General features: G+C 45.4%; 51 protein-coding genes and 3 pseudogenes (2 of these 54 only partly in view). 26 read left to right on the top strand and 28 right to left on the bottom strand.

Annotated elements, in window-relative coordinates:
* From FM037_RS29600 to FM037_RS17385, 10 genes and pseudogenes are all read left to right on the top strand, one after another.
* Positions 1 to 81 carry the 3' end of a hypothetical protein gene (locus tag FM037_RS29600; protein WP_229380932.1) on the top strand. It extends 105 nt beyond the left edge of the window, so 81 of the gene's 186 nt are visible here — the last part of the coding sequence; its start codon lies beyond the left edge, outside the window; its stop codon occupies positions 79 to 81.
* A gap of 262 nt (positions 82 to 343) precedes the next feature.
* Positions 344 to 1,055, top strand: a pseudogene (locus FM037_RS17425) (IS5 family transposase).
* Between the two features lie 54 nt (positions 1,056 to 1,109).
* A pseudogene (locus tag FM037_RS17420) lies at positions 1,110 to 1,524 on the top strand (DDE-type integrase/transposase/recombinase); the annotation flags it as partial.
* Between the two features lie 341 nt (positions 1,525 to 1,865).
* Positions 1,866 to 2,579 carry a hypothetical protein gene (locus tag FM037_RS17415; protein ID WP_144047020.1) on the top strand — a complete coding sequence of 238 codons (714 nt, stop codon included), beginning with the start codon at positions 1,866 to 1,868 and terminating at the stop codon, positions 2,577 to 2,579.
* Positions 2,580 to 3,007: 428 nt separating this feature from the next.
* Positions 3,008 to 3,693: pseudogene (locus FM037_RS17410) on the top strand (ABC transporter ATP-binding protein).
* On the top strand, positions 3,683 to 4,732 hold the full coding sequence (locus FM037_RS17405) for an HlyD family secretion protein (RefSeq protein WP_144047019.1): 1,050 nt from the start codon (positions 3,683 to 3,685) through the stop codon (positions 4,730 to 4,732). The pseudogene FM037_RS17410 and the gene FM037_RS17405 overlap by 11 nt, the downstream one beginning before the upstream one ends.
* A complete protein-coding gene (locus FM037_RS17400; RefSeq protein WP_194165814.1) occupies positions 4,729 to 5,928 on the top strand; it encodes an efflux RND transporter periplasmic adaptor subunit in 1,200 nt (399 codons plus the stop codon). The genes FM037_RS17405 and FM037_RS17400 overlap by 4 nt, the downstream gene beginning before the upstream one ends.
* Positions 5,928 to 7,133 carry an efflux RND transporter periplasmic adaptor subunit gene (locus FM037_RS17395; protein WP_407695664.1) on the top strand — a complete coding sequence of 402 codons (1,206 nt, stop codon included), beginning with the start codon at positions 5,928 to 5,930 and terminating at the stop codon, positions 7,131 to 7,133. Before FM037_RS17400 ends, FM037_RS17395 begins: the two co-directional genes overlap by 1 nt.
* Positions 7,130 to 8,386 carry an ABC transporter permease gene (locus FM037_RS17390; protein WP_144047017.1) on the top strand — a complete coding sequence of 419 codons (1,257 nt, stop codon included), beginning with the start codon at positions 7,130 to 7,132 and terminating at the stop codon, positions 8,384 to 8,386. The genes FM037_RS17395 and FM037_RS17390 overlap by 4 nt, the downstream gene beginning before the upstream one ends.
* 308 nt (positions 8,387 to 8,694) lie before the next feature.
* The gene (locus FM037_RS17385) at positions 8,695 to 9,732 is read left to right on the top strand and encodes a Preprotein translocase subunit SecY (protein WP_144047016.1); all 1,038 of its coding nucleotides are present in this window, start codon (positions 8,695 to 8,697) and stop codon (positions 9,730 to 9,732) included.
* A gap of 124 nt (positions 9,733 to 9,856) precedes the next feature.
* On the opposite strand, the gene cobN is transcribed toward FM037_RS17385, so the two are convergent.
* From cobN to FM037_RS17370, 3 genes are read right to left on the bottom strand one after another with little or no spacing between them, the layout of a single operon-like run.
* On the bottom strand, positions 9,857 to 13,816 hold the full coding sequence (gene cobN, locus FM037_RS17380) for a cobaltochelatase subunit CobN (protein ID WP_229380931.1): 3,960 nt from the start codon (positions 13,814 to 13,816) through the stop codon (positions 9,857 to 9,859).
* Between the two features lie 16 nt (positions 13,817 to 13,832).
* Positions 13,833 to 14,189, bottom strand: coding sequence for a DUF2149 domain-containing protein (locus FM037_RS17375; RefSeq protein ID WP_185976847.1), 357 nt, complete (start codon positions 14,187 to 14,189; stop codon positions 13,833 to 13,835).
* 2 nt (positions 14,190 to 14,191) lie between these two features.
* Entirely contained in the window at positions 14,192 to 14,719 is a 528-nt protein-coding gene (locus FM037_RS17370) for a MotA/TolQ/ExbB proton channel family protein (protein WP_144047014.1), read from the bottom strand.
* 185 nt (positions 14,720 to 14,904) lie between these two features.
* On the opposite strand from FM037_RS17370, the gene FM037_RS17365 reads away from it, so the two are divergent.
* The 5 genes from FM037_RS17365 to FM037_RS17345 are packed head-to-tail and all read left to right on the top strand — an operon-like array spanning position 14,905 to position 21,544.
* Positions 14,905 to 15,384, top strand: a complete 480-nt coding sequence (locus tag FM037_RS17365; protein WP_185976846.1) for a TonB-dependent receptor — start codon at positions 14,905 to 14,907, stop codon at positions 15,382 to 15,384.
* Positions 15,381 to 17,063, top strand: coding sequence for a TonB-dependent receptor domain-containing protein (locus tag FM037_RS17360; protein ID WP_144047012.1), 1,683 nt, complete (start codon positions 15,381 to 15,383; stop codon positions 17,061 to 17,063). The genes FM037_RS17365 and FM037_RS17360 overlap by 4 nt, the downstream gene beginning before the upstream one ends.
* A 7-nt stretch (positions 17,064 to 17,070) precedes the next feature.
* Positions 17,071 to 19,524: a proprotein convertase P-domain-containing protein gene (locus FM037_RS17355; protein WP_144047011.1), complete on the top strand. Its 2,454-nt coding sequence runs from the start codon at positions 17,071 to 17,073 to the stop codon at positions 19,522 to 19,524.
* Between the two features lie 4 nt (positions 19,525 to 19,528).
* Entirely contained in the window at positions 19,529 to 20,956 is a 1,428-nt protein-coding gene (locus tag FM037_RS17350) for an Lcl C-terminal domain-containing protein (protein WP_185976845.1), read from the top strand.
* An 18-nt stretch (positions 20,957 to 20,974) separates the two neighbouring features.
* Positions 20,975 to 21,544 carry an Lcl C-terminal domain-containing protein gene (locus FM037_RS17345; protein ID WP_144047009.1) on the top strand — a complete coding sequence of 190 codons (570 nt, stop codon included), beginning with the start codon at positions 20,975 to 20,977 and terminating at the stop codon, positions 21,542 to 21,544.
* Positions 21,545 to 21,739: 195 nt separating this feature from the next.
* Here the strand turns inward: FM037_RS17345 and FM037_RS17340 are convergent, their stop codons facing one another.
* On the bottom strand, positions 21,740 to 22,087 hold the full coding sequence (locus FM037_RS17340; RefSeq protein ID WP_144047008.1) for an antibiotic biosynthesis monooxygenase family protein: 348 nt from the start codon (positions 22,085 to 22,087) through the stop codon (positions 21,740 to 21,742).
* A gap of 62 nt (positions 22,088 to 22,149) precedes the next feature.
* On the bottom strand, positions 22,150 to 22,593 hold the full coding sequence (locus FM037_RS17335) for a c-type cytochrome (RefSeq protein ID WP_144047007.1): 444 nt from the start codon (positions 22,591 to 22,593) through the stop codon (positions 22,150 to 22,152).
* A 153-nt stretch (positions 22,594 to 22,746) separates the two neighbouring features.
* Between FM037_RS17335 and FM037_RS17330 the strand changes: the two genes are divergently transcribed.
* Both FM037_RS17330 and FM037_RS17325 read left to right on the top strand, forming a co-directional pair.
* Positions 22,747 to 23,367: a cytochrome b/b6 domain-containing protein gene (locus FM037_RS17330; RefSeq protein ID WP_144047006.1), complete on the top strand. Its 621-nt coding sequence runs from the start codon at positions 22,747 to 22,749 to the stop codon at positions 23,365 to 23,367.
* A gap of 18 nt (positions 23,368 to 23,385) precedes the next feature.
* Positions 23,386 to 23,808: a MarR family winged helix-turn-helix transcriptional regulator gene (locus tag FM037_RS17325; protein WP_144047005.1), complete on the top strand. Its 423-nt coding sequence runs from the start codon at positions 23,386 to 23,388 to the stop codon at positions 23,806 to 23,808.
* Positions 23,809 to 23,897: 89 nt separating this feature from the next.
* Here FM037_RS17325 and FM037_RS17320 read toward each other — a convergent pair whose 3' ends face one another.
* Positions 23,898 to 24,641, bottom strand: a complete 744-nt coding sequence (locus FM037_RS17320) for an SDR family oxidoreductase (RefSeq protein ID WP_152829069.1) — start codon at positions 24,639 to 24,641, stop codon at positions 23,898 to 23,900.
* 138 nt (positions 24,642 to 24,779) lie between these two features.
* Between FM037_RS17320 and FM037_RS17315 the strand changes: the two genes are divergently transcribed.
* Complete coding sequence (locus FM037_RS17315) at positions 24,780 to 25,373, top strand: TetR/AcrR family transcriptional regulator (RefSeq protein WP_144047004.1); 594 nt, start codon at positions 24,780 to 24,782, stop codon at positions 25,371 to 25,373.
* A 91-nt stretch (positions 25,374 to 25,464) separates the two neighbouring features.
* A complete protein-coding gene (locus tag FM037_RS17310; RefSeq protein ID WP_144047003.1) occupies positions 25,465 to 26,175 on the top strand; it encodes an aspartate/glutamate racemase family protein in 711 nt (236 codons plus the stop codon).
* 70 nt (positions 26,176 to 26,245) lie between these two features.
* Here the strand turns inward: FM037_RS17310 and FM037_RS17305 are convergent, their stop codons facing one another.
* The 14 genes from FM037_RS17305 to FM037_RS17235 all read right to left on the bottom strand — a co-directional run bounded on the left by FM037_RS17305 (position 26,246) and on the right by FM037_RS17235 (position 35,082).
* Complete coding sequence (locus FM037_RS17305; RefSeq protein WP_144047002.1) at positions 26,246 to 26,662, bottom strand: CesT family type III secretion system chaperone; 417 nt, start codon at positions 26,660 to 26,662, stop codon at positions 26,246 to 26,248.
* A 61-nt stretch (positions 26,663 to 26,723) separates the two neighbouring features.
* Positions 26,724 to 28,301 carry a hypothetical protein gene (locus FM037_RS17300; protein WP_144047001.1) on the bottom strand — a complete coding sequence of 526 codons (1,578 nt, stop codon included), beginning with the start codon at positions 28,299 to 28,301 and terminating at the stop codon, positions 26,724 to 26,726.
* A 429-nt stretch (positions 28,302 to 28,730) separates the two neighbouring features.
* Positions 28,731 to 29,075 carry a hypothetical protein gene (locus FM037_RS17295; RefSeq protein ID WP_144047000.1) on the bottom strand — a complete coding sequence of 115 codons (345 nt, stop codon included), beginning with the start codon at positions 29,073 to 29,075 and terminating at the stop codon, positions 28,731 to 28,733.
* A 69-nt stretch (positions 29,076 to 29,144) separates the two neighbouring features.
* Positions 29,145 to 29,456, bottom strand: a complete 312-nt coding sequence (locus FM037_RS17290) for a DUF2695 domain-containing protein (protein ID WP_221937423.1) — start codon at positions 29,454 to 29,456, stop codon at positions 29,145 to 29,147.
* Between the two features lie 410 nt (positions 29,457 to 29,866).
* On the bottom strand, positions 29,867 to 30,298 hold the full coding sequence (locus FM037_RS17285; protein WP_144046999.1) for a WapI family immunity protein: 432 nt from the start codon (positions 30,296 to 30,298) through the stop codon (positions 29,867 to 29,869).
* Positions 30,299 to 30,415: 117 nt separating this feature from the next.
* Positions 30,416 to 30,751, bottom strand: a complete 336-nt coding sequence (locus FM037_RS17280; protein ID WP_144046998.1) for a hypothetical protein — start codon at positions 30,749 to 30,751, stop codon at positions 30,416 to 30,418.
* Between the two features lie 152 nt (positions 30,752 to 30,903).
* A complete protein-coding gene (locus FM037_RS17275) occupies positions 30,904 to 31,440 on the bottom strand; it encodes a DUF4823 domain-containing protein (protein WP_144046997.1) in 537 nt (178 codons plus the stop codon).
* Between the two features lie 170 nt (positions 31,441 to 31,610).
* Entirely contained in the window at positions 31,611 to 32,123 is a 513-nt protein-coding gene (locus FM037_RS17270; RefSeq protein ID WP_144046996.1) for a CbrC family protein, read from the bottom strand.
* A 79-nt stretch (positions 32,124 to 32,202) separates the two neighbouring features.
* On the bottom strand, positions 32,203 to 32,637 hold the full coding sequence (locus FM037_RS17265) for a GNAT family N-acetyltransferase (RefSeq protein WP_221937422.1): 435 nt from the start codon (positions 32,635 to 32,637) through the stop codon (positions 32,203 to 32,205).
* Between the two features lie 402 nt (positions 32,638 to 33,039).
* On the bottom strand, positions 33,040 to 33,498 hold the full coding sequence (locus FM037_RS29595; protein WP_229380930.1) for a hypothetical protein: 459 nt from the start codon (positions 33,496 to 33,498) through the stop codon (positions 33,040 to 33,042).
* A gap of 107 nt (positions 33,499 to 33,605) precedes the next feature.
* Entirely contained in the window at positions 33,606 to 33,869 is a 264-nt protein-coding gene (locus tag FM037_RS17250) for a hypothetical protein (protein WP_144046994.1), read from the bottom strand.
* A gap of 98 nt (positions 33,870 to 33,967) precedes the next feature.
* Positions 33,968 to 34,207 carry an Imm32 family immunity protein gene (locus FM037_RS17245; protein ID WP_144046993.1) on the bottom strand — a complete coding sequence of 80 codons (240 nt, stop codon included), beginning with the start codon at positions 34,205 to 34,207 and terminating at the stop codon, positions 33,968 to 33,970.
* A gap of 134 nt (positions 34,208 to 34,341) precedes the next feature.
* Positions 34,342 to 34,611, bottom strand: coding sequence for a hypothetical protein (locus FM037_RS17240; protein WP_144046992.1), 270 nt, complete (start codon positions 34,609 to 34,611; stop codon positions 34,342 to 34,344).
* A 96-nt stretch (positions 34,612 to 34,707) separates the two neighbouring features.
* Positions 34,708 to 35,082, bottom strand: coding sequence for a hypothetical protein (locus FM037_RS17235; protein WP_144046991.1), 375 nt, complete (start codon positions 35,080 to 35,082; stop codon positions 34,708 to 34,710).
* A 628-nt stretch (positions 35,083 to 35,710) separates the two neighbouring features.
* Here FM037_RS17235 and FM037_RS17230 point away from each other — a divergent pair.
* Positions 35,711 to 36,670 (top strand): integron integrase, encoded by a 960-nt coding sequence (locus FM037_RS17230; protein ID WP_144046990.1) that lies wholly within the window; start codon positions 35,711 to 35,713, stop codon positions 36,668 to 36,670.
* Positions 36,671 to 37,547: 877 nt separating this feature from the next.
* On the opposite strand, the gene FM037_RS17225 is transcribed toward FM037_RS17230, so the two are convergent.
* On the bottom strand, positions 37,548 to 38,849 hold the full coding sequence (locus FM037_RS17225; protein ID WP_144046989.1) for an anaerobic C4-dicarboxylate transporter: 1,302 nt from the start codon (positions 38,847 to 38,849) through the stop codon (positions 37,548 to 37,550).
* 564 nt (positions 38,850 to 39,413) lie between these two features.
* Between FM037_RS17225 and FM037_RS17220 the strand changes: the two genes are divergently transcribed.
* Positions 39,414 to 42,254: an ExeM/NucH family extracellular endonuclease gene (locus tag FM037_RS17220; protein ID WP_144046988.1), complete on the top strand. Its 2,841-nt coding sequence runs from the start codon at positions 39,414 to 39,416 to the stop codon at positions 42,252 to 42,254.
* Between the two features lie 166 nt (positions 42,255 to 42,420).
* On the opposite strand, the gene FM037_RS17215 is transcribed toward FM037_RS17220, so the two are convergent.
* The 4 genes from FM037_RS17215 to FM037_RS17200 all read right to left on the bottom strand — a co-directional run bounded on the left by FM037_RS17215 (position 42,421) and on the right by FM037_RS17200 (position 47,806).
* The gene (locus tag FM037_RS17215) at positions 42,421 to 42,741 is read right to left on the bottom strand and encodes a YdbL family protein (protein WP_144046987.1); all 321 of its coding nucleotides are present in this window, start codon (positions 42,739 to 42,741) and stop codon (positions 42,421 to 42,423) included.
* Between the two features lie 29 nt (positions 42,742 to 42,770).
* Positions 42,771 to 42,932 (bottom strand): YnbE family lipoprotein, encoded by a 162-nt coding sequence (locus FM037_RS17210; protein ID WP_152831096.1) that lies wholly within the window; start codon positions 42,930 to 42,932, stop codon positions 42,771 to 42,773.
* A 135-nt stretch (positions 42,933 to 43,067) separates the two neighbouring features.
* Positions 43,068 to 46,616: a YdbH domain-containing protein gene (locus FM037_RS17205; protein ID WP_229380929.1), complete on the bottom strand. Its 3,549-nt coding sequence runs from the start codon at positions 46,614 to 46,616 to the stop codon at positions 43,068 to 43,070.
* Positions 46,617 to 46,957: 341 nt separating this feature from the next.
* Entirely contained in the window at positions 46,958 to 47,806 is an 849-nt protein-coding gene (locus FM037_RS17200) for a D-hexose-6-phosphate mutarotase (RefSeq protein WP_144046984.1), read from the bottom strand.
* A 391-nt stretch (positions 47,807 to 48,197) separates the two neighbouring features.
* On the opposite strand from FM037_RS17200, the gene FM037_RS17195 reads away from it, so the two are divergent.
* The 4 genes from FM037_RS17195 to FM037_RS17180 all read left to right on the top strand — a co-directional run bounded on the left by FM037_RS17195 (position 48,198) and on the right by FM037_RS17180 (position 53,886).
* Complete coding sequence (locus FM037_RS17195) at positions 48,198 to 49,994, top strand: acyl-CoA dehydrogenase C-terminal domain-containing protein (RefSeq protein WP_144046983.1); 1,797 nt, start codon at positions 48,198 to 48,200, stop codon at positions 49,992 to 49,994.
* A 257-nt stretch (positions 49,995 to 50,251) separates the two neighbouring features.
* The gene (locus FM037_RS17190; protein WP_144046982.1) at positions 50,252 to 50,782 is read left to right on the top strand and encodes a YbhB/YbcL family Raf kinase inhibitor-like protein; all 531 of its coding nucleotides are present in this window, start codon (positions 50,252 to 50,254) and stop codon (positions 50,780 to 50,782) included.
* 49 nt (positions 50,783 to 50,831) lie between these two features.
* Positions 50,832 to 51,695, top strand: coding sequence for an AraC family transcriptional regulator (locus FM037_RS17185; protein ID WP_229380928.1), 864 nt, complete (start codon positions 50,832 to 50,834; stop codon positions 51,693 to 51,695).
* 178 nt (positions 51,696 to 51,873) lie between these two features.
* Positions 51,874 to 53,886 (top strand): methyl-accepting chemotaxis protein, encoded by a 2,013-nt coding sequence (locus tag FM037_RS17180; RefSeq protein WP_144046980.1) that lies wholly within the window; start codon positions 51,874 to 51,876, stop codon positions 53,884 to 53,886.
* A gap of 183 nt (positions 53,887 to 54,069) precedes the next feature.
* Here FM037_RS17180 and FM037_RS17175 read toward each other — a convergent pair whose 3' ends face one another.
* The 3 genes from FM037_RS17175 to FM037_RS17165 form a co-directional block, all read right to left on the bottom strand.
* Entirely contained in the window at positions 54,070 to 56,010 is a 1,941-nt protein-coding gene (locus FM037_RS17175; protein ID WP_144046979.1) for an alpha/beta hydrolase family protein, read from the bottom strand.
* A gap of 230 nt (positions 56,011 to 56,240) precedes the next feature.
* Entirely contained in the window at positions 56,241 to 56,471 is a 231-nt protein-coding gene (locus FM037_RS17170) for a DUF2798 domain-containing protein (RefSeq protein ID WP_144046978.1), read from the bottom strand.
* Between the two features lie 25 nt (positions 56,472 to 56,496).
* A complete protein-coding gene (locus tag FM037_RS17165; RefSeq protein WP_227993336.1) occupies positions 56,497 to 56,769 on the bottom strand; it encodes a putative quinol monooxygenase in 273 nt (90 codons plus the stop codon).
* 152 nt (positions 56,770 to 56,921) lie between these two features.
* Here FM037_RS17165 and FM037_RS17160 point away from each other — a divergent pair, with 152 nt between their 5' ends.
* Positions 56,922 to 57,671, top strand: partial view of a LysR family transcriptional regulator gene (locus tag FM037_RS17160; protein WP_229380927.1) — the 5' portion only. It continues 171 nt past the right edge of the window; 750 of the gene's 921 nt are visible here — the first part of the coding sequence; it begins with the start codon at positions 56,922 to 56,924; its stop codon lies off the right edge, out of view.

The raw sequence follows: 57,671 nt of genomic DNA, 5'->3' as shown, positions 1-57,671 counted from the left end.
TATGGTTTTAAATGCTATCTGCTGCAAGATGAAGCGGGTGAATCATTACTGGTTTATTCCATCGCTCCAAGCTTAGATTAACCGGGAGTCGGACCCTTATTGAGCGTGCAGATATGATTCGGTAACCAATGAAGAGTGCTTAAATGCCTTTAATGACACAGTCACAGGTCGAGGGAATTATTCTGGCGCAGATCTGCCTATTCGCTACAAAGGCGATGGCTCAGCCCAAAGCGATTTTGATTATTTCTTAGCACCATCAGTGCTTTGTCCGGGCCTAGTTTCCTAAATCGAGTGACCTTTTTCAGTTCGCTGATCTCCCAATGTGGTAATCGGAAACATCAAGATGGGTAAAGCTAAGCGTAAAATGACCAATTGGTCTCAGTACAACAAGGCATTGGTCAATCGAGGTTTGGATTGATGAACAAGTCATTAGCTCTTGGTGTTGCTCTGAGCATCACGGTCGCCGTGGTCGTGGTTCAGTGGCACATGTAGTGATTGATTCAACGGGCCTCAAAGTTTACGGCGAAGGAGAATGGAAAACCCGTAAACACGGTAAAGAAAAATGCCGTACTTGGCACAAACTACATCTTGCTGTGGATGCGAATACTCATGAAGTCGTGGCAGCAGAAGTCTCACTGGTTAACGTTGCTGATTATGAAGTGTTACCCACATTACTCAAGCCATTAAGAAGACAGATTAAACAAGTTTCTGCTGATGGCGGATATGACGCCAAAGCGTGCCATAAGTTACTTCATAGAAAAGGTTACAAATCCACGATCCCGCCAAGAAGTAATGCAGGATATTGGGAGGACGGGCATCCTCGCAACGAAGCGGTAAAAGCGCTCAAGAGTAACCAATTAGCGCAATGGAAACAGGACAATGATTATCATCAAAGGTCACTATCTGAAACAGCGATGTATCGATATAAGCAGCTGACTAGCCTGAAACTTAGCCTGCGCGACTATAACGCTCAGGTAGGTGAAGCTTTAGCGGGTGTAAAAGCAATTAACAAAGTCATAGAACTAGGAATGCCAATTAGGAAACAAGTTGCCTAGTTAGCCCAAACCCTTGGAACCGCTGCGTCTATAGTAAGCATTTGATCAACAACGTTTTATCGCGCTGTCGATAAATATGGTGACATTATTTATTTTTTACTTAAGCGAGGCCCATGATGAGAAAGTGGCTAGGGCCTTTTTAGATAAAGCAACAAACAGTAGCGGTTTGCCAAATAAAGTTGTGATTGATACGAGCGGCGGCATTAGCTACTGTCAATGTTCGCCTTTGGTTATCTGGATATATGCTGTTAATGATCGAGGCATTATCGGTAAAATATCTTAATAAGATCGTCGAATAAAGCCATCGCAAAGTGAAGGGAAAAATGCATCAATGTCTAGGATGGAAATCTTAGGAAGGTGCGGAGTCGACACTGGCTGGTGTTGAGCTTTGGTCAATGATTAAGCTGGGACAAATGGACATCACTAAAACATGACTCCGTGGGAACAATTTTATTCATTAGCAGCATAGTTGCATATGAGGAAGTCCGTTCCCTAATTTATAGCGGTTAAATCTCAGTTTGCGACAGAACCGGGAGATTTATGTCTTGACCCAGCGGGAGCGTCCATATATGTCTTGGTTCTTGTTCTTTGTAAATGATTAACGTTACCAAATTCTGGTATAAAAGGCTGTGTAGAGTTCAGTCTATAAGGGGTGAAATATTACATTGATGTGACAAGTGTAGTTTATTTTTACATATGATTTAACGTAATTAGTAAGGTCGTGGCTAAAGTTATTCCGGTAGGGTTCTTTTCGCTATATGCAGACACTTTACTAAGAAGGTGTAACATTAAATTAATGTAGGAAATAAAATGAAAAGAGTATTGTCAGTTTTGGTATTAGCCACCGCACTTGGTGGCTGCAATAGTGATGACGTAAAAGAAGTTTTCAAAGAAATCGGAATTGGAGGTGGCCTCACTACAAATGCTTCAGTTTGTTTTAATGAAGGTTTGTATAAAAATGGAACGGAATATATTTTAACCAGGCGAGTTGGTGAGGGTTCCAACGTAAAAACAAACTTTGAAGTGATGCGGGATATATATAGAGGGGGTGACGCAATTCTGATTCGTAGTAAGAAAGAAACCTCCGCCGATGTAACAAACACTTATATAGGAATTGATATTAATGAAAAATCACATTTTGTTTTAGGGCGTATTACTCCAAGAAATAGAACAGATTATAAGCCGGCATTATTATCTGCATTTGATCTCAACAAAGGGGAATCTTATAGCCAGACAGTAACTAGGTTTGATAGTGATAGTGATAGTGATAGTGATAGTGATAGTGATAGCGTATATGATAGAACGATTACATTTAAAGGGTTTGAGACGGTTACAGTTCCTGCTGGTGAATTTAAAGCATGTAAGTTTGAATCTGACATTTTTGTCACAAAAAATAACGGCTTGAGAGAGAGGATAAGGCTGGAGACATGGTATGCCGTCGAATACGGTGTTCAATTAAAAGAAATTGAGAATGGAGTAATAACAACTCTTATCAACGCCTTTATTAACGGTGTTGAAATGTAAATGCTAAAATACGTTGATGATTTTTCAAAGCGATAAGGGTGTCACTATACGAGTCGAAAATACCGTCAACTGCTTTGGTGCTACCAAGTAAATAATCCATCTTCTTTAGAATGTGGATTATTTATTGATTTATATACAGCCAATGCTTGGTCTGATGAGAGTGAATTGAGCAGTGGTATGTGATTTTGGCATACCCTTTCATGGGCCAGTAAGCGCTTGCAAGAGCTAAAAAACTACTTCCTGCACACTCGTTTGTCGGGCACTGTATAATCGAAATTAAAATAATCATTGAACTTGATGAGTTCGATGGACTCTGTAATCTAGTACCAATTGGTATAAGAGAAACTAGTCGCGCACTGGCCCTAGTACAAAATAAAAACGATGACTGAATTCTAGGGACGGAATATGAGTGTAAGTGAGAGAGTATTATGATAAAAGTCAATGGATTAACGAAAGAGTATCAGATGGGCGAATCGTCAGTTTTTGCCCTCAGAGGGGTCGACTTTACCATTAAACAAAATGAGTTTGTGGCGATCATGGGGCCATCGGGTTCGGGTAAATCCACCTTGATGAACATCATCGGCTGTTTGGACAAGCCTAGCTCGGGGAGCTATCAACTCAATGAACAAGAGGTTGCCAGCCTGGATGATGATGCGCTATCCGCGGTGCGAAATAAGGACATAGGTTTCGTGTTTCAGAGTTTTCACTTGTTGCCTAGAATGAGTGCGCTGCAAAACGTGCTGTTACCTTTACGGTTTGCAACGCCCCCAATAACGATACCAGCTATGCCAATGAGCTCTTGATGCGAGTGGGCTTAGGTTCACGTCAAGATCATAGACCCAATCAGCTATCTGGTGGTCAAAGGCAAAGAGTCGCCATCGCGCGGGCTCTGGTGAACAAACCTGCTATTTTATTGGCCGATGAACCTACGGGAGCACTGGACAGTAAGACATCGGTGGAGATCATGGAGCTATTCACCGAGTTGCATAAGGCGGGTCAAACCATCATCTTAGTAACCCACGAAGAGGAAGTGGCAGCCTATGCCCAGCGGGTGATCCGCATGCGGGATGGTCATATCGTAGAAATAGAGGAGCGTGGTGTCTATGCGGCCTAATTCTCATCTATCTTCATTGCTATCAAAATTTGTTTTGATAGCTGCATTTTTTTTGCCGGTTAATTTGATTGCGGCAGAGGAAGCCAGTCTCAGCACTGCAACTCCTGGTGTATCAGGCTCAGGCGTTGCCAACCTAGGCGAACAGACCTTGTTATTGACCGGGCAGATCTCCTCGGTGCAGTCTCAATCCTTTATGGTGCCGAAGGCCGGTGATGCCTGGCGTTATCAAATTCAGTGGATGTTGCCCGAGGGCTCAGTTGCCGAACCGGGTCAGACTGTGGTGATCTTCGACAAGAGCCAAATTGCCAATCAGATCGAGCAACTTGAGGCGAGTCTGCTGCGGGTCACAGCCGAAGAGCAGAGCCTGAGTATCGATCTTACCGCCAGTGTGTTGCAGGCCAAATTTGATGTTAAACAGAAAAAATCTGAACTCGAGAAGAATCAGCTCGATGCCGATGTGCCAGCGGATTATATCGCTGCTAAAAAATACGCTGAACATCAATTTAACTTGATGCTGGCAGGCAGCGAGTTATCTAAAGTCGAGCAGGCGTTAAAAGAAGTATTGGATAAACAAGCCGCCAGTAAGGCGCAATTAGCCATAGACCGACGCCGTGCACAATTAGAGCTAGCGCAAGCATTAAACGGATTAGAGCAACTCGAACTAAAGGCCAAGATAAAAGGCCCTGTGCTCTATGGTAGCGATCCCTGGAGTAATAAGAAATTTGCCGTCGGTGATACCGTACAGATTGGCCGGCAGATAGCAAGAGTGCCAGCGATGGAAGAGCTAGAGGTTGTCGCTTGGGTCAATGAGGTCGATGTCGATAAATTAGCCGTGGGGACTCAAGTGACACTTAGACTGGATTCCCAGTCGGCGAAGCCATTTACTGGCAGTATTAAAGATATCGGTCGCCAGGCGCAGAAACAGCCAGCCTGGGGTCAGAGTAATTGGTTCAAGGTTGAGGTGAGTTTTGAGGCCGATGAAGACATTAAGATCGTTCCCGGCATGAGTGTTTTAGTCAGTACCGGAGCCGTATCATGAGCAAGACATTTCACATCTCAGACCTATCGCGTCTCTTGCGGCCTTCGAGCTTAGTTCTTTCGCTATCCTTGCTAACGGCCTGTACCGGGGCGCCGGTGACTTCCGTGGAGCTAGGGGTGTTAAGACAGAGTATCGAGGCTACCGGAGAGCTGGTATCCGCCGATACCGTATCTATGAAGCCGCCTTCGATCCGTAGGGTGTGGCAATACCAGGTTAAGCAGCTCGCACCGGAAGGCTCTCTGGTTCAAGAAGGGGACATGGTTGCTCAACTCGATACCTCCGAACTGACTCAACGGCTATCGGTCAAAACGGCCAAGTTGGAAGCGACTTTGCAGGATATCGAAACGTCGAAACTGCGAAATGCAAAAAAGTTGGAGCAGCTGAGGCTAGATCTCGCCGAGGCTAAGATGAGTTTCGACAAAGCGGAGCGTAAATTTAAGCTGTCTGATGAAACTGTCGCGGTTATCGATAAAATTAAGTATGAGAAGGATGCTGTCATCGCCAAGGACAAGGTTCAACTCACCAAGCAAAAAATAGAGCTTGAAAATCAGAGTGCCAAACAAAGAGAAGCCATGTTAGAGGGGGATCGACAAAAGTTTTCCTCCGAAGTCGCAGCGCTTAAAAAGGGAATTGAATCCCTGACGTTAATCGCTCCCCGTGAAGGCATGGTGGTATACGGTAATGATTCTCAAGGCAATAAGATTAAGGAAGGCCAGTCTGTTTTTATGGGGGATGCGGTACTCAGTATTCCGGATCTGAATCATATGCAGGTGAACATGACCATACCTGAGGTCGAAGCGAGTCGGGTCAAGTTAGGTCAGCAACTCAAAATAAGACTGGATGCTAATCCTGATAAAGTCTTTTACGGGAAAATTATTGAACTCGGGGCTGTGTTTCGTCATAAAAATCAGGATGTGCCCCTAGTAGTGTTCGATGCGGTGGCCAGCATAGATGAAGCGGATACCGACTTGATGAGACCCGGTATGACAGCAAAGATTGCCATCGATATCGCCAATGAGAAGCAGGAACTCCTGTTGTCACTGGATGCCGTTCATTACGAGTCCGGTCAAGCTTATGTACTATTACCTGACTTATTTGGCGAGTCTAAGCAAGCAGTTACCATAGGCACCATAGGCAAAGAGCTGGTATCAATAAAGACCGGACTTGATGTGGGTCAGGAGGTATTACTGCCATGATGTTTAGTTTAAGAAATAGCTTACTGGTTTTTAGCTTGGTATGGATTGCGGGCTGTAGTCAACAAGCCAGCGACGGTGTACTCACCATGGATGTGAGCCGAGCCGACTTTAAGGTCGACATTCCGGCCACCGGAGAACTAGAAGCCAGCCAGTCGACCTCTGTGATCGTGCCGACGGGATTACGTGGCCCACAGTCATTAGCCTGGATCTTGGATAACTTCAGCCGAGTCAAAGCGGGGGATGTCGTCGCCAGAATGGATCCCACCCGCGAAAATTATCGCCTCAAGATGGAGCAGTTCGATTTTGACAAGTTGACGTTCGATAGTCAGATGCAGACAGAGAAGGACAAGACGATCAGTCAGACACTCTCAACCGGTACCAGAGTGACTAGCGAAGAAAAAGAATTAGCCGAACGTTTCTTCAGTGAAGATGAGCGCGTTTATACCAAGATAGAGATTATCGATCAGATGCGTAATCAAGACTATCTTGTCGCTAAGATGCATTATTTCGATTGGGGGCTAGATCAACATGGTGATCAGGCCGCTGCCGAGCAGGAGTTGATAAAGCTCAGGCAGAAAGGTCACTCGGCCAAGATAAACCGTTATGAGAGTAACCTCAATCAGATGGAAATCATCGCCCCTCATGATGGCTTATTTGTCTATCAGGCTGGATGGGATGGCTCGTTTCCCGTGGTTGGTGACATGATGTGGTCAGGTTTTTCCATCGGCCTCTTGCCCGATACCTCTGTGATGCAGGCGAAACTGTTTGTGCAGGAATCTGAGGCGGCGGGTCTCGCCATAGGAAAGACGGCGACCGTTTATCTGGATGCTTATCCGGATAAGCCATTTACCGGTAAGGTGACCCAAGTCGATGCTTTGGCTAAACCTAAAGAGAAGGACAGTCCGGTAAACTATTTCCAATTTACCATCAGTCTGGATAAAACCTTAGTGGCGATCATGCAGCCGGGCAGGCAAGTAAAGGCCCAGGTGCATCTGCTTAATCTGCAAGATGTGCTGACTGTACCTAATCAAGCTCTGTTTCAGAAAGACGGCCAATATTGGGTTTACCTTAAGACCAGTGCAGGTTTCATTAAACAGCTAGTGACGCCTGGGCATCGTAGCCTGAATCGAACCGTGATCACCGATGGGCTGAACCAAGGCGATGTGATCGCACTTACCACGCCTCCAAAAAGGAGCCGAGTATGAGCTTAGTCAATGAGAGTAAGATTTATATCGAAGGGATTAAGCAAGCCTTCGATGAGATGCGCCACCACAAGTTGCGCACGGCTCTGACCCTGCTGGGGATGATATTTGGTGTCGGCGCCGTGATAGCCATGTTGAGTGTGGGAGAGGGAGCGGAGCGAGAAGCGCTGAAGATGATCGAGTCCATGGGGGTCCGAAACCTGGTGGTCAATGCCAGAACATCGGATGGCGAAGCGCTTAAATCGATTCGAGAGCACAGCATAGGTTTGAGCCTCAGAGATGTTGAGAGTGCCAAAGATACCTTACCCTTCGTGGAAAACTGGAGCGCCGAGAAGCAGGTCAAAACTTTCAGCTTATTTAGCCTCGAAGGCCGTAGTGATGCCCAAGTTAAAGGGGTGACGCCCAGTTATTTTGACTTGAGCGCCCTGAAAATGAGCGAGGGAGCCGCCTTCGATTCCAAAGATGAGGCCCATTATCGACAAGTTGCCGTATTGGGCCCGGAAGCTGCCAGAAGCCTGTTTCCACAGGGAAAGGCTATCGGCAGTGTGATCAAGATAAATCATCAGTGGTTCACTGTGGTCGGTGTGTTGACCGATGCCCAGAATGGTAAGTCAAAGATTCAGGGCGTCAAACTGGGTGGAGAGCGCAATGAGGTATTTATTCCTCTGGCCACGGCTCTAAAAAAGATGAATTTTAAGAGTCTGGAAGATGAGCTCGATGCCTTTAAGGTGTCACTTGCTGAAGGGGTCGAGCCTTCATTAGCGGCCAAGAGCTTGAGGCATCTGATCAGTCGTCGTCATGGCGGCGAGAAAGATTATGACATAGTGGTACCGGCGGACTTGCTGGCCCAACATCAGAAGACGCAACAGATATTCAATATCGTCATGGCTTGTGTGGCGGGGATCTCTTTGCTGGTGGGCGGCATAGGTATCATGAATATCATGTTGGCCACCATCATGGAGCGTACCGGAGAGATAGGCTTGCTCAGGGCATTAGGGGCTAGGCGTAAGGATATCGCCCGCCAGTTTCTTATCGAGAGTATCGTCATCTCGGCAACGGGCGGCGTCATAGGCATAGGTGTGGGCTTGTTGTTGGCGTTCGTGATCTCTTCCGCCGCAGGTTGGCCGGTGGCCTGGTCTCCCTTCGCCATCGTGTTAGCGCTGGGAGTGTGTATGACTATCGGTGTGGGTTTTGGCCTTTACCCAGCCAAGAAGGCGGCTAAATTGGATCCGATTGTCGCCCTGCAAAGAGATTAGCCTCAGCTGTTATGAGGCGATAAATCATAAGTGATGAGTCAATATACGGCCTGATATCGATATTCGATGCAGGCCGTTCTTATGTCTTACTTAACCAAATGCTTACATAGTATCAATACCCGATACACATAGGTGAATACGCTTTAAGCAGGTTTTTTAGCAGTGATTGAAAAAGCTTCAACAAGAGCGGTTAAGCCGTGCTTTATAAGGAAAAGGCTAGGTTTTCATGTATGCTGACGCTCCATTTTTCTGTCTGCGCTGCCAAGCTGCAGACCAAGAGCACCAGCTCGCCGACATAGAAGTCAGATATGTTTTACAACCAAGATATAGCCCTGCGTTTCCCGAAAGGTAAGTTTGCCATGTGGAGCGTCTACAGCTTCACTGGCGCTTCCATCTTAGCCTCCATCGTATTCTCCTTATTGCTGTTTCTGTCCATCGATGACGATCCAGTTATGCAGTTATTGTTTGGCGGCCTGGCGGTGATTTTTGAACTGGGTAAATTTTTTGCCTGGTATGAGGTGGGTGAGCGACATGCGAGACGTAACTATCCGGGCATGTTATCTGCGTTGGTTTTCTACATGGTGCTGGCCGCCATCTCTATCGGTGGCTCAGTGGGCGGTATTAACAGTGCCACCAATAAGGCACAGGAACATGTGAATGTGCAGCAGAGCAAGGTGAACGCTTACAACATGCAGATCCAGTCTATCGATGAACAGATCCAGCTCAATAACGTTGCCGCCGAGAAATACATTCAGATGGAGCGTATAGCCACAGGGGTGACCCGCATTCAGAAAGAGAATAATAAGCTGAGACAGGAGCAACAAGCCCTGGCGATGGAGCGAGATAACTTGCCTGTAGTCAGTCAGGGTTCTGTCATAGGCTTGATCGACAGTTTAGCCAGCTTCTTGAACATTCAGGCTAGCACGGCTCAACTCGGCCTGGTGGTCTTTCTCTCGGTACTGTTAGATTTCTTCGCCGCCTTCTTCGTCGGCCTCATCGGCGAGGAGAATCGTTTTCGCCATCAGTTCCACAACATGAAGCCACTGACCATAGAGGGATTTAGCCCGGCAGAGAGTAAATCACCCGAGTTACTGTCACATTTTGACGATGCTGACATTGTGAATGAAGCCGAGAAAACGCCCTATGAACAGGTGCTGCAGGCATTAAGTCTGAATCGGGTGAATTGCAGTAAACGGGCGGTGAGCAAGTACTTAAATTTCTCCAATGACGAGGTGGATGAGATTTTCAAGAGGCTGTTTGATGAGGGCATAGTCAGCAAGAAAGCCAATAACCATTTTCAGTGGCATGGAGTCGCCAAGGCTGAGATTGAGGCTGAACTCGCCTAGCAATGATATGTTCAATGAAAAACGGCAGGGCGCTAATGCGCACTGCCGTTTTTTTATCTATTGTTAAACTACTCGTTTATGGTGTCAGCTAGGCTGAGGCCTTTTACTCGTTGAGCTTCTTCATTTACACAGGCTCTTTACTCCGCTGAGGCTCTCTCGCCAACAGGGGCCTGGCCGCGCCGGCGAAGAAGATAAACAGCAAGACGAATAAGGGCAGCAGATACCAGTAGTTATCCTCTTCTTGCTCACTAGGTTTTTGCACCTGCTCCAGTTTCTGCCCGCTGACTTCTTGTTTAGCCTTGGACGGATTAGTCTGTGCTGGCGGCACCGCCATGGCTGGTGCCAGTGGCGCTAGGCCAAAGCCTGCGCCTTGTGTCTCGACAAATTCGGTAAACTTATCGTTGTCGGTGACGACATCGAAGCGATTAGCGAGACTGATATAGGTTTCCAGCATCTTCTTCAGCGTCGCCTCATCGGCCTTCCAGTAGTCCTTGCGATTGGCTTCCAGCATGCGCTCCAACATTTGCGCCAGAGCGTGGGCATTATTTTCCTCGAAGAAGGCCTGCATATCCAGCTGGTACTTGTCTTCGACGTAGACCTCGAATATCGACTGCCAATGATCGTCCCGCACCAGCTCAGGGGTCATCACCTCCCAACCCCAGAGGCTGTTGATACGATCCAGTATGGTGGTAGCGCCAGCATAACCTGACTCCTGCATGGCTTGGATCCAGCGAGGATGCAGGTAACGGCCGCGCATCTCGTTGTTGAGGAAGCTGGCCATGGTCTGGGTCTTGATTCTATCCTTACGGCGTAAGTTACTCACGTACATTTCAGGTGTTTTGCCGTCGAGTTTACGGATAGCCTGACCCATGCCGCCGAAATACTGGAAAGGGTCGTCATTGGTCAACAGGGCATAGAGGTTGGTCGAGCGGGAGAATATTACCGCGTCGGTACCGGATAACACCTTGCCATAGAGATCCACGTCCTCTATTTTTTCGCTCCAGCGGCTCTCATCCTTGCCGTAGGCATAGCCCATACGTTTAAGGTAACGCTCGCTCATGGCATCATCGGTTTCCCAGCTGCCTGAATCCAAGGTCTGATCCGCTAGTCCCGTGCCGTAGTTGCCCGAATCGTTAGAGAAGATTCGGATACTGGAGAGATAATCCGCTTCCTCGTGCGTCTTGCCCTGATCCTCAAGCTGTTGTTTCAGTGCTTGTGAGTGACGATAGGCGAAGTTATTGTCCTCCTTCATCTTGGCTATGGTGTCGATGGCGTCGGCCATCCATAACATGACATTGGGAAAAGCGTCACGATAGAGGCCTGTCGCCGATACCACCACATCGATCCGCGGGCGCTTGAGCTCACTCATGGGAATGACCTCTATACCTATGACATCATCTTGCTCATCCCATTTGGGCCTGATGCCGAGGGCATGGAGGATCTGCGTCTCTAATGCGCCATGATGACGCATGGTTTCAAGGGACCAGAGAGAGAAGGCCAGTTTCTGCGGGTATTTACCATGCTTTTCTCGGTAATCAGCCACTGTCTGCTCTAATAAGAACACGCCAGCCTCATAGGCTTCTTTCGATGGTAATTTAGCCGGATTGAAACCGATAAGATTGCGTCCGGTAGGCACAGATTCCGGGCTACGTATAGGATCGCCGCCATATGACACGGGAATATACTTGGCCGACATAGCGGCCAGCAGGTTTTCTGTTTCGGCAATCTTGGCAAAATTATCCCAATATTGTTGCGCCGTGGTGAGCCAGACGTTCAACTCATCGCTTAAGCCTTCGAGTTGTTGTCCCTGAATGTATGCCTGTAGCAGTTGAAAACCAGCTAAGGCTTCTAGATGAGTCACGTTTAGCCTGTCTTTTTGCTCATCAGCGGGCAGCGTCAGGCCGTGGTCTTTTTCGTAGGCTTTGGCCGCCTTGGTGAAATCATCGCCCAACATCTGCAGCATGGTGCTATACAAGTGCTGCTCTTTTGGTAGTAAGCCGAAGGTATGCACCCCAAGCGGCTGAGCCTGCTCGGCCATCTCAGTGAGCTGATCTTGGAGTCGGGTCAGGTTCTGGTCGAAGTCACGGTCAAATTCTTCCCTGTCCATGGCCATATCCTTTAACAGATTGAGCGCTTCGACTTTCTTGGTGATTCTGGCCTTGGTATTCTCTCTCGTTTGTCCTTCATCTAACAGACGATAATTCGATAGCAGATCGTTGAGTTTAGCGATATCGGCATACAGGCCAGCCTTGGCAAAACCAGGTGTCAGGTGGCTGATGGTGGTTGCCCGACCACGGCGTTTTGCCTGCATGGCCTCACCGACATTATCTATGATGTAAGGGTAAAATACTGGCACATTACCCACGGCCAGGTTGGGGGAGTCATCCACTGACAGGCCACGTTCCTTACCCAATAGCCACTCCTGTGAGCCATGAGTCCCTAAGTGGATGATGGCATCGGCATTGAATATCTGCTTGGCGTAGAGATAGATAGCCAGATATCCGTGGTTTATCGGCGTCTTCATGTCGTGATACAGGGAAGAGTGTTCACTTATGTCGTTGCTGCGCCCACCCTGTGGCAGTACGATTAGATTACCTAGGTTCATTCGCGGAATGATGAAGGCCAGTTCACCATTTTTAGTGGTAAGCATGGGGCTGTCTTTGGCCAGTCCCCAGCGGTCGTTGATGCCTTTTTGTACCGATTCAGATAAGTCTGCGAACCAAGCTTCATAATCGGCAAGGGGCAATAGGTCGGCCAGGTCTTCATCCAGTAAACCACTGGCGTCTTCGTTGCGATAGTAGGGACGCAGTAGCTTGCCTGCCGCCTCGATGATCTCCTTGGCAGGTTTTGGGTTGACGTTATAACCGTCTTGTCTCATCGCCTCGGCTATTACCTCGAGTGATGCGGGAACGTCAAGAAATGCGGCACCTATGTTCTTCTCTCCGGGAGGATAGTTCCAGATAAACGCGGCCACTCGCTTGTCTTTATTGGCCGTGATGGCGAGTTTGGCATGCTTGACGGCGCGCTGGATAAGCGCGTCCATCTGCGCCGGCATCACTTGTTTATTGCCCTTGTTATTGGCGGTTATGATGACAGGATCGATACTGCCGGTGTCTTCGGGCATAACCAGAAAAAATGGGGTTAAACCCGGTGATATACCCGATTGAGCCTGTGAAAACTGCTCGCTGTCACCGTCAACATAGTTGAGTGCATGTATCACCGGGATGCCTAACTTCTCAAATTCATCGCGGCGTTTCTTAACATAATGCAGTGAGCGATAGTTGATCATCAAGTTAGCGCGTACTTTCCCATTGTTATCTGTCAACAAGTCCGTGTATTTTAGCTTGGTCTCCTTATCGTCGTAGAAGAAGGCGAAGGCCCGTTGGCCTTCAGCTTCTATGCCGTTGATCATGGCATCGATGACCTCTTGCTGTTCATAATCGATAGCAGAGCGGTGAATGCCTATGGCGATAACGGCTTGTTGCTCTGTGGGGGCAAGCCAGGTGAAGAATGCCTGCTCCTCATCGGTTAACAAGTCAGGATATTGGGGATGATACAGGCCCGTCACAGGGGTGATGGCAGGTTTATCAGCCTTTATCTTGCTGATATTTAACACATCGCTGGCGATATAAATCATCAGGTTTTTGTAGTTTCTGCCACCGGCATGACGAAAGTAATCTGCTAGTCGCTGACTCTGTTCATCGGCAAGGTTCTGATTGAATGTCTCACCCTCGAGATCGCCCAGAGAGACAATTTTCAACTTGGGAAATTGTTTGGGTATGGCTTCGAACTTCTCGAACATATACTCAGACAACGCTGGATTGATGCCATCTAGCATCACCAGATCGGCGCTGCGCCATTGCTCGGCTATCTCTTCATCTGACTTGCCCTTGGTGACGAGTTGAATGAGTTCGAATGGCTGTTCTTTTGCCAGTTTGGTTAACAGTGCCTTCTTGGGCGCCGAATTATAATTCGACATCACCATGAGCACTCGTTTGGCACCGGTTTGGGTGTCTGCTGATGTGTCTGCCTGGGCAAGGCCGGGAAAACACATGAATATCAGGATTAATACGCGTAGAAACATGAAGTTATCGCTCGCTTTATAGCTTGTTATTTGTGACAGTTTGCTTATCTGAGGTGGAACTGGTGCCGTCTTCGGGGACATAGATCATCGAGCCGTCGGCCATCTTATAGGCGATGCCGGCACGGGCACCTTGACCGCTGCCAATATTGCCCGATGATTTGTACTGTTTGATCTCCTTACCTTCCTTGACGATGATCTCCATGTTGGGTTTGCCGGCGTTCTTCACCACAGTGACATTTTCTGCGGAAAATGTGTTCAACGGGTTCTGTGCGATGGCAATCAGCAAGGCGGCGATCAGCACCAGAAAAACATCGATCAGGTTGACGCTGGACAGGATAGGGTTGAGCTCTTCGTCTTCATCTAAGAAACGCACTTTCACGCTCCCCTTAGCTTGCGGATATTAATCAGCTCGGCGGCGAACCAACGTTTCTTTACCGATGCAGGCCAGAAGGTGAGGGTGGCGATGACCAGACCCCAGATCACCGAGGCGAAGGCGATGATAAGACTTTCGCTGATCCCTTGAATATTACCATCGGCAAGGGCCTTGAGTGCCGGTCCCATGGGAATCATGGTGGCGATGAGTCCCAGCATGGGTGCGACTCGAGTGACGACACGTAAATTTTCAAGCTTCTTAAGGGCGAAGATTTCTAGTTCATCTTCACAGGCATTTGGATTATTAACGAAATAGTTATGTATGGGATAACCCGAATACCATTTTCGCTCTTTAATCTGAATCGTCTGCCTATATCCCTGAGCATTCTTACGTCTGACATAGAACAAGCCTGCGAATCGTCCTATGGCATAGATGGCATAGATCAATAATAAGACGATACAAATAAGTACCGGTGTCATCAAATATTCAGACAGGTTAGCGAGTAGCCCTTCGAGTAAGGCGATGTTCATGATTTGTGGTTCCTGTAAAAAATCAGGAATAATATAGACATACAATATCAATGCAAACGCTTATCGATCTCATTCGCGTTAACGTGATCAACATCATATTAACGCATGTTTCTTTGTAATCTAAATGGTAATCATTATTATCTGGGTGTATGGTGCTGGCCTTTCGCAATTACAGCATGATGTTTATGAAATTATTACCCATTTCAATTACCGTTATTACCAGCATATACAGTGGCTTAGCATATACAAAGGTCGAACCTACAACAAATAGTGAACACAAAAAAGACAAGATGGAGGTGATCAAGGTTGTAGGCACCCGTCTGGAGAAACCTCTAACCGAAATATCGGGTAGTGCCGTGGTGATCACAGCAGCAGATATTGAAAATTTGGTGGCCACCGAACTGTCTGATCTGTTTAGAAATGAACCCGGCGTCTCAGTGACTGGCTCTGCGGGCACACCTCAGAACATCACCATTCGAGGGATAACAGGTAATCGCATCCTGATGATAAAAGACGGTGTGCGCATGGCCGATGGTTATGGTGCCAGTGACATTAATGACAGTGTCGGACGATTTAACTTCGATCTCGATGATGTTAAATCTATCGAGGTGGCCAAGGGACCCGCATCCTCATTCTTCGGCTCGGGAGCCTTAGGGGGGTGGTGAAAGTCGAGACTAAGGAAGCGGCCGATTACCTCTACCATAAAGATTATTATCTGGCATTAAAAGCCTTATACAGCGGCGTTAACGAGCAGAAAAAGTTATCTGTCACCGCAGCTACTAAAGCATTCGATATTCCAGTTATGTTACGTGCGAGTCAATGGCAGGGCCATGAGCAACAGAACTATGCCGGTACGCGATCCCCTGCCGATATCGATGGCACCAGTATCTCCTTCAATACTAATCTTGTCAGCAATCAGCACTGGCTATTGAGCGTCAATAGTGACTGGCAAAGTCAGACAAAATCGACACACGGGGCGCCGGGCTCCGTGCCTCAGCCTGATGGTGCTTGGGATGTGGAAAAGCGCAACAGAGATGAAGAGCAAAGCTCAATGGTGCAACAGATCAAGATGCAATACTCACCAGAGTCCTTCATCTTATTCGATAACCTATCGGGCCAAATTTTCTCTGGTGAGACTGAAAACGAAAATAAAGTTAACGATCTACTCACACGTACATTTCTTAACGTACAAGAGCGATACCGTAGATACGAGAGTAATGAAACGTTTAAAGAAAGCACCTATGGCTTCAGCGTCGATATGGACCTCTGGACTGAGTTAAATGGCATGGAACATAATTTCCTCTATGGCATAGAAGGGCAGAGCCTCAATCATTCTCGCACCAAGGAGCGTAATAAGATTGAGAACGGTAAACAAACCTACTGGTCAAATCAGCCTTTTGCCGATGCCAGCACAGATTCATTCAGTGTGTATATCTCAGATGATATTAGCCTGAGTGATAACTGGGGACTGCTACTCAGCAGCCGCTATGACAGAAATAGCCTGACACCAGAACAAACTGAAATATCAAACATTAAACTGGAAGACAATACTTCAGATAATGTCTCTTCCAGTATCTCGCTAAGCTATGATCCTGGTGAAGATATAAGTGGCTATCTTGCCTATTCACAGGGCTACCGCGCCGCCCCTTACGACAAGGTCTATGGCAGCATTCCTCACCTGTTTGCCTTCCCGCCGTTTGAGATCATCCCGAATTCTGATTTGCATGAAGAAACCAGCGAGAGTATCGAGCTGGGCATGCGCTGGCAGTGGCAAGATCTGGATATAGCGGCGAGTTATTACTATAGCCAATTCGATGGTTTCATCGATTGGATCGAGGTTGGACTCCGCATGAGTGATGGCGTATTCGAACGTCAATTTGTCAACATCGACAGTGCCAGTTCTTGGGGCGGCGAATTCAACCTAGATTATAACTTGACTGAAAATCTGGACGTCCAGTTTCAAATGGGCTGGGTTGATGGCAAAAACAATGACACCGATGAGAAGTTACGCACCTTGACCCCACTGGAGGGCTCAGTTTCCCTCAACTATCAATACGACAATTTACGTCTTTCGGGTTTGGTCAATGGAGCGACCGAGATGACCAATGTCACCACCTGTGTCGATTCTCGTACCGGCCCGCAGGATTGCCCGGCACCTGCTGGCTGGGTGATTGTCGATCTTGCGGCTCAATATGAAGTCTACGCTCACTTCAAGGTTAATCTGTCGATTAAAAATCTACTCGATAAAGAGTATGTGCGCTATCAGGATGTCGCTGGCACGTCAGGCTACCAGCCCACTCAGCCAGGCCGCACTTTTAGCGCCTCGGTCTCTTATAAATTTTAGGTGAAGTATGAAACATCATTTTAAATTAGCGGCTGTAGCCCTGCTCGTTAGCGGTGTCTGCGGTGCCAGTGAGTTACATTTTCTGGATCCCTTGAGTCCCACACAGATAGAAAATGCCGAGCAGGCCAATGATTATTTGGGCGATGAGTTTTCAAGGGAGCATCTTCTTGCCTATGAGCGCCGCGGTGTATTTGGTCATTACTACAGTTTCTATCCTCTGATAGATGGGCTACCGGTATTTTCCGTGGTGGATGCTTTAGCGGTGAACCGGGCTGGCATGCCGTTTCGCTACTATCAGGCGTCTGTTACTTCCTTGCTATCACTCACTTGGCCTGAGTCTGAAGTTGAACCCGAGTCTAGTGTCATTGCCCAGGCTATCGGCATCCAAGCGGATAATTTCGACATCCAAGGCTTGGCCAAAGGTTGGTGGTTGACTGAGGCATCGGGCATTGATCCCGTGTGGCAGGTGAAGGTCAAACAGTATAAACCTGAGGCGACATTCTCTTTCTATGTCGACTTAGATCATAAACAATTTTTGGGCAAGGAGCGCACGGTTGAAGCTTATCTGCCTGACTTTACTCCCGGTGATTTGCTCACTGGCAAGAGTCTCAAGGCGCTGGTATTCAGTCCCGACCCTAAGACTAAGCTGATGGATGAGAGTCTGGAGCAACAAGCTTTGACCGAGACCTTGCCAGACGCCGCCTATAGCCGAGTCGAACTGCAAGATCTTCAGGCTGTCGAGGCTGGCTTCATGCTGAGCGGTCCCTATGTCAAGGTGGTGGACCTGGCCGAACCTGTTAATCCATCTCCCTTGCTGACAGGCGACATTGAGTGGCGCCGTGATGATGATGAGTTTGTCCAGGTCATGGCTTATTATCATCTGGATAAGGCTCAACGTCATCTGCAGAGCCTTGGTTATGAAGGCACTAGCCAGATATTTTATTCGCCCATCGAGGTGGATGCTCGTGGTGGCACTAACGATCAGTCGGCATTTTCCTTCCTCGAGAATAGGATCTTGCTCGGTGTCGGCGGGGTACCCGACGGTGAAGATGCCGATGTGATCTGGCATGAGTTCGGCCATGGTTTGTTGCATTTCATCAATAATAGCGATAAGGGCGGTGACAGTGGCGCCATAGGCGAAGGCTTCTCCGATTTCTACGCCGGAGTGCACAGCTTCCGGGATCCTCAAGGCCAAATTTTTGAGCCTAATGTCATGTTTAACTGGGATGCTCGGTTCGGTAATCGTAAACCCAGAACTTTAGATGATCAATCGGCTAAATATAATCCTAATTATAACTATCCGGCTCACCAGTGGGTCAAAGATACCTTAGGCGATCAGCTCTGGTCGACCCCTCTGTTTCAGGGGATGCGCCGGGCGTTCGAAAGCCATGGCGATGAGGCTATCGATGATTTTGAACGCATCGTTATCGAAGCCATGTATGGCATGGGCGCCGGGGTTCGTATGGCTCAGCTCGCTCTATCGACACTTGACATGGCTGCGCGTATGCATCCTGCGAAAGATTATGCCGCCATTTTGCAACAGCAATTTGATAAGCATGGTTTGATCTTAGATCCCATCGAGTTAGTTATCTCCAGTGTGGTGAAGCAGCAGACAGGCTCAGTACCGCTAAATCTTTCCCTACAAAATCTTGCGGTGGCAAAACTTGAAGATATTAGCTTCAGTTTCTCTGACTTACCCGAGGGTGTAGAGGTGAGTGGTGATATGGCGCCAATGACTGAATTACTCGCTGGTGATACCAGGGCGATAGATGGACAGTTTACCTTAGCGCTTGGCAACAACTTAACTTGCGGTCAGAAGATCACATTGCCCGTCGATGTGCATTATACCAGTGATATCGCTGCGATAAACCACTCCCGCCTCGCACTTGGTGTGACCATCGGCGAGGGAGCTCATCAAACGGCCACAGGCACAGGCGGAGACTTGCTCGATGCCACAGCCAATGATGTCGGTTTGACCAAGGAGATGGGGGTAAACAACTTCTATCTTGACTTTAGTCAGCCAGGTTTAAAGGTTAATCAAGACCTTACACTGTCTCTTCACATCGAGCATGCTCAACTTGACCAGCTCAGCATCAAGCTTATCAGCCCTTCGGGTCTGCAGGTCGATATCTGGGACCGGGGTTATTACCCGCATACGAATTTCGATTACACCTTGCCAAATAGTGTGGCCGATATCGACTGGTTCGCAGTCATAGATGAAAGCCTGACGGGCGAGTGGCAGCTGCAGATCATAGATCACGACGCAGGTAACAAGGGCAAGCTGCTTTCGTGGGGCTTGAGCCAGGTGAGCGAATACACCTGCAGTCAGCCAGATGTTAATCCACAACCAGATAAGAAACCCGATGAAAAAACTAAAGATTCAGGTGGCAGCCTAGGCTGGACACTTTGGATGCTTTGTTTCGCTTTTATTACACGACAATATGGAAAAATGGAGAAGTAGGACCATGAAAATAAATCTAAGCCCGCTCTATCTCGCACTAGTTTGTGCCGGATTAACCGCCTGTGGCTCGAGCGATGACTCGACCACTACACCTACTATCGAACCAGCTAAGGTTTATAGCGTAAGCTTTGCTGCCGATGCCAGTATTGATGGTCAGATCTGCGCCGATGGTAATCAGAATTTCGTCTGTGATGTGGGTGAAACCCAAGCCGACATGACGGCCGGCGTAGCGACGCTGAGCAGCGAAGATGTTGCTGTACTCAATAATTACTACATATTGCAGAGCCAAGATGCCGGCAGTGATAAGCCCATGATGCGCTACCTTGCATCAGCGGCCATCGCCGATAAGAGTGAGGTGACACTCAATCCGGTTTCCAGCATGGTGTCAGGTCTTATGCTTAACGGCATGACACAAGAGAAGGCATTAGCTTCGATAGCTTCAAGCCTAAACAAGCAGTTTACGCTTGAGTTGCCCACTGATGCGAGCCTGTTACAGCATCATGATGCTTTGACTGATTTTAACCCTAAATTTGACATCATGTGGCAAGCGATAGGCGCTAAGGCGGCTCAATCGCCGGCTTTACTGGCCGCAATGAGCCAGCATTTGGCCTCTTGGGCTGGCATGACTGACGAGGACATGCTCGTTTTTGCTGAAGATATTATCGGTTACGCCAGTCAGCTAAATTCGGTTTATCCCATGACAGACACAGGGATCACCTTGTTTGCCGATGGCACTTCATTCGCTTCAGATAGCCGAGATGAGCAGTTTGCCGGACAGGATGCCGACTATGGCCTGGATAAAACCAACAATGATAACAGTGACGGCGCTGCCGGTTTCAGTTATCAGAAACTCGATGCTAAGGGCGAGGCGTTGGCCGCCGATGCTCAGCTGTGGAGTTGTGTTAAAGATCTAAATACAGGGCTTATTTGGGAGAATAAAACTGCCGATGGCACAGGTGTTCAAGATAAAGACCGTCTCTTGGTCTATATCAAGGATGAGCGGGTTATCACCCAAGGTGAGATTGATGAGGCGAGTTGTGATGATGCCAGCGGTATCTGCACCACATCTCAATACCAGACTCATCTAAATGAGCTGGAAGATAAACAAGGTTTGTGCGGCGTTAAAGATTGGCAACTACCCAGCTTCGATCAGCTATACAGCCTGGTCAACTTCGCGTCTACCGATTCAGGTAGCGATGATGTGCAGATGGCAGTCGATATCAAGTTTTTCCCTAATTCGGCGGATAATGATTACTGGAGCAGTACGCCTTCGGTAGAAAATTATGCCTCGATGGATCAGTCCGCCTATATGTGGACCTTAGGTTTTAACCGCTGGTATATGGGAGCTACAACGTCTTACTCATACTGTGTTAGCCAAGATGATTGTGATTATCCATCAGCCTTGCCAGTCCGTCTTGTCGGTGTTAAATAAGAGAATTAGGGAACTATAATGAAAAAATTACTATTAGCGGCGGCGATAACCCTGAGCTTTTCAGCGACGGCAGTAGAGCAAGCCTGTGAAATGAGTTTCGACGCGACCACACCGACCGCAAGATTTATCGATAACAATGACGGTACGGTGACAGATCAAGCCACTAAACTGATTTGGATGCGTTGCTCAGTAGGCCAAACCTGGAACAATGAGACTAAATATTGTGACGGCATGCCTGTGACTGTCTTCTGGCAAGGAGCGCTGCAAGCGGCCGACAACGCCAGAACTAATGAGGCAAATAAGCTATATCACTTCGCTGGCCAGGATAACTGGCGTGTGCCTAACATCAAAGAGCTGGTTTCTATACGTGAGCAGCGCTGCGTGCATCCTGCGATGAACAGTGTGATCTTCCCTAATGTTGATGCGATTGCTCAGGCTGAGGGCGGTTATTCCTACCTTTGGTCATCCACTCCGGTCATTGCCGATGAAGGGATCATGAATTTGGATGTGACCGCCGGCGCAGTGGTGGCCAGTGCCTCTGTCGTGGATTATGCCCGCGGTGTGCTCTTGGTTACCGACTCGGAGTAAGGAGTTAACCAGGGAGCTAGATTAATGAAAATGATAATTGAGTTGTCAGTAAGATATCCAATAATTATTTTCATGGCATGATGTGAGTGAGTCTCATACTTTTATCCTAAACAAGAGAAGGCTCCCCTTGACAGCTTAAGGTCAAGGGGAGCCTTACTTGGTCTGTATTTAAAGCTTTTCGAGGTGTAATTTTAACTATTTACGTATGATGTCATACAGTGCCGGATAAAACTTCATCCCTTCGATACGCTTCTGTGTTAACTCTTTTCTCATTTTCGATGTTGCTGCCTTGAAGGTTTCGATGTTTTCCCATTCGGCAATATTGATTAAATGAAACCTTGCATTGGGCTGTATAGATTGGTGTAGCTCGGTGGAGACATAGCCGGGTTGTTGTTGCAGAAAGTCTCTTGCAGCTTCCCAGTACACGATTGCTTCGGCTTCTTGTCCCTTTGGTACTTCAAAAGGGTTGATGAGTATGACATTTTGCGCCATGGCTGTGGTGGGGAGTATGAGCATCAGGATACTGATTAGTAAGTGTTTCATGATATTTCCTTATTTTATTGATTGGACTAGATTAATTGAGCTGTGTGGGTAGGTTTGGGTGTTTACCACCAAGAACGATATTTTCTATGGCAGTTACTACATGTAGAGTTTGCTTTTTTTAATGCAAGCTTTGCTGCATGAGTATCTTTTTGTAAAACCGCATTGTTGAGTGCGCGAAAGTGGCTATCCATTAGTGCTAATTCATTTTTAAATTTAGCGGGGGTGTTCCAAATTTTTTGCTTTGCCCTGCTGTTTTCATGGCTCCCTTGTGGAAATAAGTTGCTTAATGAGGAGGATGCTGCAAGCAGGGTGTCGGTATTAGCTTGCAGTACCGGCCAGGGAATATCGTCACTCTTAAGATTTATTTTTATTTGCTCATTGAGATCCTCTATTTGAGTAAATGATGTTTTACGCTCTTCTATTTCATGCTCAAATTTTCCCACTTCAGCAATAGCATTTGGCGAAAGCGTTGCACAGATAATGATGATGCTAAGACTGTATTTCATGTTAATGGCTCCTCTATATGTTGAAACTGCTGTATTGAATCCAGACAAGTATTTTCATGCCTGTGGTATGGACAACAATTTACACGACAATCATTGCGTGCGCAACTGTTGTCGTGTAAATTATTGTCATTGATTTGTATTAAGGAATGTGAAATGAAAGTTTGGGATCTACCTACACGTCTATATCACTGGCTTCAAGTTGCCCTGATTATTGGATTGTTTGTAACAGGTTATCAAGGTGTTGGAGTTCATATTTCCTTAGGGTTAGGTTTAGTTACTCTACTAATTTGGCGAGTTTCCTGGGGAGTGATAGGCAGTGACACCAGTCGGTTTTCTTATTTTGTCCAGTCTCCCAAGACCGTATTAAGATATTTTAGCGAGCAGAATCAAGAAAAACCTGGCCATAATCCGGCCGGTGGATGGATGGTAATACTCATGCTGGCTATTTTATTATTCCAGTGCTTAACCGGTTTAGTGATTGCGGGTTTGGTAGAAAAAATACCGTTTTCTGATATTTGGCTGACCGATAGAGTCGTCGAGAGTCTAATCGGATTTCATACATCCTTAGCGGTATTGTTACTTGTGGTAATAGGCCTACATTTGATGGCTATTCTCGTTTACAAATTACGCTCGAAGCCACTGCTTTGGGCTATGGTGATTGGCGTACAAATCCGAGCGGAGCAGGTCGTATTAAGCTTTGAATCAAATAAACGCGCATGTGTAGTGTTAATTGCTTCGGTATTAGTTACCATTGCAATAGTTGCACTGTCATAATATGTTCGTGAGAAAATAATGAGTATAAAGTTTGAGCGTAAAGCCAGCTTTGGATGGTTAACAAATGTTATTGCCAATAAGGCTGCAAGAAAGTTTGAAGAGCAGCTAAAAAAGCAGGGATTAACTCTGGCCCTTTGGCCAGTTTTAATGTGTTTGTTCGAGGAGGAGGGGATAACACAGAGTGAGATCGCCAGAAAATCTATGATAGAAAATTCAACCACTACCAGAACACTGGATAAACTGGTGAAATTGTCTCTGGTTGAACGCAGAAACGATCCAAATAGTCGTCGAAGTTTTCGGATTTATTTAACTGAGAAAGGCCGAGCGTTAGAGAGCCAGTTATTACCTATCCCTATCGCGGTGAATAAAGAGTTATTAGCGCCACTAAAGGCGAGTGAACAGAAAGAACTGATACGCCTATTACAGAAGTTGGTCAACTAGCCATCTCTGCACATATCGGGCTAAGATAAATATAAGGGTTATTGTTGAGTGAATGACTCATCAATAACCCTTTTTATTTTAATCGCTCATCAGGATTCAGATAAATCAGCCTCTATGATGTTGTCGGCGTAGCTTTGATAGGCGCCTTGAAAGTCCCTGGCCATGGCATCGGGGAAGAGATGAAAGTCTCCAGCTTTTAGGGAGGTCACTATTCCTTCGGCCACCACACTGGTGGGCTCGGCTATTTCTGTCATGCCACCTTGCGCCGCCATATCGGTATTGATAGGGCCGGGGTGGACACTCAATACTGTAATTCCTTTCGGTGCCAGATTCTCTTTTAAGCCTTGGGTAATCGAGTATGCAGCCGCTTTCGAGGCTGAATAGGTGGTGAGCGCGCCAAAGTTTTTAATGGAAGCTACCGAGTTGAGTTGCACCAAAGCACCTGGTCCATTCTTCTCGAGTACCGGGGTAAATGCCTGAGCTATGCGCAGCAGGCCGAAAGCGTTTATGTTGAGTTCTTCGGTTAATGATGCTTCTGCATGTTCATCTAGCGGTCCGGCAATTTTCAACACACCAGCGTTATTCACAACCACTTGTATATCTGTAGCCAGTTTCGCAGCAGCCACGATAGATTCAGGTTTAGACACATCGATCAGCAGAGGTGAAACCTTAACCCCATACTGTTTCACTAGCTCGTTAGTCGAATCGAGATCGCGCACCGCCAGATAGACTTTCTTCGCGCCGTGAGCCAGAAATGACTCAACGATAGATTTGCCTATGCCACGGTTCGCACCAGTAACCAGTGCCACTTTATTCGCTATATCAAAACTCATCTTTATCTTCCTTTTCATGGTTTTTAAATTGGGTTTCATTGTGTACCGATCGGTACGGTTGAAATTATACTTACCGATCGGTACAATATTGTCAAGAACCAAGGTGATTTTTATTTATATAAGTGAGCAGAGGCAGATATGGCTTCCGGTAGAAAACGTAACTTCGATATCGATGCTGCCTTAGAGCAGGCGACCTTAGTATTTTGGCAGAAAGGCTTCGTAGGGGCGTCCATGACAGATCTGACTCTAAGCATGGGGATTAACAAGCCTAGTCTGTACTCGGCGTTCGGCAATAAGGAGGAGCTGTTTGTTACTGCGACAGAGCATTATCTAGCTAAATATGCCACGCCCCATATTGAAAAGTTGCAACAGCAAGATCTCAGTATCAAGCAGCGTCTGTTAAATTACCTCTTGTCTGTGGTAGAGATGCATTGTGATATCTCCCTGCCAAAGGGTTGTTTTGTTTCTCTGTGCGCCGCGGAATCTGCCAGTCACGATATGCCCCAGAGTGCCATGGATGCCATATTAAAGATCCAAGGCTCTCATCAAGTTTTCCTGATCGAATTTTTCAATAAAGAAAAATCTCAAGGCAATCTGGATCTGGGCTTCGATGTTGAGGCCAACGTCAATTACATCATGACCTTTATTCATGGCTCAGCCGTACTAGCCCGCTCGGGAAAAACACTGGATGACCTCACTCAGGCCGTCCATGTCGCCGTGAAGGTGTGGTGATTTGACTGTGATACATGCAGGTATATAAGGCCAAGCTTGTTAGTTTATATTCAGGCTGCTTTAGCGACGAACAATTATTCAAGGAGAGAGTATGAAAATCATAGGAATGATAGGCGGCATGAGCTGGGAGTCTACGGCCAGTTATTATCAGGCATTAAACCAGGGCATAAAGCGTGAACTCGGTGGATTACATTCGGCAAAAATCGCCCTCTATAGCGTCGATTTTGCCGAGATTGAACGCCTGCAACATAAAGGCGAGTGGGATAAAACCGCCGAGATACTGGCCGAAGCTGCGCGCTCTGTTGAAGCCGCGGGGGCAGATTTTTTCATGATCTGTACCAACACCATGCACAAGGTGGCTGAAAAAGTGGAGCAAGCTGTTGAGATCCCCTTGCTGCATATCGCCGATGCTACTGCCCATAAGCTTATTGCGGATGGGATCAAAACAGTTGGGCTATTGGGCACAAAATTTACCATGGAGCAGAACTTTTATAAGGGACGTCTGACCGATAAGTATGGTATCGAGGTATTAACGCCAGAGCCTCAAGATAGAGAGATTGTTCATCGGGTTATCTATGAGGAGCTATGCCTTGGCAAGGTGAATCCACAATCTCGCCTGTCCTACCTGAAGATCATCGAGAGTCTTTATGTTCAAGGAGCACAGGCGGTGATTTTAGGTTGTACCGAGATTGCATTATTAGTTGGCCAAGAAGATACTCAAGTTCCCTTGTATGATACGACGGCTATACACTCAGAAGCTGCGGTTAAAAAAGCACTCTGTTCAGCATCAGCATCCAAGTGAATCATGCAGTCTTTCCGGCATGCTTGTTGGCCGAAATCTGACCGCCCCGTCCTAACGTACAGCTCGGAAGTTAAATGAACTGAATATTAATTAACGCTTGATCGATATGGGCATCTGCATCGCTTGCAGCTAATAAATACAGCTTCTCTTTGATTAATAACATATTTTCAAAGATATTATTGAGTTCATGGTGATCAAGTTTATCTTTCGGTAAGGATAAACCCAAGCAAAGTGTGCCTTCATCTAATCCAATCCAGCTGCTGCCTAATAAGTCTCGCTTCATGTTCATGCTTAACCAATAATTAATATCATTGGCATTGAGCGAAATATTAAGGTGAGTATACAAAGTAAAGGTATCTGACATCTTTGAACATTCCAGGACCCATAAACACTCTTGATTATCAATGATTTCAATAGCATCTGACTCGGTGGGTATATTAACTCCCCATAATTGAGCAAGCTCTGTTAACACCGTTTCAAATTTCAACTAGACACCTCATCGGATTCAGTTTTACCTGTGATTATTAGATAACTATCGGTGTTACATGTTAGGCAACATTCGGTTTAGGCCAATCATTTGATCGTAAAAAAGCATCCAGTTGTTTCTTGGCTGGTGATGCAATACTAAAGGGGCCAAATTGGTAACTTTGGCTGGCTGTTTGTAATGACTCGATTTGCTTAGCTACAAGGTATTTAAACCAAGGCTTGGTTGAAAAATCTTCCAGTTTCATCTCCACAGAAGATGTCGATATTTTCTCTTTCAGCTCTTTGAGCCGATGAATGGCCATGGTCTCAAAAGTAAGACGGTCAGATTCGCTTTGGAAACCTTTTGGATGGAAAAAGTTAATAAGTCGGCTTCTCCAGTTTTGTTTGGGTTTTAACAGCAGAGTTTCTAGATTGTTTAGTTTGTCCATGACCTTATCAAGATCAATATCTAACGGGTTAATGCCTAAGATTTTACTATTGGCTACCTCTGCTTTATTTGGCAGCTTTTCAACATGAAACCCAATATTTTGGTTTAGTTGTGATAAATGACGATCAAATTCTGCAATTTTCTCTTTGATCGCACGGTTACTGGCAATAATGTCATCAAAGTCAGCAAGGCTGTATATTTTATCGCTGTCAAAGAGTGCGCTATGGGCTAGGTGTGTATTTGGTGTTGTTTGTGTAAACGTAGCGCCTCGACCTCTAAACTCAGGCTGTCGTTGTAATTCGTTATCCTTGTCTATGGCATCAAGCTTATTCGCAGCCTCAAGCAAAGATTGTTGCAGCCCCCTAGCTTGAGAATCAGCGGTGGGTAACTCTTTAACATAAGAGGAGTAAACCTCGGACAGAGTGTCTAATTGCTGCAGCAGAGAAGGAAGTTTACGCTGCTTTTCAGTGGCTAATTTTTCCTTTTCGATCGGATCTAGTTTTATTACTTTTGGGGGCTCTGTCGTTGTAGGGGATGATAATTTATGCTTCAGAGTCACTTTTAATGTTATCGGGATAAGTTGTGATAGTGCTCCGAGTTTTGCACTTGTATTGATATCAAGAAGTTGACCAAGAGTGGTATTCTTACCAAGTGCCTTCTTAATCAGTTTTCCTAACGATCCATTAGGCGCATGGTTCTGTGCTAGTTGATTGAATATAATGGCAAATTCAGCAACAGTCTTTGGTAGGGCAGGGAGTTGATAGCGACCTTCTACACATGTCATCGATAGATCATTGGCATAACTTTGTGCATATTTACCATGCTCAGTGCTGGAGCTAGCATAGGTATTAAACAGAGACTCAAACTCTTGCTTTACTGTGGCATGCTGGTGTTGATAATAGTTTTGCAATGCTGTTGTGCTAGTCTCTGTATCTTGGGCGGTGTGCTTTTTCGCCTCACTTCGACGTGGTATAAACTCTGATTTAAAATCAGTGACGTCGTGTTGTGGTGCCGATTTTTGGGTTGCTTTTGCGCGATTAAAATGCATGTCTTTACAGGTGGGGAGCGTTAAAGCAGAGCCTATAGATGCTAATTTTGCCGATGCAGCCTTTGCGCTTTTGATTAGCCCTTTTTTTGAGACGATATCTCTATTTCCGCTTGAAGATATTTCTATCGTTTTATGAGAACTTGGAGTTACTGAGATAGTAGGCATAATCGACTCCTTGGAGTATGCATTTGATGTCGAGGACCAATGGTAACGCTGATATCCAGTAGAAACCTTCCAGTATTAGTCTGTTTTTTTTATACTTGTGTCGCAAAGTGTTATGGATGGCTAGATAGCGATTAATTAAGACCCAAAGTAACCTATTTCAAAAGTATTTTATTCAAGCATAACCAAACGGAAGTTTGGTTTTTTTGATGTCTTATTTTCAAGGGCATGAGTCGAAATCAACTCATGACAGAATATTTGAGTATTGTTTGGCGTAACAAGTGGGCGGATTGATACAACAATGAATTTATCAGGCAATCTGACTCTAGTAGGTACAGGCCATCTAACAGAGAATAATTTTGGATGTCTTGGTTATATTAGTGGGTTTTGCAAGAAACGCGACAGCTGACGGAGTCGGCTTGCTTGGCCTTGTTATGTTGGCTGATAACTAGGTAAAAATATCATCAAGGTAACGCTAACCACCATCACATTCACGATATATAAACCAAAAATTAGAGTAAACACTTTTGCTTTGGTTATGTCTAAATAGTACTTGATGATGAAGAAGGTTATACAAACGGCTATGATAATGGCTAATTCATTCAAATACTGCGCACCTATAGCAGCCACTACAGAAACTCCAACCATAAGGGTACTTAAAATTGAGCTTCTTTGGCCTAATGCTTGATTTACACCTAACTTGGGCAAATAAAAGTATAGGCAAGCTGTAGTAGCTAAAAAGCAGGTAACTGTGCAAACGACATATAGAGCTACCATTGGCTCCCTCCTAAAACATAACGCCTACCAGCAGGGGCGCAGTTTACTGCGTCCTTCTGGCTGGTTTTGTTATGTGTTTTTTGTGATTTCACTTTCCCAGCCCTCTTCTACGTTTGCCAGTATTTCGCAGTCACAATAACCACCCTGGTCTTGGAGCCACGGTAGTATTTTTTCTGAGCTCAGATTGATACTAGCTAAGAAATCAGTAGTGATTTTCGGTGTATGGTCGCAGCCTTCTTCTAGCTTTACATCGAGGTAATCGAAAAGCTTTCCTAGGTTGGATAATGAAATAGGCATATCATCAATGGCCTTTCTCGTATCTTCAGCCACGATTGCTTCAACTAGAGCTGCACGTCGCTTCTTCTCTTCCTTAGATGTCACGATACCTCCGACACATAACGCCTTGCCATAAAGGGCGCTCGGTTAGCGTGTCCAAGCCCACAGTCTTTTCGTGGGCTGCCTTTAATGCAATTGTTACTTGCTACCCCATTTCGGTGTTTATTTGATCAAGGATTAGCAAGTTAAAAATTAATGCAGGAAGAGTGCTTTGGAGAGTTTCAGGTATTTACCAAGAAACCAATTTGAACAACTTCCATGCTGTTTGTGGCTGGTGTATTCACAGCCGACTGAATGCCTGTAGATTACAGGAAACTCATTAATATTGCTAAAGGCTTACTAGCTCAAAACACTTAAGCCATTTAACGCCCTGCTAATAAGTGAACCGAGTGCTGGCGGGCGATTTGCTCAGCAAATGGCATAACAGCCTTGGTGAATCTGGATTTAGCAGCTTGTTATAAAGTACGTACAGGGTAGTTTGCTATAACCTCGTCCAAATCAGAGATAATAGACCGAAGGTATGTTTGGTCAAAACCAGTTGAGAAAGTAAGCTCGTTACCAATACCTACAGTGTCCATGCAATTACCCTCTAATTCAATCCTGCCTTTTCCATCTCCAGTTAACTTAAATTCAAGCTGCCCTTCGATACTATCGAATGTGGCTGTACCTTTTAGGCATGTATAGAGCTTTTGTACTTCTTCTGAGAATTTTACAAAATCATAGGTTTGGAAACTGGCTGAAAATGTACCACTAAAGTTTCCAAATGAAACACTAATAGAGCAAAGAAGCCAGTTATCATCAAAAGGCTCGCCGCAGGGAGAGTGAAGGTACTGTTCTACTTTGATCTCTATTTGTTCATTTTGCGAACAACCAATGGATAAACTCATACCTTCCTTGTGCTTTATAACGCCCCAAGCAGGGGCAATTTTAAGCTGGCTAAAATTAGGTGCGTAGCGACGGGAAGCCAGCTTAAAATTGTCCCATTGCCTTGGCTTGTTATGTTGCTAGTTTGACGATAAGTAGATAGCCCATGCACCAAGCTCAAAAATACTAGCGGTAATGGTTAAAACTGCAGAAATTTTAGCTAAAATTAACCAAACTTTTTTCCCTTGATACAAACTTGCTGACTTCCAGACTGCAACACTGATCAAAATAAAATATACCGACTTTAAACAATCACCGATAATTATTGATTCAAATGTTGCCAATTTAGAAACACACAAACCTATTATTGCACCAACTAAAATGAAGCCAGCCCAAAAAACATCAACTAATCGAAATCCACCAGAAAATAGTTTTTTTAAAAAGTTTTGTTTCTCTTCTATTGCTACATCATTCATCCTGAATTTTCCTTTTGCAACATAACGCCTGCATAACACGTTTGCTACGATATAGGCTTAGCTGAATTTTACTGCCTAATCACTGAAACTAAAGGCAAACTGACAACGCCGAGTGTAGCAAATCGTATTGATGCATTTGTTATATCGTGTACTTAATTTTGAACTGGTACTGAAAAAAGAGTATCAATATACGCGTTAACTGGCTCAGGTAATAAGTCTTGAGGATGATCGCCACCCAATGTTGCAAGTCCGCTTGAACCATCAATAATCGCCGAGCTTAGTTCAACATTATTTTTAATATCCCAAGTTACAATTTTCACTTCAACTTTATCAGCTTTAGCCGACCATTCCGTTGCACGATCTTCCCAATGCATAATTGTTGGGTAAAACAAATAATCTGAACCATTACTTTCAGCAAGCTTAATCGATTCTTTAAATGATCCAGCTTCGTTAGCAACAGTGATATCGTTCATTTTAGTGAGTAAGCCAGACTTAATAACATTACTTAATAATACGCCTGAACCTTTATAGTCTTTCTCGCCATAACGTCCATCCTCTGATAATGCGACATAAACAGATGAACTTGCTGATATTTTATTAACTACTTCGGTATTAGAAACATTTAAATTATGAGAGTCAGCGCAGCCCGCTAGAGTAGCAATAAAACCTAGAACCAATAATTTTTTCACAATAGTGTCCTTATAAGAATTAGGGCTAAATATTACCACACAATACAGTTACCCAAAAAACGATATAACGCCGCGCACAACCGCCGGAGGTAACTGGCGCCTTTTGTGCGGTTCCATGCACAAAAGGTGACAGTTGCCGGAGGTCGGCTTGCTGCGCCTTGTTATGAGTGTTAGTTAGCATCCCACACCCAATATTTTTTACCATTTAAAATGAACAAATATACGGATAAATCACCACCTTCTTGGTAGTTATTTAACACTTTCTCCGGTAATGCATCCCAAATCCATTCAATATCTTTTTTCTTCTGATCATTCTCGATGAATGAATCTAGAAACTCTTCTTTATTTTTAAAGTCTTGTGTTGAGGCAATACATTCAAAAACAGGAAATTCACCATCAATTATTGGCCAAGTTGTATCTTGCCATGTCGGTAGGGACGGTGTTTTATAAGTAATTGTTTTCGCTGCTTCAGAGCCATCATCGAAATTTAAATTTGGCTCAATCTCAAGTTCAATTAACTTTCCAGATTTAAGACAACCGCTACAAATACAATCGATGTCTTCTACACCTGCATACCCTCCAGTATCAAACCAAACACCACGTTCTCCGCAAAGAGAGCAAGGCATCGGGCTATCAATTAGAAAAGCAAACTTCTCTGGAAATTTAAAGTACTCGAATTTCATATACGCTTACTCATAACGCCAAGCTAAGGGGGAAATTAGGGCAAAGGCCTGCTTTAATTTGTCCCGCTTGAGCGCCTTGTTAAATGATGTTTTCAAGACTTTTCTCCAGATAGTAACGCTGATGCTTGCCTGAGTAGCCTTCAAGTGAACCTGCAATGGAATAACCTAATTTTTGGTAAAATTCTAGAGCTTGAAAGCTAAAGGTATCTAAGGTTGACCCTGTACAGCCTCTTTTTATTGCTTCTGTTTCGGCTGCGGACACAAGTTTAGAGCCTAGCCCACTTTTCCTTTCTGATTCGCTTACCCACAAGTACTCGACATGAAGCCAGTTCCAGTATGTTTTGCCTGTTAACCCTGCGATTATATTGGCTTCTGAGTCACGAAAGTATACAGATAATGGTTTAACATCTTTTTCAACAAACTGTAGGTTGTACTCTCGCGTTTTATTTATGACGAGATCATCATCAGCTTCGAGTGGAAAGTCTGTAATTTCAGGATTCATAGTTTTATTCATTTAACGCCAAGCTAAGCGGCGTGCAGAGCACGTCCAAAGCTTGAGCGCCTTGTTAAATTTTGGGGCTAGCGACATCACAATACCTCAGCCATTTTTAAGGTTCTTAACGTATTTAGAGGCAGAGCCATCCCAGAGACACTTTTTACACTTACCATTTTCGAATTCATGAATGCAATTTTCGTAATCATATAGGTAATGCGAGCACTCTGGACACAAAGACATCATTTCAGATGAGCTTGCTTTGTAATTACTCCCGCACTCATCGCAGGCTTTAATTTCGATTTCTGTATTCATTATAAATTTAACGCCCTGTTAAGGGGAAAATTGTAGTTGGCTAAAATGTGAAGCGGAGCGAAACCAGCCAACTGTAATTTGTCCCGCTTGAACAGCTTGTTATATGTACTATTGCATTAAAATGTCGGATAGGAATTTAATACTATTAATTTCGACTTTATCTTCAGATGATTGCAAAGCCAATTGAACATGAGCAAGACCAGTAGAAAATGTAACTGGTACTTGATAAATAGCATAAGTAACGCTTGGACTATCAATTGGGGAAAGAGTTTTCCAATTTTGAAGCTCTGCTTTTCCAATTGACTGAAACTCACCTAGTTTAGAAAACTGATTAAGATATAAAGTCCATTGCTCTGGTGTTGCTCCGTTAAAACCATCCTCAGACATTAACTCTTGATAAGAAGATTGCTCCCATGAGGTTAATTTCGGAATTGCTTTAGCAATATAGGGTTCGAATACTACTTCTTTATCTATTGTATTGATTGATGTCACAACCCCGATTCCAATAAAAAATATAACAACACTTAAAAAACCGAAACCTAGATATTTGAAGAACTTTTTCACCATAACTCCTTGTACATATAACGCCCTGCTAATAAGTGAACCATGTGCTGGCGGGCGATTTGCTCAGCAAATGGCATGACAGCCTTGGTGAATCTTAATTTAGCAGCTTGTTAGCTGCACTTCGGCTTTGCAAAGTACTTTTGATATATTCCATAACCACCTTGCCAGAACGACAATGCCGATAAACAGAAGAAAAAAATAACCAAGCCAATAAATGTTAAAGGGTTAGATTCCGCTGTAAGGAATCCATATTTTGACGGGATGTATAGTGTGCCTGTCAGAGCGGCGACTACTGCTACAACAAAAATAATTGTTGACCCTATCAATTTCCACCAAATTGTAAGTGTGGTTTCGTTTTCCTTAATGAATAACATAAATCCTCATTAGACTGCTAACGCTTTAGCTAAAAGGCGTGCGTCTAGCACGTCCAGTGGAGGCCGTTTTTTTGGCCGGAACGCATTTAAGCGTATTGTTATAGGGCCGCTTCATTAAACACAATAATATTAGTTTTAGAAACTGTCTCATTAGTATTTGATAAATGCTCATGTTCAAAGCCATCAGAATCTTCATCTATTTGATCTGCAATACTGTTAAGAAATTTAGCGATTTCTCTAAGATCATCTGCATTTGAAACTAGCGTAACTTCAGAAAGTGAAGAAGGTTTGTCTACACCAGCTGCTACTTGTTCATTCGTATATCCGTATATTTCCATTAGCCTATCAATTTCCTAATCAGCCCTATAACGCCTTTATAACGGGCAGCCTGTGGCGAAGCCACGCATTAGGCTGTCCAGCCACGAAGTGGCGTTCGTTGATAAACTTGTTAACTGTTGCCGTTGGCACATTGCTAGCTATTGCCACCTTTTAACTGGATTAATAACTCACCTAAATCTCTTTGAGTACAGCCGTCTTTCCAGTGCTCATCATCTGCTAAATGTATGATTGTGAATATACTGGACCAAAACACTTTTTCAGTCTCGCTTGGTTCTTTGGGCGATGCATCAGATAAACTCCAAGCATGAGACTTTATTGCATCATGATCTATTTTTCCAGACAAATAGGATTCAAGCTTCTCAGCTAGCTCCAATTTATTTACTTGTGATACTTCCATGCTCATAGACAGTTAACGCCTCAAACACCGGCTTGGTGAAGTTGGCGGTTTTTTTGGAACAAAAAAGGTGACAGCTTTGCCAAGTCCGCGTGCTTTGACTTGTTAACTGTTGCCAAGCCGAACCTCATACTCATTTGCATTAAACTTCCACTCATACCAAGGCTCCCTTTCAACATACCCGCCGAAGCTGAATTGATTACCCTCATGCATTATGTGCTCTAGGCTCTCTACTGGAATTTTTCCAGAATATGTGATTGATACGCCGACACCAACATATTTTAAGGCTTCTTCATTTGTCACGCCGAAAAACGATATTTCATAGCTATCCAAAGTTCCTGGGAATTTCGAATGTGCAGGATGGCTAGGTAACAAAAGCCCTTTTCTAAAAGAAACTATGACGACATCATCTTTGCGAGCAACATCAACAATCTCTGCTCCATCAAAATCTATTTCTTCGATATATTCTCTAAATTTCATAAGACAGTTAACGCCTAGCACAGCCGCGAGCGAAGCGAGTCGGGGCCAATTTATTGGCCGAACTGCTGCTTCTTGTTATGCGATGCAGGCTGTTTGTTTTAATTTTGTTGTTTGACTGTGAGGCTGGGGCATAAAGGCCGAGGCTAACAATCCTTGTTTTTACTTTACCGTTTAAGTTATTAACTTAAGCGATAGCCACTATCTAGGCGGCGATAGATTAACACATCTTTCTATTCTAAAACTAAAGCCCAAGAGCAGATTACCAAAACGTCTAAAAGGTTAAATATCTCTTAGTACGCATAACATTTTAATATACGGCAAGCGTGTTTCGCCAATGCCTCTTGGGAAAGTGTGCGTTATTAACTGTCAAAATATCCCAATGCAAACATGCTTTTATCTTAATCCATGGCAAATAGTATCCAATACACTTTCGGATAAAACTTAGTTGCACACTTTGCTTTCCGGTTATCTAGGCTGTTCAAGTTTGAACACTTTCATCTTACTGAATTTACACAACTTCTTTTCATATCACAATGGCAAAGCGTGAATAGACTCTTAAAATCTATCTTGATTTTTTTTAAAACTTGATAATACTGTATAAGTGTACAGTGTTTTGTGGGTGCAACAAATGAAAACTTCAAGTCCATTTTTAGAGTCGGTTCGACAAGAGCTCCGTTTGCGAGGGTATAGTCTAAGAACGGAGAAAGCCTATCTGTATTGGATTAAACGTTACATACTATTTCATAAAAAAGCTCATCCAGAGACACTCTCTTCCGGTGATGTTAAGAGCTTTCTGAGCGGGTTAGCAAACAATCAAAATGTGGCTGTTAATACTCAAAAGGTAGCTCTAAATTCATTGGCCTTTCTATACCAACAGTACCTTAGAATTGAACTGGGGGATTTAGGTTTTAGCTTAGCGACAAAGCAACGGACTTTACCTACAGTCTTATCACCTAAAGAGGTGTCTCAGATACTGTCAAATATGGATGGAACTGCAAAATTGGTCGTAGAGATGCTCTACGGTAGCGGTATGAGGGTCAACGAGTGTTTAAGGTTAAGACTGCAAGATATCAATATAGATAATCTATCGTTAACAATCCGGGATGGGAAAGGAAATAAGGACAGGCAGACATTATTGAGCCAATTATGTTGTAGCAAACTATCTGCTTATATTGATAAATCCATTAAATTACAGAAAAAAGACAACAAAAATGGCTTTGGCCCATCGCTACCTTATTCTTTAGGGAAAAAGTACCCCAATGCTTTTCGTCAATCTGCTTGGATGTTTGTGTTTCCATCAACCCATATCTGTGAACACCCAGTGACAAAAATCCCTTGCAGACATCACCGTCATGACAGTAGCATAAGAAAATCACTTCAAAACGCAGTGAAAATGACCCACATAATGAAAAAAGTTAACTGTCATACTTTTAGGCACTCATTTGCCACTCACTTATTACAAACGGGAACTGACATAAGAACCGTACAAGAGTTACTTGGTCATAATGACATTAATACCACCCAGATCTATACCCATGTATTAGGTCAACATTATGCGGGAACCGTTAGCCCATTAGATGCTTTGTAATAGGCTATTAATCCCCCTAAACAAAAAAGCCACCAGCACTCTAGATTCAATCTAGAACTGCTCGATGGCTTTTGATTTTTCAGCTCAAGGCAGTCCTAAGCCACTCTCTGAGTCAGCTTCCAGCGCAATAACTGAGTTGGTAACTTTACGCCTTGTGAAGTCATGTTGTTTACTCCTCGGTTAAGGGAACAAATGGAGTCAGTGTAAACTAAAAATATTTAGCCATACGAGAGAGAAAAGTGCATAAAAGGTCGTACCTAGGCTGTGATACTCTAGGCATACAAGACCATGCACTGCACCCGCTGCAAGTGCCCCTGCGTTAGATAACAATGAAGTTATGACCTTCAATGACATATTCCAACAGCAAAGGTCACTGGATTCAGGCTCAAAAGCTCTGCCGGAATGACGAAATGTAATGACCAAAACAAAATGAACCAAGGTAAAAATGTAATCAGCCTTCATTTGAAGGCTTGGCCACTTTAGATCCGAAAGTGATTAGAGTAGGGCTCCATCTATTAAGAACCCCAAAGCTACCGAGGTCGTTAATCGATAGCCATCAAACCTAGATGGTTAAACACTAAATTTATAAAACCAGTCCACCTATTAAGAAGCCCAAAGCTACAGAGGTGGATATGGTCACTAAACCTGCAATGGAGAACAAAGCATGGTTAAACACTAAATTTATAAAACCAGTCCACCTATTAAGAAGCCCAAAGCTACAGAGGTGGATATGGTCACTAAACCTGCAATGAAGAACAAAGCATGGTTAAACACTAAATTTATAAAACCAGTCCACCTATTAAGAAGCCCAAAGCTACAGAGGTGGATATGGTCACTAAACCTGCAATGGAGAACAAAGCATGGTTAAACACTAAATTTATAAAACCAGTCCACCTATTAAGAAGCCCAAAGCTACAGAGGTGGATATGGTCACTAAACCTGGAATGAAGAAAGGATGGTTAAACACTAAATTTCCGATGCGGGTTGAGCCGGTATCGTCCATCTCCACGGCTGCGAGTAGAGTCGGGTAGGTTGGTAGCACGAACAGGGCGCTGACCGCTGCAAATGAAGCGATGGCGGTGAGTGGGGCTACGCCTATTGCCAGAGCGGCTGGCATCAATGCCGTGGTGGTTGCACCTTGTGAGTAGAGCAACATGGAGGCGAAGAATAGCGTTACTGCCAGCATCCAGGGGTATTGATTAAGGATATCTGCGGAAAACTCTTTTATCTGGTCGATATGACTGGATACGAACGTATCACCCAGCCAAGCCACACCGAGTACACAGATACAGGCGCTCATGCCTGACTTGAAGGTCGCGGCATTGGCTATCTTAGATGCATCTATCTTAGTGAAGGTCACTATAGCTGTCGCTGCGGTAAGCATAAACACCATGATGGCATCGTTGCGGCCCAAGGTGGGGTTTTCTATGATATTGACCGCATCGGAAATCAGTGTGGCATAAACGATCACACAAACAATGGCAGTGATGAATATTCCGGTGGCCAACTTGGCCGTAGGCAGAATCTCTCTTTGAGTTTGCCCCTTAATCTTGATCAGGCCTTTGGCCAGTCTTTCCTGATAGATTTTGTCATCTTTTAGCTCACAGCCTAAGAAGTTTGCGACGAACGCGCCCACCATACAGGCGGTAAATGTCGTCGGAATACAGATGGCGAGTAAGGTTAAGTAACCCACACCTAAGGGTTCCAATAATCCGGAGAAGAAGACGACAGCCGCCGAGATAGGTGATGCCGTGATCGCAATTTGTGAGGCGACAACAGAGATACTCAAGGGACGTGAAGGGCGAATGCCTTGCTCCTTGGCGACTTCGGCTATGACGGGCAAGGTAGAGAATGCCGTGTGTCCTGTGCCTGCTAGCAAGGTCATGAAATACGTGACAATGGGCGCGTAGAAGGTGATGCGTTTGGGGTTTTTACGCAGAAAACGCTCGGACAAGTCGACTAGCCAATCCAGGCCCCCAGCCACTTGCATGGCCGCAATTGCCGCTATTACTGACATGATGATCAAGATGACATCTACGGGGATATGTCCAGTATCGACGCCCATAAACAGGGTCAGCACTAAGACGCCAGCGCCGCCGGCCAGTCCTATTCCTATTCCACCAATTCGCGCGCCAAGATAGATAAAAGCAAGCACAACAAAAAATTCTATAGCGATCATAAGTAACCTTAATTTGAAGCCAATTAGCGAAAATCCGAATGTCGAAGATATGTTAGACAAGTTAAACAAATTAGATTTTACTCCTGTTAATCCTTAAGTAGACGGGAGTAATTCACTATTTGTTTAAGCTGTGATGGGGCTCACGTGCTGTTTTGTCATAACTTGGTCTAGCGCACAAGTGAGATGCTGACAGGATAAAGATATGGGTTGCTTTGATAACTTGATCAGGTGTTATGCGAATTAAATATGATGCTTTGGCAAGATGATGTGTGTTGAGGCGGTAGACGAGTTATTCTTGATTTTTAAAGAATCAGCTTTAAGACTGACAGCCCGCAAGCACATTGATGTTGAAGCTTACCTGTAAAGATATTTGCACGCCCCTGATGTTTTAATCGATATAAAAAGTCATGCCAGCAACCTAAATACAACTTAAGTGCAACCTATTTGAAGCAAAACTCCTTTATAGTATCGACTGGTTTTTTGGAAAAAGCCGGAGCAATTTGAACAAAAGAGTCAAATGCTCGAACAATAACTAGGTTAAATGGATAATATTAAGGGGTTAATATGTTTACCAAAGCAAGTTTACTTGCCTTGGCGATAGGTGGTGTTTCCACGTTCGCTCAGGCAGCCGATCATCTAATCATTTCTGAATATGTCGAAGGCAGTAGTAACAATAAGGCCATCGAGTTCTACAATCCTACCAATACTGATATCGATCTCAGCCAATACCAAGTCGAATACTATTTTAACGGTAAAACTGATGTGGGGTCGACCATAGTTCTGACTGGAACTTTGGCCGCGGGTCAGACTTATGTTCTTGCCGATAATGATGCTAATGCCGAAATTTTGGCTCTTGCTAATCAAGTGAGTAACTCGAGCTTTTTTAACGGCGATGATGCTATCGTCCTCAGAAAGTCGGGTGCGGTAGTCGATAGCTTGGGTCAGGTTGGCGTAGATCCTGGTAGTCAGTGGGGCAGCGGTGATTTGTCGACTCAAGACAACACGCTGCGCCGCGATCCCGCTCAGCTTATCGGCGATAGCGCTATCGACGATGAGGTGACCTTAGATACCTGGCAGGGTTTTGCCAAGGATGATTTTTCAGATCTTGGACAGTTTAATGCTGAGCCCACAGATCCCACCGACCCAACTGAGCCCACAGAACCTGTGACACTTGTGTGTAATGACCCATCCACGGCTATTCATGCCATTCAAGGTCAGACCGATACCAGCCCACTCAATGGTCAGTTTGTCGAAGTCGAAGCTATAGTCACCAGTAATCAGGAAGCGGGTCTTAAGGGGTTGTTTGTGCAGATGGCCGACAATGAAGTCGACGGCGATCCCTTGACCTCAGAAGGTGTGTTCGTCTATACGGGCAGCGTGACAGGTTATCTTGCCGGTGACCGTATTCGTTTTCAGGCTAAGGTGAAGGAATACAATGGCTTGACTGAGTTGACCGATGTGGCTGCTCATATACTCTGTGAGTCGGCTCAGGCGATGCCAACAGCCGCCATAGTGACCTTGCCAATCGATGAGACAAGTGATCTAGAAGCGTTCGAAGGGATGCGCGTCAGTTTCAGCCATAACTTAACGGTCAATGAAGTCTATAACTTAGGCCGTTATGGTGAGTTACTGTTAGGTAGCCAACGTCATTATATAGGTACTCAAGTTGCCGCCCCTGGCAGTGATGCACTGGCGGTAACTGCTGCTAATGCTAAAGATGCCATAGTGTTAGACGATGGACTGACATCGCAAAACCCAGATCCTGTGCGTTATCCGGCGCCAGGGCTAAGTGCATCAAATACGGTGCGTGTCGGTGATACCATCACAGGACTCGATGCGGTAATGCATTATGGTTTTGGTAAGTATCGTCTGATGCCTATGGATACGGTTAATTTCGTCGCCGAAAATGCGAGAACTCCGGCGCCAATGCTCGCCGAAGGCGGCAATCTAATCCTTGCCAGCTTCAATGTGCTTAACTATTTCAATGGTGATGGTGCTGGGGCGGGTTTCCCGACGCCACGTGGCGCGGATACCGCTACTGAATTTATCCGTCAAAGAGACAAGATCATTGCCGCTATGGTCGCCATTAATGCCGATGTATTAGGTTTGATGGAGATAGAAAATGATGGCTTTGGCAGTGAATCAGCCATTGCCGATCTCGTCTCCGGCCTTAACCAGGCAATCGGTGAGACTCGCTATGCTTATGTCAGCGCAGAAACCGCTGCTGGCATAGGGACAGATGCTATCACTGTGGGTATGATCTATCGCCTAGACAAGGTGAGCCTGAATGGCGTGGCTAAAGTGCTTTCAAGCGCTAATTCACCATTGGATGAAAACAATAACCCACTGTTTAACGACGGTAAGAATCGTCCTATGTTGACTCAAGCCTTCAGACACCTTGATAGTGATGAGGTGATTGTTGTTGCAGTGAATCACTTTAAATCTAAGGGCAGTGATTGTGATAGCTTAGGCGATCCCAATATGAACGATGGTCAAGGTAACTGTAATTTGACCCGCACCAGCGCCGCCGAGGCGGTCAGTCTCTGGCTAGCAGCTGAGTACGGTGAGGCCGATGTGTTAGTGATGGGTGATCTCAATGCCTATGCTCAGGAAAATCCATTAACAGCACTTAAAAACGCAGGGTTTACTGAGTTGTTCGACCATCTTGATAAAGAGAATGCATACTCTTATGTTTATTCGGGAGAGTCGGGTCAGCTGGATCATGCCCTGGCTAATGCTAGCTTGTTGGATAAAGTCATCGACGTAACCGAGTGGCATATCAATACCGATGAGCCAAGATTACTCGACTACAACGAAGAGTTTAAGTCAGATGCGCAGCTCGCTGATTTGTACAATAATGATGCATATCGCTCGTCGGATCACGATCCTGTGGTTATCTCTGTGTTGCTTGGTGAAGATAATATTGCTCCAGTGGCCAGTTTCACTGTGTCTATTGATGGTGCCGTGGTGACGTTTAATGATACCTCAGCAGATGAAGACGGTGAGATTGTGAGTTACTCATGGGAGTTAGGCGACGGCGCTGTCGCTGAGTCTGCTATGGTCAGCCATGAATATGCACAAGATGGCGATTATCTGGTGACATTAACCGTTACCGATAATGACGGCTTAACCCATAATGTCTCGCAAACCATCACCATAGATACACAAGCTGACAAGATTAAGCCTGTTGCCGTGATAAAGCATATCGACCTCTGGTTTATCGACCTGTTTGTGTCTATGAGCTTCGATGACGATGGCTATATCACTAAGCATAAGTGGAAGTTTAACGATGGCAGTCGTGCATCGGGTCCATTGGCGATCAAGTTTGCCAGTCGTGCTAGCAAGGTTAAGTTAGTGGTTAAAGACAACGATGGCCTCAAGGGGAAAACAAGCCTCAAGTTTTGATGCTTATTCTTCGAACTGAAATGCTATTAGATTGAGCCGTTAGAGTGACTTATATCAATCAATATTAACGTCGCTCAAAGCGACATAACAGAAAGCCCGCGTTCGCGGGCTTTCTTATGGCAGTAAATAGCTCAATCGATAGAAGAGATGGCTGTTTTTGAAACCACTATTTCTTAATCCACTTACCACTCTTAGTTTGAATATATAGGCCTTTCTTAGTGGCCCTCATCGCTTTTTCAGCCGCCATTTTAGCGACCTCTGTGATTGAAATACCATTTTTCTTGGCAATATTTTCATAATGGGCCTTACGCTTAGCATTGACCTGTTTAGCTAACGCGCTGGCATCCGGGCTACTTTTTACTATGCCTAAGTAGCCATTTGTTTGCTCACCCACCAAACCTTGAGACTTAGCGTCATGTAGCGATATGGCAAATGCATTTAGGCTCAGCAATAGTCCTGCTGCGAGCACCAATAATTTGGTTTTCATTTTGTACTCCTTAAATTCTATAGCCGAGATTAAAACAGTTCATCGTTGGTCAGCAACTCATCGAGCTCTTTATCGATTTTAATTCTGATCTCATGTTCAATCTTAACATTCAGATTGATCACTATCGGCTTGTCCGGTGGCTCAATCTTGATTGTGGGCGTACAGCCTGTGAGTGCCAGGAGAGCGATCATCGCGCTAATGGTCGTGGGCAGAATAGGCAGTCTCTTCACTGAGTGTTCCTTATTTTATTAATTAAACATTGTAGTAATTAGTATCACTATATCGCTTTGAGATGACTGGAAGCTGAACGTTCAAAAACCGATGAATTAATTCATCGACTGTTCGATTTGAGTCTGCAACTTATCGCCAATCTGTAAACTCTTTAACAGCTGCAGCATGTTTTCCTCTTGAGAGTAGTTCAAGTGAATAGGGCGTTCAATCCCTTTCGCTTTTCCTTTTACACTCACTTTCAATAGTGCGTCCCCATCGGGGGCCATATCGAAGCTACTGGAGAGTTCTGAATATTCGAGATGCTCCATGGTGGAGAAGGCAAAATCTAAGTAGGGCTGGGACAGGCGCATCTGCTCCACCGCCGGATTGCCGCTGACTGATATGAGTCCGCCCGGTGCTCGAGCAGCCAGTTTACCACCGCTTATTGATATCTTGCCTTGGACTAGATCAACAGGCAATACGCCATCGAAGATCCCGTCTGCATAGAGGCCGACCTGAGGCTGGATGGCCAGTAACTGTTCAAGCTCAAGCCCCTGGAGGACCAGATACCCATGGGACTTGTCGTGTAATCTTAAGTTAAACTCGGGTAACAGTAAGTGTCCGCCGAGGAGCTCACCGCTAGCATTAATCTGGATATTTGCCGCACTTAAGGTCTCGGGGAGCATAGGTTTGGGGCGTTTGCCAACATCAGGACTCAGATCTTTCCGATTTTTTGCTTCTTGTTCTGTTACTTTTTTAGTAGCGATTTTATCGTCAAGTGAGACGCTAAAATCTGCCTGAGCCTTGATATCTGTGATCAGTATGCCGGGATTAAATGCAGCGGCAGAGAACTGGATATCCGGGCAAGACAAGGTACTGATATTTGACCCTTGAGACTCAGGGGATGAGGACTGATTTTTCTGCTCCATTTGATAGTGGCAGCTGGCCTGAATTTCGGCTTGCTCGAAGGGAAGCTCATTAATGCTGCCGCTGAGGGAAGTGAGCTCAGGTGTGAAATTGATACTCACTTGAGTCGATTTATCATTTTTATTGAGTTCGTATTTAGTCTGCAGCCTGGCATCACCTGTGATGAACAGGGATTTTGGCAGGGAGTAGTTATTGCTCACAAGGGATAAAATAGTGCCAAGATCACTGTCTAAATTTAACTTTCCAGTTAGCTGCAGCTGTGAGCCTTTAGCCTCTGTAGGTATGTGAGGCCGTAATCTGTGTTCACTGACAAATTCGAGGCCATCGAACTCCCAGTTTTCATGGGTATCTAATTTAACGCCATTCCAGTCTAAGGTTTGGGAAAGACTCGCCGTGTAGAGGCCTAACAGTTTCTCGGTACGTTTTCTGTTGTTCTTTATGTAATGATGAGTCAGCTCGGCGCCATTGAGCTCATAGTGAGCGACATTTTCCCATAGGTTTTCGGTTAATACTCGGCTCATCGCCTCTGCAGTGAGATCGGAGATCGTCAATGAACTGGTTTTTTCTAAAGAGAGATACAGGCCTGATAGCTTAGCCAGATATTCGTTTTGCTCCGTCGATGGCACAGGTTTTAGGGCCAGTTCATTGTCTAGCTGCTCAAAGTTTAATGGAGGGACGCTTATTTGAATCGGCTGTTTGTTTTTGTCTGCTGAGTCAATCATTCGCTTTATCACCAGTGGGTCAAGGCTGGTTAGACGCGTCACTGCCGTTGATACCGTGAGGCGGTCGCCTGAGCTTGTGGACTGAATGAATTGAACGTCTTCGGACTCAAGGGTGAAAGCGGATAAGGCCAATTTGCTATTGCTTGCTTGATTACTGCTGGCTAAGCTCTCATTAATCAGACTCTTCATTATGATGAAGTGGCTCATTGCTAGAGTGCTGAATTTTAGGCTGTTAGCGTCGAAGCTGAGCGCTTTAGTGACAGAGGCTAAATCAGTCTGTATGTCATGCCTGTAGCGCGTTGGGCCTATAGAGAATGTCAGTCTGGGAATATCCAGGCTCACCGGACTGGCTTCACTCGAGGTCATCACCAGTTCATCATGGCTAACTAGCTTGAGATGATTCAGCTCAAATTGAAACCTGGGGTTATCTGCAGTTTTTCTCGCCGAGTCTTGTTTTACTGACTGAGGTACTAGCTCCACACTGTCTATCTGTGCCTGCAGATTTGGATTTATACTGAGCCTGAATTGAGGTGACTCACTTGCAGTAGGAGTTTCAATATTTATTTTTCCTGCCAGGGTGAGGGATGAAGCGCCGAGTCTGATATCGGCTATGGTCTTATTGCCGGCGAAAGGGCTTGGATCGTCAGGCATTAGTGAGCTAAGCGCCAATGCTTGCTCGCGGGACGCTGCAAACTGCCAATCGCTTGTTAACTCGAATGCCTGACTCTGTGTGGGTATTTGCAGTGACAAATTAGTTGCAGATAATGAGGCATCCACCATGGCATCACGGATCATCAGCTGTGCATGGCCCAGATGAATATTTTTTGAGACAAACGAATAGTCTAAAGGTTGGGACAGAGTGAATATCACCTTAATGGCTTGTTTTTCATCTATTCGAGCCTGACTCTTATCGCCCCCCGCAGCTGTACTGGTGCTGGGCTCAAGTAAGGCCGCCACAAGAGGGATGATCCGTTTATCATGCCGTTCATTATAGAGAAGGGGTAATAAGCTGTTTATCTGATGGCGACTCGGGCTAACCTCGAGGGTGAAAGGCTGTAGTGTTAAGGTCAGATCGGCAAGGTGGCCGGCGATGTCAAATTTAACCCTGTCTTGGGCTAAAGGTTCCTCTGCCGAAGAGCTCGGTGAGTGAGGCGTCAAGGTGAGCTCATCAAACTGCATCAATGTCAGGCTTGAGTGTTTTAAGATATGGGATGACTCTAGTTGAGCCGATTTAAGGTCTAGCGTGGCGTTAGATTCAAGAGTGCCACTTAATACCAGTCCAATTCGTTCACTCTCTTGTTTCAGGGCGAGCAGCGGGGCGAGGGCACTCGTATCGAACTCTTGTGCTGCAAGCTCGGTCAGGAATGCGTATAACTCATCGAAGACGAGTCGGCTCGATACTTGCCATTGTTTATCCGTTAAATGGGCATCTAACTGAAAAATGGCATTATCGTTTCGACTGATGGCCGTGCTTAGGTTGCCATCTTCATCTAAGGTTAAATGCTCCACGGTCAAGCTCAAGGCTGAAGCAGAGATGCCCGCCAGGCTCAGCGAAGTCGTGCCAATATTTATCTGAGGGAGTTCATTGAGATCCAGTGCCAGGGTAGGACCTTGGTCGTCGACATTCTTGCCCGCATCAGTTAACACGCCTGGATTGAGCTTGGCATGGATCTCTTTGATAGATATTTGCTTTATTAAGCTCACGACTTGGTTGCTAGATAGCTGCTGAGAATAGAGACTCAAAAGGCTCATATCTGTATCTAAGGTTAACGCTAAATCTGTGATGCTGATTTCACTGTTATGAACCGTCAACTTGATAACTGGGAACTGCCAATGGTGCATCGAGGTGGGCCTGATGCTGAGTTCATTTATCTGAGTGTTATATTCAACAAGATAATCATTGGCGATACTCATAGCCAATCTCTCAAAGCTGTTGACCAAAATGACAACGAGTATGAGTAGACTGACAATCAAGGCTAGCATGAGCCGCTTTACACGGGAGAGACGACTTAACATTTAAGATTATCGGACTAGAGTGGAGAAATATGGTTTGAGTTTAGCATGGAGTGATATTCAATCGTAACAATATCACTCTAGCTTAGCTGGAGTAGGAGCATAAGTGCAACTGACTGAAAGTGTTTGGAGATTTTCTTTATGTCGATGGCTTTCATCCATGAGCCCTTGTACTGTTAATAATTATGATTTTGACCTTGCTGTTGAAAACAACAAGGTCCTATTGATGAACAATATGCCCTTTGTTGAGATGCTGGTAATTAAAAAATTCTTATTTTAAAACCTATTACTTTATAATCTATTACTTTAAAAACTCTTAATTGAAACTCGTTACTTTAAATGGACTAATCTTTCCAGCCAATCTTAGTGGTCAGCATATGGGTCTCATCGGGTGCAAGCGTGAGCTTATCTTCCAACACATTGGCCGCCTCGAGACAGACCATGGTCTGGTAGTCATCGCTGTTGAAACGAGACAAGCGCTGAGACTTATCAATCCAAGGGTTCCAGAGCACTGCTGAGTGGCTGTTTTCGCGGCTAACTTCAATAATGCCGTCCGGGGTGTGCAGCTCTTGAACGTCAGCCAATTGGGTATATACCCGATCGGTTTCTTTGTCGAATAGCACTTCATCGCCATTTTGCTTGAATGGGCCTTCACCGAACTCTATGTATTTTGAACCTTTAAAGCCTGTGGCTTTAAGCTGATGAATATCTTTGACCGGGAAATAGCTATGTAGTGCCTGAGTCAAACTCACCGGATAACTGGCCAAATTGGTGTTCTTCAGTGATACCGTCAGGGTGTCCGTTAAGGTAAACAGCATTTCGACGCGAGTATCATGGGGCCAGTAGAGCTTGTCTGCTTCACTTATCTTAAGGGTTAGCTTAAGTTCGACGGCCTGATTCTTCATCTGCACGGATTCCAGTGCCCAGATGCGGGTGCGAGCGAATCCATGTTGGGGCCAGTCCGGGTTATCACTCTGGCCAAACCAGGGCCAACACACAGGTATACCGCCTCGGATGCCACTACCTGGCTGATAATCATCGGCGGATGAGACCCAAAGTAACGGCGCTTTACCGACTGGTTGAAACAGGTCTATCTGTGCGCCTTGCAGGAAAATTCTCGCCTTACATAATGGCGTATCGACATCGACATATTCTAAGCCATTGCTGTGCTTTTTTGTGGTGACTGAGCCCATTACTGCTTCCTCATTCCATCAATTCGTGCCGTACATTTAAGAGAGCATATTTGTCTTTTTATGTTCAAGCAGCGGAATTTATTTTAAAAACTGACAATTAGCTTACCCTGTTTCCCCGCCCTTCATAAGGGGTCGTTATGCTGAATTTATGGTAACGCTGTTCTAGCTGTGGAACAAACTTGAACTAATGCTGATTTTTCAAACCAAATTAAGTAAAGTGGTCGGATCTCTGTACTTGTAAAATGATTAAATTAAACGCATGATTGAAACTTGTGTATGAAAAGTTCATTCTAATGACACTATAGAATCTATGCACAAGATACATAAGATAGAAGACCTGATAAATAACACCTGAGCTTTACCATTTAGCATAAAAATAAAGGGAACAGGAATGCCAATATATCAAGCGCCACTTCGTGACTATCAGTTCGTACTTAACGAACTTCTCAATATATATCAGCGCACTGAGCTTAAAGGCTTCGATGAAATCGATGCCGACTTAGGTGATGCAATCTTGCAAGGAGTGGCGGACTTTACCACAGAGGTCATGTTGCCCCTCAATGGCAGTGGCGATGTTGAAGGCTGTAAGTTGGTCGATGGCAAGGTTATCGCCCCCAAAGGCTTTGCTGATGCGTATAAGCAATATGTCGACAATGGTTGGGCGACGCTGACCTGCGATCCTGAGTACGGTGGTCAAGGGCTTCCTGAGTGTATCGGTGTGTTTGCTACCGAGATGAAAACGGCCACTAATATGGCGTTTGCCATGTATCCGGGTCTGACACATGGCGCTTATGCGGCAATTCATGCCCATGGTAGCGATGCACTGAAACAGAAATATTTAGAGAAATTGGTTTCCGGTGAATGGACCGGCACCATGAACCTTACCGAGTCCCATGCGGGAACAGATCTGGCACTATTGCGAACCAAAGCCGTTGAGGCTGGCGAGGGACTGTTTGCTATTTCGGGCGAGAAGATTTTCATCTCGTCGGGAGATCATGACTTGGCGGAGAATATCATTCACCTGGTGCTTGCCAGACTACCCGATGCACCGGAAGGCGTGAAGGGCATATCACTGTTTGCCGTGCCTAAGATTATGGTTAATGCCGATGGCAGCTTAGGCGAAGCAAACAGCTTATGTGCCGCGGCGCTTGAGCATAAGATGGGCATTCACGGTAACTCAACTTGTGTGATGAATTTCGATGCTGCCATAGGCGAGCTTATCGGTGAGCCACATCAGGGCCTGAGAGCCATGTTTACCATGATGAACCAAGCCAGACTCGGTGTGGGCGTTCAAGGTTTAGGGGTATCAGAAATTGCCTACCAAAATGCCTTGGCTTATGCCAAAGACAGAATTCAGGGCCGAGGCTTAAGTGGCGTAAAAGATGCGTCACAGGCCGCCGACCCTATCTTGGTTCATGGCGATGTACGACGTATGCTGATGGCGCAGAAATCCTTCAACGAGGGAGCCAGAGCCTTAATTGGCCAGCAAGCCTTGTGGCTCGACGAAGCCGAGCGTCACCCTGATGCGGATAAGGCAAAAGCGGCTAATAAGCTCGCGGCGCTATTTACCCCGATCGTCAAAGGATTTATCACCGACCGTGGCTTCAATGCCTGTGTCGATGCTCAGCAAGTTTTCGGTGGCCATGGCTATATTCACGAGTGGGGCATGGAGCAGTTCGTGCGCGACATACGTATTGCCATGTTATATGAAGGTACCAATGGCGTGCAGGCATTAGATCTTGTCGGCCGTAAGCTGATGGGGGACAAGGGCGCCACCTTGATGGTTTGGTCAGAGATGGTTAAAACCCTTATCGGTGAAAACATGGCTAATGATGCCATGAAACCTTATCTTGCCGGGCTGATGGATGCGTCAGGGGATCTGGAGAAGGCGACTCAGTTTTTGGCTGCTAATGCTCCTAAGAACCCTGATATCCTGGGGGCGGGCTCAATGCCATATATGCAGATCCTTGGGATCACAGTACTGGCCTGGATGTGGACCCGCAGCGCAGTGACGGCGCTCGCGGCGCTTGAGTCTGGTACTGAAGATAAGGCTTTCTATGAGGGTAAGCTTAAAACGGCTCAGTTTTATATGAGTTATTGGACAGTGCAGACCCGCAGCCTGCGTAAGCAGATTGAGTCCAGCAGTGAACTTTTGACTCAACTTGAAGAGGCCGATTTCGACCTCTAATCTGTCAGGTTTAGTTTGGGTATGAGCCTTGAGTCAGTTTCTTGGTTTTGAGACTTAGCACTTGAACGCCGATGGGAGAAATAAAAGCATAAATGCTGAGGCGTTTATGCTTTTTTTATGGGCGAAAATCTACTTTTGTTATTTTATGACTCAAAGTGTCATGTTGTCGATAATTATGGTAATAAATGAACTTTATGGTTAAGTATTTTCCCGGGTAAGGGCTATTCTATAGCTTCTATTTACTTAAGGGATCAGTTATGAAAGTCATCAATCTATTACCCATCATGGCCGCATTTATCGGCATATCCGCCTCGGCCATGGAGATATCGAGTCAAGATATCAAAGAAGGCCAGCTTATGGGCAAGACGTTTGAATTTTCCGGTATGGGCTGTAATGGCGGTAATCTCTCTCCCCAGCTTTCCTGGATTAAGGTGCCGCCCGGTACTAAGAGCTTCGCTATCACGGCTTATGATCCTGATGCACCAACTGAAAGTGGTTGGTGGCACTGGACGGTATTAAATATTCCCGTGTCCACACTCAGCTTGCCACGGGGCGCATCGGGTAAGGCATCAGTGGGATTAGAGACTCGCACTGATTTTGGTAAACCCGGCTTTGGCGGTGCATGTCCGCCTAAGGGTGATGGCATGCACAGATATCAGTTCACCGTGTGGGCGTTGCCGAAAGCTAAGATAGATCTGCCTGCTGACATTTCGCCCGCGGTAGTGGGTTTCACCCTCAATAGTATGGTGATTGAGAAAGCTGTGTTGACGGCCACTTATGTGCGCTAGTTGCGGTGTTTGTTGTTAACGCCTGTATTTATACTCGAGGGCTGATGTGATGAAAAAAGTGATCTTGGTGAGTCATTATCAGGGCATAGCACCACAGGCACTGCGTAATGTACCTGTGCATAGCCCGAGTATTTTTGCGATCAAACAAGGCCGTAAACTCATGAGCTGGCATGAAGAGTCACTTCATATTGGTGGCGGCGACTGGTTGATCGCCGCGGCGGGTAGTCAGCTCACTTTTATCAATGAGCCCCATCATCAGCAGTTCAGCTCGGTGCAGGTATCATTTTTGCAGCCACCAAGCCAAGAGTTGATGGATGAGATTGAAGTTGGATATAGCAAAGGAAACAGGAAAGAAAATAAGCACAGAGGAAACAAGGGGGAGGCGAGAGCGGTCCTGTCATCGGCATATCATGAATTTTCTCAGGCTCAGTCGCCTAAGTTAAGCGCGAATAGTCAACTCTGCTTTGCCTTAGAGCTGTTATTGAGCATGCAGGGGCAGGATTTAAGCACTCAGGTACAAAGTTACTACCTAAATGGCTTCTATCAGCAACTCATGGAAGCGGGCTGCTTGGACAAGCTGTTTCCCGGCGATCCGCAATCATTGCGGCAGAGACTTAGCCGTTATCTGGCCCAGAGTCCTGGAGCCGAACATCACATTGAGCAAGTCTGTAAGCTTTTTTCCATGAGTAAGTCGACACTGACGCGTCATCTGGCCCTGGAGGGCACTTCGTTCAGGGAGGTGCTGGCCGAAGTGCGTATGCTCCATGGTTTGAGTTTGATGCAGAAGAAAAATTACCGACAGGTCGACTTAGCCCTGCTCTGTGGTTATCAGTCGGAGTCGCGTTTCTCCCAACGCTTTCGCCAACAATTTGGTGTTAGCCCAAAACACTATATGAAGACGGTTAGGGGATAGCCCTGTTCCTGCTTCATGACATTGTCATGCTTTAATTACCATGCTTAGGCCAGCAGTAAGGCGACGAATACCGTTTGGTCTTCGTCGCCTGAGTTGAGCTGAGTGTTACTTCTTTGTAATAAAACCTTCCCTGTTCTGGTCTAAAATATACTATCACTTTTTGAATGGATTCTTCCCAATGTCTGCACTCCTTTCTTTCGGGATGAGCTTGGCCAATAAACTGAGTTTTAAAAAGAAATTTACTCTATTAGCCATCGCAACCCTGTTACCTCTCTCCATAGGTGCCGCCTATATTGTTCAACTTCAGTTTCAAGAGGTAAAGAGGGTAGAGCGTGAGCTCACTGGCCTGGCCTTTGTTCAAGGGCTGGCGAGTGTGGATGAAAAGCTTAGCCATCTTAGAGCCGGAGGTCGTGGACAGATAAGTGGGCTAACTAGCTTAGCCGAAGGCCTCGAGCAAGTGTCCCGTCAGAGTGATATCTATGCCTCAGCGGCCCCTCTGTCTGTGGGTCTTTTATCACAAAATATACTCGCTATGGGTCAAGCCGCTGGGGAGTCTGATAAGCAGCGTGTTTCTGCCGCTGATATTGATTTTATTGCCGATCAGCTACAAGATCTCAAAGAGAGTATAGGCGCAGAAACGGGTCTGTCATTGGACGTAGACCCAAGGGGTTTCTATCTTGCTGAGATATATCTTTCACGACTCTCAGAGTTAAGTGATTTCAGCGCCAGAGTCGCAAGCGTATCAAAGCAGGTATTAGCTTCTGCTGGCTTTACTCAAGATACTTATACTCGGCTGGTGGCGCTCAATAACCGCTTGTCAGAGTTGTTACAGAGCAGTGAGAAGACCCTGGGCAGATTAGCCATGCAGGAAAATGATGACAGTATCGGCTCGCTTATCAGGAATATTGAGGAGATGCACCTAGGGATAGAAGAATTTATTCAATTGGTGAACGACAAGCTGATTATTCCGGATAACTTAGAGATAACTGAGCCGGCATTTAAACAGCAAACTCAGGAACAAGCACAACGAATTACCTTAGTGTTGGTGCAAAGCCACCGAGCGCTAGCAGACACCTTAACGAGTCGTGAAAGTGATAAAACGCTGGTGATGTTTTGGTTGATAGCCATAGTAGGCTTAGTGGTGATCGGCAGCCTGTATGCGCTTCTCGTTATTTACCAAGCTATCGTGGTTAATGTGCGGGAGATAGAATCTATCGTTGATCTGGTTTCGAAAGGTGATCTTAGCAAAGAGGTCAGGCTTTCACATACCAGCATATCCGGCAAAGGCGGAGATGAGTTTTCTCACATCGCCAGCGCATTTAATCGTATGCTTGTCAGTATCCGCAGTTTGATCACTGAGGTACAAACCTTGAGTGAGCAGGTGGTTGTTGCCAGTGGTACCATGCTTGAGGTGACTAAAAGTATGGAGGCTACGTTAGCCGCGCAGCAGGAAGAAACCCACCATGTTGCTAGCGCAATTGGTCAGGTATTAGTGTCGGTAAACAGCGTCGAAGCAAGCATGGGGGAGGCGACCAATATCACCGCGAATGCTCAGCAGGCGGTGACACAAGGGCAAGTTGTCATCTTAGACACCGTCGAAGGAATAGATCATATCGCCAAAGAAGTTACCACTGGATCTGAGGTGATCAATCTGTTGGCCGAACATACCAGTGAAATAGGTAATGTGGTGGATGTGATCCGTTCAATTGCCGATCAAACTAACTTGCTGGCACTCAATGCTGCGATTGAAGCAGCCAGAGCCGGAGAGCAGGGCAGGGGCTTTGCCGTGGTGGCCGATGAGGTGCGAACTTTAGCCAGTCGCACTCAAACATCGACCCAAGAGATCCAATCCATGATTGAGCAAGTACAAGCCGGGGTAAAGCAAGCGGTCAGCGCCATGGAGTCAGGCACCAGCCAGGCTGATAAAGGCGTATTACTGGCCAAGGAAGTGAGTCAAAGCATGGCTCAGCTCACCACGAATATGGAGGAAATTGTCGGGGTCACTCAAGAGATCGCCCATGCCGTCGCCGAGCAGCGCATCGCCACCATACAAATAGACACCAAGACTCTCGCTATCGGCCAAGGCGCAGACGAGGCACTCACATCGGCTCAAGGCGCATCTGAGATCTGTATCAGTCTGGCAGAAGATGCCAGAAAGCTAGCCGCGCAGATAGAGGGGTTTAAGCTTTGAAATGGTGATAAGTTAATATGATTTGTATTTCTTCGTTAACTCTATTTATGAGACAGCTCGTCATTTTAGCTGGGAAAATAGTTGGGCTTGATGGCTCTAGAAATTAGTGTCATCAAGCCCAGCGTATAATACTCTTTACTCTTAGCTAGTGATTTTGAATAAGTCAGCTTGGCGATGCTAACGTCATAAATACTTATTCAAGAATGCACTAATTTCACCGTAGGCGACCTTCCTGTTATCTGGATTATCCAGAAAATGGGTACCATTTTTTAACTCGATATATCTAACATTCAATCCCTTACTCTTTGCCTTGCTGTAAAAATCACTGGATTGTTGAAAGTTGACTCGTGTGTCCTTAGTACCATGAATAAGTAAAATAGGGGCTTTTATCTTATCTAGATGGTTGATGGCGGATACGTCGGCGAGGGCTTTCTTAGCGTCGCTGTCAGCCGGGTCGACAATATTGGCAACATAAGTGTCAGCTCTTTCTTCATCATCGATCATCTCTTCGAGGTCGCTTATCCCGGCTATGCTGACGAAGCACTTAAAGGCCTGATTGGTTTGAACGGCGGCGGTGAGGGCCACATAGCCCCCATAACTCCCTCCGACGATACAGGCATCTCCATTAACCAGGTTTTGTTTGTTAAGCCAGTCTACGCCATCCATAACATCTTGCTGCATGCGCCGGCCCCATTGATAATAGCCGGAGGTTTCAAAGTCTGTACCGAAACCGCTCGAGCCTCGAAAATTGATCTGCAGTACTGCGTAACCTTCATGGGCGATAAGTTGTACCAGAGGATCGAAATATCGGTAGTCACGGCTATGGGGGCCGCCATGGGGTAATACCACCAAAGGAGGCTTGCTATTGGGCTGCAAATTAATGGGCATGGTTAGGTATCCAGGAATTTTTTTCCCATCGGATGCCAAAAATTCTATGGCTTGAACCGAGGCCAGTGGCTTATTTTCCAATTTAGGGTATTGCGAGAACCAGATGCCGCCCTTATTAGTACTGAGATCGAACCAGAAGTATTTACCCGGTGAGTTATCTTGGATGGCGTAAGCTAATACCTTGGTATTGTCACGGCTCTTACTGGCAATAAACACCTGATAATCCTCCAGTGATGCCTTCACCGTGTCGAATACTTGCCTATCTTTATCTTTGAAGTAGTAGCGTTGCTGAAAATCATCTGACCAAGTGACGCCGATAAGCTCGCCATCTGAGTCGCTGATCCCGCTATCTAAATCGTATTTTTCATGGCCAAATATTTTCTTTTCAAATTTACCCGATGCAATATCGAATAGCCACAGACTTTGACGTCTGGTCTCACGGTCACTGAGTACGTAGGCTTTAGTGGCATTTTTTGTTAGTCCCAATACGGTAAATGTATCGCCTTTACCGTACTGTTTATGATGTAGTTTTTTAAACTTATCATCGGCAGTTTTTCTATACCAGATGGTAATAAAGTGACCCTTGTCATCAAAGAGTCCTTCTTGTTTTTTTATGCCAATACCCAAGCGAACAGTGCCGTCGTGATCGGCAAACCAGGAGTCAATGTCGTAGGTATTTGCCAAGTATTTGTCGAAACTACCATCGGTCAGATCTACCTTAAAGAGGCTATACCCCTTGTCTCTGGTATCGTATGTGCTGATAAGGATGTGTTGGTGATCATTCTTTAAAGTCGAAACTAAAGAATATGATTGCAGTTTATGCCAGGGATCTTTTCTGAGTCGCCTGTGGGTTAATTCCCTGGCTTTCTTGGTTTCTGTGTCTATGGAGTAGATCCTAGAGACCCTGCTATAGCTTCCGCGATAGTTATCCGGGTAACTGGTGCCAATAATGACATGTTTATTACCGGACCAACGTACAAAGTCGACTCTATCTTTTGCTTTTTTCAGTTGCGCCAACGCGGTGAGCTTATTGCTTGGGAACTGAGATTGCACCACCATAGGCCCCTTAGCCGTGTTGTATATTGACACCATAGATTTACCATCCGGGGAGATCTGAGGTGACTCTAGCAAGGGGAGGGAGCTAAATGACTCTATCGGTATAGAAGCGGCCATTGCAATAGTATTAAGATTTAGCGCGCATGCGAGAGTGATTAGCAGATACTTTATTTTTTTCATGTTCTTACCAAATTAAATCCCTTTATGGATAAAGTATACGATCATGTTTTTTAATGTTCAAGACATGTGAATATTTATATGCTTGGTAACCAAAAGAACCCTTATATTTGGCCTGCTAGTCTGCAATACAAACTAGGCCGTCAGACTAGGAATACTTGATGCGTTGAACATTCATATAAATTCCTTTTTGTGCTGTAAATACAGATGTTCGATTCTGTATTTACAGCCGTTTATCCGGCCGGTTTTAACCATTTTCTGACTATTTTTTCAGATAAATTATGCACCTTAGGGGCAAATAGGAAGGAGATGGTCGCGGCTGCGGGCCATGCCAATATGAAGGCCTTTGCCCATAACCAGAGAAAGTTTGGCGCTAATCCTAAGTTAATCCAGGTTATCCAGAGGGTCATCAGCAGGGACAATACAAAGGACATTAATAGTGAAAATACGATGCGTTGTTTCATCGTGCCTCCTTGTCAGTGACCATGGTTAGTTTTCGATATAGGTCACTTTAGTCAGATTACGAGCAAGATAAGCCAGCGTATGTTCGGCCTCAAAGTGTGCGCTCAGTGCATCACTGTTTACCCAGTGTTCCCAAAGGGTAAAGTGAGACGGATTGTCTTGATGCTGCAGCACTTCAAATTTTAAACAACCAACTTCTTTTGCTGTCGCTTCTGACAATGCGTGCAGTGCCTGCTTGACTTGATCTGTATCTAAGCCAGCTTCTGTAACCAGACCCGCATTTATCCATAATTGACCCATGTTGCCTCCAGATTGACTACTCATTTTTGATTATGAACTAATGACGCTTATGTGATGAGTAGATGTTTATTGAGAAAGTTAGACGAGCTTATATGGTTTCGTTTATTATAAATATACGTAACAATTCAATTATAAATTCCATTTATGAAATCATGTTAGATGACATAGCGCTCTATATCCATATCGTTCAGTCGCGAGGCTTAGCTATCGCGGCGAAGCAGTTACGACTGCCCGCCGCCACAGTGACCCGTCGCCTGCAAAAACTCGAAACTTCTATTGGATGTAAGTTGATACATAGATCCGCCCGTCAGTTTTCTCTGACGGCGGAAGGTGAGGTGTATTACCAGGCATTCTATGAGTTAGTACAGACATTTGAAGCCACACAACGTAGCCTCTCAGCAGACCTACACTTGCTCAGTGGCAAGTTGAAAGTGCTGGCACCGACCAATATATCCACCGGATTACTGCAGCCCATGTGGTCATCGTTTATCAAGTCCTATCCCGATATTCAGCTGGATCTCAGTTTGAATAATGCCAATCAAGATATTTTGGTGGTTCAGGCCGACATCGCTCTGAGGATCGGACCGCAAAAAGATTCTCAGTTGTATCAGAAGGGATTGGGTTTCATTCCAACTGTTCTTGTCGCTTCGACAGACTATCTGAACAATCATGCGGCGCCAGCTCAATTGGACGAACTTTTCAAGCATAGGATCATAGGGGTAAATAGTATTCCCGTATGGACACTGACCCATAGAGTCACCGGCAATGAGGTGGAGCTCACACCTAGTATCAATACTTTTGTTAATGATATTAAGATGGCCAGTCAGTGGGCTTGTGATGGGATAGGTATTGCCTTGTTGCCTATCAGCGAAGTGTACCAAGATTTGCATGATGGCAATTTA

Source organism: Shewanella psychropiezotolerans, assembly GCF_007197555.1.
In the GTDB taxonomy this organism is placed as follows: Bacteria; Pseudomonadota; Gammaproteobacteria; order Enterobacterales; family Shewanellaceae; genus Shewanella; species Shewanella psychropiezotolerans.
This window is presented reverse-complemented; position numbering and strand designations above follow the sequence as displayed.

What these genes read in the sequence shown, in the direction of transcription:
- FM037_RS17205 (WP_229380929.1), bottom strand. Translation starts at nt 46,616, where the DNA reads ATGTTAAGTCGTCTCTCCCGTGTAAAGCGGCTCATGCTAGCCTTGATT.
- FM037_RS17250 (WP_144046994.1), bottom strand. Translation starts at nt 33,869, where the DNA reads ATGTTATTCATTAAGGAAAACGAAACCACACTTACAATTTGGTGGAAA.
- FM037_RS17240 (WP_144046992.1), bottom strand. Translation starts at nt 34,611, where the DNA reads ATGAGCATGGAAGTATCACAAGTAAATAAATTGGAGCTAGCTGAGAAG.
- cobN (WP_229380931.1), bottom strand. Translation starts at nt 13,816, where the DNA reads ATGTTTCTACGCGTATTAATCCTGATATTCATGTGTTTTCCCGGCCTT.
- FM037_RS29595 (WP_229380930.1), bottom strand. Translation starts at nt 33,498, where the DNA reads ATGGTGAAAAAGTTCTTCAAATATCTAGGTTTCGGTTTTTTAAGTGTT.
- FM037_RS17190 (WP_144046982.1), top strand. Translation starts at nt 50,252, where the DNA reads ATGAAAGTCATCAATCTATTACCCATCATGGCCGCATTTATCGGCATA.
- FM037_RS17185 (WP_229380928.1), top strand. Translation starts at nt 50,832, where the DNA reads ATGAAAAAAGTGATCTTGGTGAGTCATTATCAGGGCATAGCACCACAG.
- FM037_RS17335 (WP_144047007.1), bottom strand. Translation starts at nt 22,593, where the DNA reads ATGAAATACAGTCTTAGCATCATCATTATCTGTGCAACGCTTTCGCCA.
- FM037_RS17400 (WP_194165814.1), top strand. Translation starts at nt 4,729, where the DNA reads ATGAGCAAGACATTTCACATCTCAGACCTATCGCGTCTCTTGCGGCCT.
- FM037_RS17300 (WP_144047001.1), bottom strand. Translation starts at nt 28,301, where the DNA reads ATGCCTACTATCTCAGTAACTCCAAGTTCTCATAAAACGATAGAAATA.
- FM037_RS17225 (WP_144046989.1), bottom strand. Translation starts at nt 38,849, where the DNA reads ATGATCGCTATAGAATTTTTTGTTGTGCTTGCTTTTATCTATCTTGGC.
- FM037_RS17295 (WP_144047000.1), bottom strand. Translation starts at nt 29,075, where the DNA reads ATGGTAGCTCTATATGTCGTTTGCACAGTTACCTGCTTTTTAGCTACT.
- FM037_RS17180 (WP_144046980.1), top strand. Translation starts at nt 51,874, where the DNA reads ATGTCTGCACTCCTTTCTTTCGGGATGAGCTTGGCCAATAAACTGAGT.
- FM037_RS17355 (WP_144047011.1), top strand. Translation starts at nt 17,071, where the DNA reads ATGAAACATCATTTTAAATTAGCGGCTGTAGCCCTGCTCGTTAGCGGT.
- FM037_RS17345 (WP_144047009.1), top strand. Translation starts at nt 20,975, where the DNA reads ATGAAAAAATTACTATTAGCGGCGGCGATAACCCTGAGCTTTTCAGCG.
- FM037_RS17220 (WP_144046988.1), top strand. Translation starts at nt 39,414, where the DNA reads ATGTTTACCAAAGCAAGTTTACTTGCCTTGGCGATAGGTGGTGTTTCC.
- FM037_RS17365 (WP_185976846.1), top strand. Translation starts at nt 14,905, where the DNA reads ATGAAATTATTACCCATTTCAATTACCGTTATTACCAGCATATACAGT.
- FM037_RS17370 (WP_144047014.1), bottom strand. Translation starts at nt 14,719, where the DNA reads ATGAACATCGCCTTACTCGAAGGGCTACTCGCTAACCTGTCTGAATAT.
- FM037_RS17340 (WP_144047008.1), bottom strand. Translation starts at nt 22,087, where the DNA reads ATGAAACACTTACTAATCAGTATCCTGATGCTCATACTCCCCACCACA.
- FM037_RS17265 (WP_221937422.1), bottom strand. Translation starts at nt 32,637, where the DNA reads ATGAATAAAACTATGAATCCTGAAATTACAGACTTTCCACTCGAAGCT.
- FM037_RS17310 (WP_144047003.1), top strand. Translation starts at nt 25,465, where the DNA reads ATGAAAATCATAGGAATGATAGGCGGCATGAGCTGGGAGTCTACGGCC.
- FM037_RS17415 (WP_144047020.1), top strand. Translation starts at nt 1,866, where the DNA reads ATGAAAAGAGTATTGTCAGTTTTGGTATTAGCCACCGCACTTGGTGGC.
- FM037_RS17170 (WP_144046978.1), bottom strand. Translation starts at nt 56,471, where the DNA reads ATGAAACAACGCATCGTATTTTCACTATTAATGTCCTTTGTATTGTCC.
- FM037_RS17385 (WP_144047016.1), top strand. Translation starts at nt 8,695, where the DNA reads ATGTTTTACAACCAAGATATAGCCCTGCGTTTCCCGAAAGGTAAGTTT.
- FM037_RS17330 (WP_144047006.1), top strand. Translation starts at nt 22,747, where the DNA reads ATGAAAGTTTGGGATCTACCTACACGTCTATATCACTGGCTTCAAGTT.
- FM037_RS17245 (WP_144046993.1), bottom strand. Translation starts at nt 34,207, where the DNA reads ATGGAAATATACGGATATACGAATGAACAAGTAGCAGCTGGTGTAGAC.
- FM037_RS17235 (WP_144046991.1), bottom strand. Translation starts at nt 35,082, where the DNA reads ATGAAATTTAGAGAATATATCGAAGAAATAGATTTTGATGGAGCAGAG.
- FM037_RS17320 (WP_152829069.1), bottom strand. Translation starts at nt 24,641, where the DNA reads ATGAGTTTTGATATAGCGAATAAAGTGGCACTGGTTACTGGTGCGAAC.
- FM037_RS17215 (WP_144046987.1), bottom strand. Translation starts at nt 42,741, where the DNA reads ATGAAAACCAAATTATTGGTGCTCGCAGCAGGACTATTGCTGAGCCTA.
- FM037_RS17280 (WP_144046998.1), bottom strand. Translation starts at nt 30,751, where the DNA reads ATGAATGATGTAGCAATAGAAGAGAAACAAAACTTTTTAAAAAAACTA.
- FM037_RS17200 (WP_144046984.1), bottom strand. Translation starts at nt 47,806, where the DNA reads ATGGGCTCAGTCACCACAAAAAAGCACAGCAATGGCTTAGAATATGTC.
- FM037_RS17270 (WP_144046996.1), bottom strand. Translation starts at nt 32,123, where the DNA reads ATGAAATTCGAGTACTTTAAATTTCCAGAGAAGTTTGCTTTTCTAATT.
- FM037_RS17390 (WP_144047017.1), top strand. Translation starts at nt 7,130, where the DNA reads ATGAGCTTAGTCAATGAGAGTAAGATTTATATCGAAGGGATTAAGCAA.
- FM037_RS17325 (WP_144047005.1), top strand. Translation starts at nt 23,386, where the DNA reads ATGAGTATAAAGTTTGAGCGTAAAGCCAGCTTTGGATGGTTAACAAAT.
- FM037_RS17175 (WP_144046979.1), bottom strand. Translation starts at nt 56,010, where the DNA reads ATGAAAAAAATAAAGTATCTGCTAATCACTCTCGCATGCGCGCTAAAT.
- FM037_RS17395 (WP_407695664.1), top strand. Translation starts at nt 5,928, where the DNA reads ATGTTTAGTTTAAGAAATAGCTTACTGGTTTTTAGCTTGGTATGGATT.
- FM037_RS17315 (WP_144047004.1), top strand. Translation starts at nt 24,780, where the DNA reads ATGGCTTCCGGTAGAAAACGTAACTTCGATATCGATGCTGCCTTAGAG.
- FM037_RS17285 (WP_144046999.1), bottom strand. Translation starts at nt 30,298, where the DNA reads ATGAGTTTATCCATTGGTTGTTCGCAAAATGAACAAATAGAGATCAAA.
- FM037_RS17195 (WP_144046983.1), top strand. Translation starts at nt 48,198, where the DNA reads ATGCCAATATATCAAGCGCCACTTCGTGACTATCAGTTCGTACTTAAC.
- FM037_RS17405 (WP_144047019.1), top strand. Translation starts at nt 3,683, where the DNA reads ATGCGGCCTAATTCTCATCTATCTTCATTGCTATCAAAATTTGTTTTG.
- FM037_RS17350 (WP_185976845.1), top strand. Translation starts at nt 19,529, where the DNA reads ATGAAAATAAATCTAAGCCCGCTCTATCTCGCACTAGTTTGTGCCGGA.
- FM037_RS17165 (WP_227993336.1), bottom strand. Translation starts at nt 56,769, where the DNA reads ATGGGTCAATTATGGATAAATGCGGGTCTGGTTACAGAAGCTGGCTTA.
- FM037_RS17230 (WP_144046990.1), top strand. Translation starts at nt 35,711, where the DNA reads ATGAAAACTTCAAGTCCATTTTTAGAGTCGGTTCGACAAGAGCTCCGT.
- FM037_RS17210 (WP_152831096.1), bottom strand. Translation starts at nt 42,932, where the DNA reads ATGATCGCTCTCCTGGCACTCACAGGCTGTACGCCCACAATCAAGATT.